Genomic DNA, 55,780 nt, shown 5'->3' on the forward strand with positions numbered 1-55,780 from the left:
CGTCTTTTGTATTACCTGCAAGAACTTGTCTATTTTTGCCAGTTTCAGTCAGCATTTCTACATGGGGACAATTTGTCCCTAGGTAACTTCCAAGCTCTTCATCTCTTTTACGCAGTTTTTTCAGATAATCAGTAGGATTAGCACTATCTGTTAAAGCTTGGACTATATCAACCAAAGAATAATGCCACTCATCTTTAAACCAACTTCTTCGTATTTTCTTACTTTGGAATACAACTAATGCTTTCCCTGAATCTGTCATTTTTCAGAAGCACCCCAACTAAATTTTAGTAATCCTAAATTTACTTCAAAACCGAACTTTCTTTTGAATTCAGGTTGATTTTCAATGATGTTGATTCCTTCCGGTAAGAGACGCATAACAAAAAATATCTGTGCACCATTAATATTTCCTAATCCTCCACCACCTTTAAGAATCCCCAAGTCATTAAGATAGTTATAAGCATGATTAACCCTAGTACCATCCCATTTAGTTGTATCTAAAACATCTTGAGTTCCAACACTGGTTAAATTCTTATTTATTAACTTATCATAAAAATAAAGTAATAGTTCTCCAGCGTCTTGTTGTATCCCCATTTCAAATAACCTCAAATTAACCGAATTATGTTGGCCAGTAAATTTTTGATAGTGGAATCAAAAGTTTTGTATCTACATCAAAATCATCATAATTTTGAACAATTAGTTTAACTAACCTGTCGGCATCAATTAAAGTTAATTGTTCATTCGTCCTATCAGCCTCATATTTTGCATCTTTTGAAAAACCACCAGTAGAGATGTAAAGACCTTTTCTCCCTCTGAGAACCGAGTTAAAGTTTCTTATTTCCTTTGCCCCCATCTGTCCGCTCCTATGCTTTACCTCTGCAATTATTCTTGGTTCTTCAAGCATCAGACCATCCTTAGAAGCTTCTATGTCTTTTCCCCTGTCAGCCCCTCTTTCAGTAATCAATGTTTTGTAACCCATTGCTCTCAATATTCCTGCCACTAATTTTTCCATATCTTCCCAATCTAAATCAAGAACTTTATCTTTTATCAATTCATGAGCCCTTGAAACCATATCTTCTTTAAGAGTCTCTTCATCGGTTTCTTCTTGAACTTCATCTTCTATTTCTCTTTTACCTTCAAGAACGGATATAATCTCTTTTTGGGCTACATCGTTAATTTCAAAGATTGTAGAAATTGCGCCTAATGTATTTCTTGTAGATGTTGAAAGTTTATCTCTGCTAACCTTCCCTAACCATTTAACCCGCCTAGCATGATGATACTCTCTTTGATTTGCAGCGTATTCATAATCGCCAGTCAATTCTCCTACTAGATATTCCCTGTTATTAGGATCGTAGGATAGAACATAGTCTCCTTTTTTAAATTCGAACAAGAATCTGCTGAATTGACCTGCGGAAACAATGTTCTGATGTTTCTTATTTTCTGAATATTTTTCTTGTATTAGTTGTTTTACTTCTTCTTTGTCCTTAATCTTTGAAGCATCCTTAATTCTATTCCATCCAATCGCAACATAGTTCTTTTTTTTGAAATCATCTATAAGATACGCACTTTCTCCTGCTCTTACCATCCACATATTTTTAGTCATAATGAACACCCCTATTTAATTGTTTTTCCATCATAATCTCAAACTGTCGGGGCACTATCCACCCTTTGTATGGAAAAAGATTTTAACAGCGATTAAGCGACTTCACTCGGTTGCACCTCGTTTCGCCCATATTTTTCGGAAATTTATAATTTTTAAGATAGTCCGAAAAACATCGTTTAATCGCATATGATTAACCAATTATCCAAAAATAAAGGCGGACCTGGCGAGATTCGAACTCGCGACCTACAGCTTAGAAGGCTCTAGCGAATAATAGTTACCTTATTCAGGTTGTACCTATTATTTGTCGCCCTATCCAGGCTAGGCTACAGGTCCATAAGTAGATAGATTGTTAATAGTGTTATTATATAAAGTTAACCTAGAGTCATTTACCACTTTTTCAGCACTACAAGAATCCATAACATTTATAAAGAACCCCTTGTCCTTCCCCATCAATACACATAAAAGATGTGTATGATGTATTATAACCATAATATAGTTAGATACAAAGCAAACAAGCCAAGCCTGAAAAGATGTTTTTCAGTACGGAGCTAAACTCCTTCTCAAAATAACATCATGAATAGGCGGATTATATAATATCCACATTCTTTGGGCTAGACTTGGTGCTCTTAAAATAATAAAAAGGCAAAACACATGGGTCAACCAAGAACTTCAAGACATGGAAGCATGCAATTTTGGCCAAGAAAACGAGCGAGAAGAATATATCCTCGTGTCAGAGCATGGCCTGAAAATAAAGATGCTAAACTATTAGGTTTTGCAGGTTATAAAGTAGGTATGACGCATGTTACGTATGTTGATAATAGGAAAACAGTAAAGAAAAAAGGTGAGGAGAGAACAACAGCAGTTACAGTCATTGAATGCCCTCCTTTAAAGATCGCATCAGTAAGATTCTACAAAAAAGCTTATCGTGATCAATTAAAATTATTAAAAGAAATTCCTAATAAAGTTGATAAAGATTTAGGAAGAAAATTAAAGCTTCCGAAAGAGCAAAAAGAACCAGTATTTGACGATATCAACCTGCAGAATGTTGATATGATTCGTGTCAAAGTATATACTCAGCCAAGGTTGAGTGGTTATGGAAAGAAAAGACCTGAAGTGTTTGAAGTTGGGCTAGGTGGCAGTAAAGAACAGCAGCTTGCTTATATTAAAGATCATCTTTCTAAAGAGATACCTGTTTCAGAAGTATTTAAGCCAGGGCAATTACTTGATTTCCATGGAGTTACTAAAGGAAAAGGATTGCAAGGGCCAGTAAAAAGATTCGGTGTTGCAATACGTTCACATAAAGCTGAGAAGACAAAACGAGGTCCAGGAAGTTTAGGCGCATGGCGTGGTCAGGCTCACATGATGTATCGTGTTGCGCATGCAGGTCAAATGGGATTCCATACGAGAACTGACATGAATAAATGGCTGGTTAAGATCTCTGATAAACCTGAAGAAATTAATCCTAAAGATGGATTTTTAAGCTATGGTCTAGTAAAAACCCAATATCTCCTCGTCAAAGGTTCAGTTTCTGGCGCAAGAAAAAGATTAGTGCGTTTTAACGCTGCAATAAGACCAGCAAGAAACGTTCCGTCAGAAGCGCCCACAATTATATACACCAGTCTTGAATCAAAACAAGGTAATTAAACATGAAAATTCCTGTAATGAGTATCGGAAAAACTGAAATAGGCAAAAAAGAGTTGCCAAAACAGTTTAGCGAGGAAATTAGGCCTGATGTTATTAAAAGGGCAGTAGAAGTATTGCAAGCAGGAAGACGACAACCGTATGGAGCTGACCCGCGAGCAGGTCAGAAGGTTTCTGCTAAAATCAGCAGAAGAAGAAGAGATTACAAAGGTTCATATGGTCATGGAATTTCTCGAGTGCCGCGAAAAATTATGAGTCATAGAGGTACACAGTTTAATTGGGTTGGTGCATTAGCTCCTGGGACCGTGGGGGGAAGAAGAGCTCATCCGCCAAAAGCAGAGAAAATTTGGGAAATTAAAATCAATAAAAAAGAAAACCGAAAAGCTATCAGAAGTGCGATGGCAGCAACTATGATTAAAGAATTAGTGACCCAGCGTGGCCATAAAGTCCCCGCAGTATATCCTTTTATCGTAGAGAATAAGATGGAAGATCTTGACAAAACAAAACAAGTGCAGGAAGTGCTTGAAAAACTTGGTCTTGAGTTCGAACTTGGAAGAACAAAACCAAGAAAAATTCGTGCAGGAAAAGGAAAATTAAGAGGAAGAAAATATAAAACAAAAAAAGGACCATTATTAGTAGTATCTCAACAATGCAAATTACTGAATGCAGCTGAAAACATAAGAGGAATAGATATTGTTCAAGTAAATAGTCTTAATGCTGAATTGTTAGCGCCTGGTTGTGAAATGGGCAGACTAACTATTTTCACGCAAGCTGCGATTGAAAGATTAGAAAAAGAAAATTTATTCATGTGAGATTGACCCTATGGAAATAGAAGAATACAGCATCGTTAAATATCCCGTAGCAACAGAAAAAGCTATTCGTCTGATGGAATCAGATAATAAATTAACCTTTATGGTAGAGAGAAAAGCAAGAAAGCAGGAAATCAAAAAAGCAGTAGAATCATTATTCAAAGTAAAAATTGTGAAAATAAATACCTGGACAACGCCAGGAGGAAAGAAAAAAGCAATAGTGAAGCTTTCTCCTGAATATCCAGCGATTGATACTGCAACACAATTAGGATTAATGTAAAAAAACTGATGGACTATGGGTAAACGAATTATAACACAAAGGCGAGGATCAGGTTCGGGTACTTATAGGGCTCATAGTTTTAACTTTAAAGGAGAAGCAAAACATTGCAAAGCAACACAACAGCCAGTCCAAGGCATTGTGCTTGATATTATCAGGTGCAGAGCGCATTCAGCGCCATTAGCAGAAGTCAGATATGATAATGGTGAGCGCGAGTTAATGATTGCGCATGAAGATCTCCAAGTTAATCAAAAGATCATAGCTAACACTCATGAAATAAAAGCTGGAAACATTGTCGCATTAAAAGATATTCCTGAAGGAACAAGTATTTATAATATTGAAGCAGCTCCAGGTGATGGCGGCAAATTTGTACGCGCATCAGGAACAACAGCTCGTGTTGTTACACAATCTAAAGATTATGTCACGGTTATTTTACCTTCAAAAAAAGAAAAAAATTTTCATGTTAACTGCCGTGCAACTATAGGAATTGTTGCAGGTTCAGGAAGAACTGAAAAGCCGTATTTAAAAGCAGGCACAAAGTTATTTAAAATGAGAAAGAAGAATCGTTTATATCCAAGAACAAGCGGTGGAGCAATGAACGCTGTTGACCACCCATTCGGAAATAAGAGAACTTCAAGAAAATCAAAAGCAAGACCAGCTCCTAAGAATGCTCCTCCGGGAAGAAACGTAGGTATGCTTCACCCAAGAAGAACCGGGAGAAAAACAAGCAGTCAATAACATAGAGAAAAAAGGAAAAAGATAAAAGCTAACAAAGGTTAAAAGATGGCGCAAAAAATATTCAAATACCGCGGAAAAACATTAGAAGAATTGCAAAAAATGTCATTGCAGGACTTTGCTAAATTGATTCCTGCGCGGCAGCGAAGATCATTACTGCGGGAAACAAGAGAAGAACATCACGCATTTATGCGTCATTTGCAGAAAAAAGGCAATAACACTAAAACACATTGCCGGGATATTGTTATAACGCCGATAATGGTGGGAAAAACAGTTCAGATACACCATGGAAAAGGCTTTGTCCCTATTGGAATTCAGCCTGAAATGATAGGGCATTTCCTCGGTGAATTTGCATTAACAAGAACAAGAGTTACCCATTCAGCTCCAGGTATCGGCGCTACGAAATCAAGCTCTAACTTATCAGTGAAATAAACGGGCAAAATAAAAAAATAAATGGATTAGGTCAAACATATGGCAGATCAACATTATGCATTCAAGGATTACAACAAAGAAACCATGGCGAGAGTATTAGGCAAATCACTACCCGTTTCAACAAAAGAGTCAGTATTAATTTGCAATGCCTTAAGATACAAGCCAGTAACTCGAGCTTTGGCATTGCTTCAGAATGTTATTGACAAAAAAGAAGCGATTCCCTATACCAGATTCAACCGCGACACTGCCCATCGTCCTGGTAAAATGGCTGCTGGTCGTTATCCAGAAAAAGCATGTGGTGAGATATTATCATTGATGAAATCAGCGGTTGCTAATGCGCAATTTAAAGGATTTAACACTGAACTATTAGAAGTAATCCATGTCTGCGCCCATAGAGCTTCACGCCCCTTCAGGTTTGGAAGGCAAAGCAGAAGACAAATGAAAAGAACGCATATTGAAATAGTCATTGCAGAAGGAGCTAAAAAGCAACTGCAAAAAAAGAAAGAGGCTAAATTATGATTGAGAAAAAAATACTTGCTGAAAAAATGAAGCGATTTGAAATTCAAGAATATGTCCGCCAAAATTTAAAGCGCGTAGGTTTAAGCGATACTAAATTACAGATGACACCTTTGGGTGAGAAAGTTATTATTTATGCTTCCCGTCCTGGTTTGATCGTTGGAAGAAAAGGGCAAAGCATCAAGAGATTAACCAATACCCTTAAAAAGAAATTTAATTTAGAAAATCCGCAAATTGAGATTAATGAAATTGAAAATCTTAACTTTGATGCTAACATTGTTGCTGAAAGAATTGCAAATTCATTGGAGAAATTTGGAAGCGCGCGATTCAAAGGCGTCGGGCATAAAGCTATGGAAGATGTCATGAATGCCGGCGCTCTTGGTATTGAGATATTAATCAGTGGAAAAGTACCAAGCAGCCGTGCAAAGCGCTGGCGATTTTACCAAGGGTTTTTAAAAAAATCAGGAGATGTTGCAGTAACGCAAGTAAAGACTGCTTATACGCAAGCGCAATTAAAAAGCGGCACCTTAGGTATTCAAGTAAGAATCATGCCGCCCGATGTTATATTGCCCGATAAAATAAAAATGAGAGAAAGCAGTGATGAAACTCAAGTTCAACAAGATGCAACTGCAAAAAAAGAAACAGGGGTCGAAGAAGGAAAAGAAGATCAAAAGAAAAAAAGGCGATCCCAGCAGCGAGCTAGAAAATCAAAAGCAAAAAAAGAGGCAGGAGCTGAAGAAGGAAAAGAAGAAGCTGTTAAAGAGGATACTCATGAAAATTAAAGAATTACAGTCATTGCCGGAGAAAGAGCGGGAAGAAAAACTAAAGGAAGTGTATAAAGAATTAATGAAAGAAAACACGCAGATTGCTACAGGAACTCAAATTAAAAATCCCGGCAAAGTAAAACAATTGAAAAAAACAATTGCCAGAATAAAAATGTTAGCTACACAAAAGAAGGTTGCAAAGCAATGAGTGAAATTTGTACAACATGTGGGTTGCCGAAAGAACTCTGTGTATGTGAAGTCATTGCAAAAGAAAGTCAAAAAATCAGTGTATATAATGTCAAGAAGAAGTTCGGCAAAGTATACACCGCGATTAGTGGTATCGATAAAAAAGAAATTGATATCAAAGAACTCACCAAGAAGCTCAAAGCAAAATTTGCCTGCGGAGGCACCTTTAAAGAAGGTATTATTGAACTCCAAGGCAACCATAAGCACCGCGTACGCGAAGTATTGGTTGAAATTGGATTTGCTGCAGAGTCAATTGAAATTAAGTAAACGTGAGTAACTATTATTAAACAATGGACAAAGAAAGCGAAAATATACTCAAAATTGAGTTCATAGGAAAAAAGGTAGTGGTCAATGATGCAATAAATAACTGCAACAAAAATTGCAAAGGCACCATCATTGATGAAACAAAAGAATTCATAATCATAAAAAACGAACAGGGAGTAAAAAAAATCAAGAAAAAAGGCGCAACATTTGTGCTGGAATTAAAAAACAAAAAAATAAGCATTAAAGGAGAATTAATAAACAAAAGACCCGAAGAAAGGATAAAAATAACGTGAGACCATGAACCAAAAAACAGATAAAAATAATCTTACCACAAGAGGACAAACATTCATTGGAAAAGTAGTAAGGATTAGTTTGCAAAAAAATGCTCATGTAGTATGGGAAAGAAGATTTTTTATTCCTAAATACGAACGATATGAAAAAAGAAGAACTAAAATAATTGCTCATATTCCTGACAACATAACTCATCTTAATGTTGGTGATGTTGTGGAAATAAAAGAAACAAGAAAAATAAGTAAAACTAAAAATTTCATTATAACAAAAGTGATGGGTAGATAACTATGCAAGCAATAAGCGCAAGAGTAACACGTGGATTAAATCATGGTGCTATGATTGAAACCTGTGATAACAGCGGAGCTAAAGTAATTATGCTTATTACAAGAAAAGGCAACAAGCCGTCAAAAGGAAAGCAGGCAAATGCAGGGGTTAGTGATTTAATTCGTGCAGCAGTTAAAAAAGGCAAGCCAGACATGAGAAAAAAAGTAGTGCTTGCCGTTGTCGTACGCCAGAAAAAAGAGTATAGGCGTCCTGATGGAACAAGGGTTAAATTTGAAGACAACGCTGCAGTCGTATTAAAAGACGATAAAGGCAACCCTCAAGGAACTATTTTCAAAGGCCCTATAGCAAAAGAAGCTTGCGAGCGATGGCCTGGTGTAGCTAAAATTGCAAGTATTATCATATAAAAAAACATATAAAAAAATTACAAAGACATGTGAGACACAATGGAAAAAGCATTTTCAACTGCATGGGTTGCAAGTACGCAGCCGCGAAAACAAAGAAAATATCGCTACAATGCGCCGCTGCATATTAAGCGTAAATTCCTTAATGCAAATCTTGCTGAAGAGTTAAGAAAAAAATATCATGTGCGGTCGTTACAAGTAAGAAAAGGTGACACCGTTAAAATAATGAGAGGCACTCATAAAGGAAAGAAAGGAAAAGTAGAACGAGTATCAGTAAAACAAACAAAAGTATATGTTGAAAATATTCATATGACTAGAAAAGATGGATCAAAATCATACTATCCGCTCCAGCCATCAAAATTGCAGATTACTGAGTTAAACACTGACGATAGGAGAAGATTTCCAAAGAGTAATGAGCAATCGCAAAAACAACAATCCAAGGTGAAGGTATAAATGGTAAAATCACACTTAAACAGAATCAATGCTCCGCGAACTTGGAGCATTAAGCGAAAAGAGAATGTATTTATTACAAGGCCTGATCCTTCAGGTCATACGTTAGAAGAATGCATGCCTTTAAACGTGATTATCAAAGAGTTTTTAGGATTAGCAAAAACAACCAAAGAAGTAAGAGATATTGTGTATAACAAAGAAGTGATGGTTGATGGAAAAAGAAGGAAAAGAATTGCGTATGGTGTCGGATTATTTGATATTGTTGAAATTCCTGAAATAAACAAGGCATATCGCATGCTTTTTAACAATAAAGGCAAGTTAGTGGTGCAGGAAATCGAAGCTAAAGAAAAGCACGTTAAGCCGAGAAAGATTATAAAGAAAACAACATTGAAAAAAGCCCGTATGCAGTTGAATTTTAATGATGGATGCAATATTATTGTTGATAAAGATAATTATAACGTTGGAGATGTTGCCATAATGAACATTAAAGAAAATAAAATTACTGATCATCTTACTTTTGAAAAAGGAAATTATGTATACTTCACTGGTGGAAAACAAATCGGAAAATATGGACGTATAGAAAAGGTAGAAAAAGAGATTATTGCATTCAAAACTGATGAAGGAATGTTATTGGAAACAGCAAAAGAATATGCATTTATTATTGGCAAAAATACGCCAGTAATTGCGATGGTTAAATAAAAAAATGAAAACTATATGATGATTATTATGGATAATAAGATGCGTCAAATAAAAATTGAAAAAATAACCTTGAACATTGGTGCAGGGAAAGACCAAACAAGATTAGAGAAAGGAGTAAAGCTCATTAAACATATCACTAATGTTGATCCCGTCAAAACAATCACTAAGAAAAGAATTCCTTCATGGGGGGTCAGGCCTGGCTTACCGATAGGTTGTAAATTAACCATAAGGGATACCTCAAATATCGAATTAATTAAGCGCTTTTTAAAAGCTAAAGCAAACAAATTAGTTCCGTCAAATTTTGATGAGAATGGAAGTATTGCATTTGGGATTCATGAGTATATCGATATCCCGCAGGTTGGTTATAATCCAGACGTTGGTCTTATGGGACTTCAAGTATGTATTACTTTAGAAAAAGCAGGATTCAGAATTAAACGAAGAAAATACCGGGCAAGGAAAATTCCGGCAAAGCAGCGAATTACAAAAGAAGCTGCAATAAAGTATATGCAGGAAACCTTTGGCATTACCGTGGAGGAATAAGCATGTCATATAGTAATTTCAATAAAGCATTCACCCAACTGAAAGCAAAGCCGGTGAAATTGAAGAAGTATATCAAGCATAATGCTCCTAAACAAAGAAAAACAGGAATTGCATTAAGAAGATGCAGAAGATGCGGTCGTATTAGCGGTCATATTAGAAAATACGGTTTGAATGTATGCAGGCAGTGTTTTAGGGAAATAGCAACAAAATTAGGATTTAAACAATACAACTAAGGTGTAACTATGGTAGTAAATGATCCATTAGCAAATACATATTCACAAATGTTAAACGCAGAAAAACGAGGAAAAGACAAATGTGTGATTAGGCCAGTTTCAAATTTTTTGAAGGAGAATATAAAAATATTGCAGGATAATAATTATATTGGTGAAGTAAAGGAAAGTGAGACAAGCAAAGGCAAGATTTTGGAAGTGGTCTTGAGAGGAAATATAAATAACTGCAATGTTATTAAGCCGCGTCATGCAGTAACAAAGGACAATTATGAAAAATTTGAAAAAAGATTTTTACCTGCTAAAGATTTTGGGATATTGTTAGTATCAACCTCAAAAGGACTTATGACGCATACTGATGCAAAGAAACATAACATAGGGGGAAAATTAATAGCTTATTGTTATTAAAAATATGATGAACTATGGCAAAAGAAAAAGTATATGATGAAGAAATAGAAATTCCCGAAAAAGTCAAAGTAATTTTAGCTCATGGAATAGTAAAAGTAACAGGTCCAAAAGGAGAGCTTGAGAAAAAACTGCTTCACCCTAAAATAAAAATGAGTATAGAAGGAAACAAAATAAAATTAACAACAAGTCGAAAAACAAAAACTGACAAAAGAATGATGTACACCTTCAATGCTCATCTTAAGAACCTTATCAAGGGTGTTGAAGAAGGATTTACCTGCAAACTAAAGATTTGCTCAGGTCATTTTCCTATGAATGTAAGCATTGGCGCTCATGAATTAGTCATTAAGAATTTTATTGGCGAAAAAGTTCCAAGAAAATTAAAATTAAGCCCAAAAGTAAAAGTTGCTGTTCAGGGCGATGACATCATCGTTGAAGGTATAGATCGTGAGCTTGTTGGGCAAACTGCAGGTTCAATAGAACAAATCACGAGAAGAAATAGTTTTGATAGAAGAATATTCCAGCAGGGAATTTACATTACAGAAAAACCTTAGGTGGCATTATGATTAAAGATATGCAAAGATTATTACAACTGAGAAGGCAAGCAAAAAAAAGAAAGCCTGCTTTTATGAGACAGGATGCTCATAAAAAAGTAAGGATAAAAAAAACATGGAAAAAACCTCATGGTTTGCAAAGTAAAATGCGTCTTCATGAAAAAGGTTATAATAGATGTGTTTCACCTGGTTTTAAATCACCAGCTCAAGTAAGATGCTTGACAAGACAAGGATTAACACAAGTGCAAGTAAGCAATCTGGATCAACTAAAAGCAATTGATCCTCAAACGCAAGCTGCAATGATCACAAAAACAGTTGGTATGAGAAATAGGACTGGCATGATTAAAGAAGCCTTGAGCAGAAAGATAACGATTATGAATTATAAACATCCTGAACAGTTCTTAAAAACTGCTGAAGATATATTAACGAAAAAAAAGGAAAAGAAAAAAAACCGGGAACAGGAAAAACAAAAAAAAGAAGCAGAAAAAGAAAAGAAAAAAGGCATTGAAAAGAAGGTAGATGAACCAACGATTACTGAAGAACAAAAAGAAGGAGAAAAAAAGGAAAAAGATAAAGTATTAACAAAAAAAGGTTCAGAAACATACGGGTAGATAACCTATGAAACTTAATGTACAAAAACGAATTGCAGCAAGCATCTTAAAATGCTCACCTAACCGCGTGAAGATAGATATCACACGATTGTCTGAAATAAAAGAAGCTATTACGCGAGCTGACCTTAAAGCGCTTATCGAAAAAGGAGCTATTGTCAAAGAAAGAAAGATTGGAATCTCACGATTTAGGGCAAAGAAAAGAAAAGCGCAAAAAGTAAAAGGAAGGCAGCGTGGTCAAGGAAATAGGCGCGGTCTTAAATCCGCAAGAAATCCAGGTAAATTAGCATGGATGAATAAAGTGAGGCTGCAAAGATCATTCATACGAAGGTTAAAGGAAAAGCAGGTTATTGACCTAAAAATTGCTCGAAATTTATACTTAAAAATAAAAGGTGGATTTTTCAGAAGTTTAAGACACCTTAAATTGTATATTGAAGATAATAAATTAACAAAACAAGAAAACAAAGTTGAACAACAATGAGAAACATTACTAAAGTAGTTCCACACCGAAGAAAACGTGAAGGTAAAACAGATTACAAGCAAAGATTAAAGCAGTTGCTTGGCAGCAAGCCGCGTCTTGTAGCAAGAAAATCCTTAAAAAACATCCGCGCGCAAATAATAGTGTACAAACCACAAGGTGATGTGGTTCAGGTTGCTGCTGACAGTAATGAACTAAACAAATATGGATGGTCAGGAAGTAAAAACAATATTCCTGCTGCATATCTTGTTGGATTGTTATTGGGCAAAAAAGCAAAAGCAAAGAATATCAATGACGCAATATTTGATATTGGATTAAATATCTCCACAAAAGGATCAAAATTATATGCATTGTTAAAAGGAGCATTAGACGCAGGCATGGATATTCCTCATTCAAAAGATAATCTTCCAACAGAAGAAAGAATTTTAGGAAAGCATATTGAATTGTACAATAAAACACCAGTAACTGCATTAGGTAAGAAAGTAAAAGAGAATATTTTGAAAGGTACGTACTATGGCAAAAAAACAAGAACATCCTAAGAAGAAAGAAGAAGCTGAAGAAGAGATTCCTCAAGTAGTCGAAGAAGTAAAAGAAGAAGCTGAAGTAATTAGCGTTGAAGAACTTGCGCGAGCAGAATCAGAAATAGCTCCTCCTAAACAAACAACAAAATTAGATGCCTGGCAGCCAAAAACTGAATTAGGAAAAAAGGTCAAAAACAAGGAAATTACTGATATTGATGAAATACTTGACAAAGGTTACAGAATTCTCGAACCAGAGATCGTAGATCTCCTATTACCAACACTTGAAACAGATCTGCTGCTCGTTGGTCAAGCAAAAGGTAAATTTGGTGGCGGCCAAAGAAGAGTCTTTAGGCAAACCCAGAAAAAAACAAGAGAAGGTAATAAGCCAAAATTCTCAACCATTGCTATTGTAGGTGATAAAAACGGTCATATTGGTATAGGATTGGGAAAATCAAAAGAAACTGTTCCTGCGCGAGAAAAAGCATTTAGGAATGCAAAATTAAATATTATTAAAATCAGAAGAGGAAACGGGAGTTGGGAAGACACCAGTGATGATCCCCATACTATTCCATTTGCAGTTAATGGAAAATGCGGTTCAGTAAGAATGAGGTTAATGCCTGCTCCTAAAGGAACAGGATTATGTGTAGAAAAAGAATGCCAAAAAATTATGGGATTAGCAGGACTTAAAAATATTAGGTCAAAAACCCATGGTCAGACAAGTACAAAAATGAATATGATCTTAGCTTGTAAAGAAGCTCTAAAGGAACTTATGAGAACCAAATTACAGCCACAACATTATAAAGTTCTCCGGGTTCATGAAGGATCAGCAAAGGTAGAATAAGATGGCGGAAACAACAAGTAAACACCACAAAACAGGCGCTAAAGCTGCATCTGGAAAAAAATGGCCATTGGTTGGAATAGTAAGAATCAGAGGAATAATTAATATTAACAAAGATATCAGAGATACCCTAGATATGCTTAAACTTCACAAGAAAAATTTCTGTGTAGTGTATGAAGGGACACCAAGCATTATGGGGATGATAAAAAAAGTTAAAGATTATGTTACGTGGGGAGAAATTGATAATGAAACCGTAGATTTGTTGCTTGAAAAAAGGCAGGAAAAAAATCCAAAAGATCCTGAAAAAACAAAGAAATTTTTTAGATTAAATTCTCCAAAAAAAGGCTTTGGAAGAAAGGGAATTAAAGCCTCATTTTCACAAGGTGGTGCTTTAGGCAATAGAGGCCAAAAAATGAATGACTTAATCAAGAGGATGGTATAAAATGACGGTTATACGCACCCATAAGAAAAAAAAATCTGTAAGAATGCGAGGCACAAAAACCCATGGATGGGGAGCTATGAAAAAACATAGAGGTTCTGGTCATCAAGGAGGAGTAGGTAATGCAGGTTCTGGAAAACGAGGGGATGCAAAAAAACCAACCTACTTAAAAGAAAAAAGAGTTTTTGGCAGACATGGTTTTGTAAGACCAAATAAAAAAGAAGTGTGTGCTATCAACATAGTTGAGTTGGAAAGAAAACGAGAATATTTATTAAAAGCTAAAGTAATTCAAGAAGAAAAGGGTTTTACAATTATTGATTTAAAAAAATTAGGATACGACAAGTTATTAGCAACAGGTAATACTAAAACAAAATTCAAAATAACTGCTCAATACGCATCAGCAAATGCAATAAAGAAAGTGCAAGATGCTGGTGGAGAAGTTATGGTTGAAAAAAAAGCTGAAGAAACTGCAAAAGAAGCAGAGACTGCTGTATGATAAGAGATCATAAAAGAGGCACATTATGAAATGGTTAAAAACCATCAGTACCTACCTTCCTGAAGTTGAAGGTCCTACGCAACGAAAACTTTCATTTAAGGAAAAATTGAAGTGGACAGGTTTAATTCTGGTGTTATTTTTTGTATTAGGGATAATTCCTTTATTTGGATTGAATGTTAATTTTTTACAAAGATTTGAATTTCTATCAGTTATTCTTGGTGCAAGTTTTGGAAGTATTATTTCATTAGGTATTGGTCCAATTGTAACAAGTTCAATTGTATTGCAGCTTTTGAATGGATCAGGAATTTTGCACTTTGATTTAACGACAACTGAAGGAAAAAAGGATTTTCAAGGGCTGCAAAAAGTGATGACCATCTTTTTCATTATTTTTGAAGCAAGTATTTATGTGTTAATGGGTGGTTTAGCGCCTGATCAAGCATTACGTGGCACTGGTTTATACTTTGGTTTAGAATTGCTATTAATTTTCCAATTAACTTTAGGAGGATACATGATTGTATTAATGGACCAAATTGCCAGTAAATGGGGATTTGGTTCTGGGGTAAGTTTGTTTATTGCAGCAGGAGTATCAAAATCTATTTTTATTCGAGCATTAAGCTGGATGCCAGGACAAGAAGCAGTTTCAGGCGAATTCACCTATGTAGTTGGCGCAATTCCACAAATGTTTCAGGCATTTGGAAGAGGAGATATCAGTGTTATTCTCATGGCCCTTGCTGCAATTATTTCAACCATCTTAGTATTTATTATTGCAGTTTATATTCAATCAATGAAAATCGAGATTCCGCTTTCATTTGGCCGTGTTCGAGGGCATGGTATTCGATGGCCTTTAAGTTTCACCTATGCTAATGTATTGCCTGTTATTCTTGTTTCAGCATTATTAGCAAATATTCAGCTTTGGGCGAGATTGCTCAATAATTGGGGATACACATTTCTCGGTAGAGTAGATGCAAATGGAAATGCTATTTCAGGTTTAATCACCTGGATTTACCCGCCTGGAGGGCAATCAGGATTATTAGGGATGATTATCCAGAACAATGGATTTGATATAGGGTGGCAACCCTATGTCCAAGCAGTAACCTATATGCTAATCATGATTATTGGCTGTATGTTATTCTCTTATTTTTGGGTGCAAACCTCAGGCATGGATGCACGGTCACAAGCAAAACAAATGATGGCATCTGGGTTAACAATCCCTGGATTTAGAAGAGATGAGCGTATTTTAGAGCGACTTCTTGAAAGATATATTGGGCCATTAACGATTATGGGTGGAGCAACTATTGGATTTTTATCCAGCATTGCTGATATTCTCGGGGCCCTTGGCCAAGGTACAGGAATTTTATTAACAGTTATGATTATTTACAAACTATATGAAGATATTGCTAAGCAGCATATGATGGACATGCATCCTATGATGCGAAAGATGATGGGAGAAAGTTAAGATGGTATTAAATGCAATTCTTGACCCTTTTCTATCTCCACTGTTAAAATTGCCTTCGTTAATTTCAATTATAATTATTTCAGGCATTCTTTCATTTTTAATGACATTAGCATATAAGAAGTTTACTGACCAGGATTTAATGAAGCGATTGAAAGAAGAAATTAAGGAATTTCAAAATGAAATGAAAACACTTCGGGACAAGCCTGAAAAAATGATGGAAGTGCAGAAAAAAGCAATGGAAACAAATATGAAGTATATGATGCAGTCATTAAAGCCAACATTGCTTACGTTTATTCCTTTGATATTAATCTTTGGCTGGTTACATGCACATATGGGGTATTATCCAATTGTTCAAGACCAAGAATTTAGCACTACCTTAGAATTTGAAGATCCTACCGTAGGAAATGTGAGTATCATCATACCGCAAAACATTGAAATGTTAACCGATAGAGTGCAACCAATTCTTGAAAACAAAGCGACCTTTATTATGAAAGGAAAAGCAGGGCAATATATTTTAAAATATAACGTAAGTAATGATATTGGTGAAGAACACAAAAATGAAATAATTATTGCTGAAAATCAAGAGCTTACTGAGTATAAGCCGCCAATTACTTTAATCAAAAAAAGTAAATTAAAAAAAATAATTATGAGCAATAAAAAAGTCCAGCCATTTCAAGGAATTCCAGTACTACAATCAATACCATGGATAGGAGGATTTGGATGGCTGGGAACATATATCATTTTTTCAATTATATTTAGCATAAGCTTGAGAAAAGTGATGAAGGTTTACTAAAATAGGGGAGATAGCAATAAAATATTTAAATTAAACCCCTTTTCTTTACTATTTGGTGAGGGTTTTAATGAAGAAAATAATCATAATCTTATTCATATGCTTTGCCTTAGCACAATTAGTAATGGCTAACGAATGCCCTTATAATGAATATAATGATGATGATCCTGTTTTAGGAGACAAAAATGCTCCCATTTCAATTGTTTGGTTTGGTGACTATCAAGAGCCATTTAGCGCAAAATTCTATAAAGAAACATTGCATTACATAAAAAAAGATTACATTGGAACAGGGAAAGCAAAACTCGTGTACAGAGATTATCCGTTAGCTTTTCATCCTCAAGCACAAAAAGCAGCAGAAGCAGCTGAATGTGCAGATGAACAAGGTAAATTTTGGGAGTATCATACAGCATTATTTAATTACAATGTGCTCAATACTTTCAATAATTTAAATAAAAAATTAGATACTACTACTTTTCGTTTGATTGCAAAAGAAAAAAAGCTCAACATAAATCAATTCACTAACTGTTTAATAAAAGGCAAATATCAAGATGAAGTAACAAATGATATGAATGATGCTATTAACTTAGGAATTTATAGTGTTCCTTACTTTCTTATAAATGGAGAAGAAGTTAGTGGTGCTCAACCTTATTCTAAATTCAAAAAAGAAATAGATAAAGCATTAGACTCATGCTACAATTTAGGATATGAACTTAATGACTTTCCTGATTTTCTTGAAACTAACGGAAAGTTTGATGGTATTATAGTAATAGGTATAAGTGCTTCAGCAAGCTATATTATTGCTGCTAATGATATTTTGGCTTCTTTGCAAAAAGAAATGAATGTACAAGAGAATATTATGAAGTTAGATTCTGAAATACCGAATATTTATGCACAAAATATGATCGTAATTGGTAATTCTTGTGTAAATGCAGTTACAGCAGCATTACATAATAATCCTGAAGATTGCAAAAATGGGCTTGAACCTGGCAAAGGTAAAATCAAATTGATTCCGCATCAAAATGGTAAATATGCAATAATTGTAGAAGGTTATTCTGATGATGATACTTTTGCAGCAGCAAAGGTTTTAACAAATTTAGATAATTTCGATGTTAAAGGCGATGAATTTGAAGTGATTACAACAATTTAAATTTTTTGAAGTATTTTTTCTCCCAAAATAACAACCTTTAAAAAGCAAGTAAAAAAACCATATAATATCTAAAAGAAATAGTAAGAAGACAAAAAACTAAATATTAATGAGGAGAATAATATGCCAGAACCAAGAAAAAGATCAAGAACATTGCGAAGGGTATATATAAGAACACCAGGAGGAAGGAATATCATTCATTATAGACCAAGAAAGCCTAAATTAGGCACATGCCCTATTACTGGTGAAACATTAAAAGGTGTTCCAAGAGCTAATTCATGTAAAATGCAGAATATGCCAAAAAGCTCAAAACGGCCTTCACGTCCTTTTGGTGGAGTATTATCATCACGCGCTATGCGGATGGCATTAAAACAACGTGTGCGGATTCAATAAAAAGATAATCATTAGAATTCTCAATTGAGAATGTCTCTAAGGATTTGGCGACAACCTTAAGACGCGAGACAGGAGGGATGTTATATGTTTGAAATAGGCAGAGTTTGTATGAAAATTGCTGGCAGGGATGCTGGTAAATATGGTGTCATTGTAGACAATGTAGATGAAAGAACCGTTATTATTGATGGACAAACAAGGCGAAGAAAATGTAATATACTGCACCTTGAACCTACACAGGATAAAGTTAAGATTTCTAAAGATGTTTCACATGAAAAAGTAGTTGAAGTGTTGAAAACATTAAATATACTCTGTCAAGAAAAAGCTGCACAAGCTAAACAACCAACAACAAGGGCTAAGCGAATACGCAAGAAAAAAGAAAAAGTATTTAAAACAAAAAAGGAATGATGTTAACGTATGACTGATTATTTCCAAGAACTTGGAACTGCAATAAAGCTTTTTGGAAAAAATCTCAATATTTTTTGGTTTCTGTTGGTTGGTTTGGTATATCTATTAATTATTCTTGGTTTGGGTGGATTATTTTTTTGGATATTGTTGTTAGCAAGTGGAAATACTTTGAGTACTATTAATAACATAAATATTATGAGCATACAATTTATTGTTGTAGGGATGGTAGAATTAATGATCTGGTTGCTCGTAATTATGATCTTGGGGAACTACATTACCAGTATGACGTTTGGATTTCTTAAAGAGATTGCAATAAAAGGTTTTTGTCCGTTCAAAAAAGCATTTTATTATGGGAATATTTACTGGAAAACATATTTCAAATATAGTTTATTATATACTTTTGGATTAATCGGCATCCCATTATTAATAATAGGATTACTAATAGTGTTTGCACTTCTAGCAAATGAAGGAGCGCTGCAAGTTATTTTTGGAGTTCTAGCTGGAATTCTAGCAATAGTATTTGTTGTTTACGCAATTTTTCTTTATTTCAGTCAATTTTTTGCAAGAGTTATGATTGTTACTCAAAACACAGGAGTCTTAGAGACATTAAAGCGAAGTTATCAGTATTTATTAAAAAATCCAATACATGTATTTGCAACTTTTGGTATTATGCTTTTAGTGATAGTTCCGTTGTCAATAGTTATGTTTATGTTCTCTTTGCTCGAGTTTATTCCTTATGCTATTTTTATCACAACACCACTTGAACAATTATTAGGATTTGTTGTTTCAATGGTCGTAGCATTATTTATGATGAGATCCTATATTGCTGAGAATAGAATTAAAAATTGAAGTAAGATTAATTTCAAGTGCAACAACAGGATACTCAAGACTAAAATTATGTATCACTGAAGGTTTAAGTTCACCTAAAAACCCAAGTGAAGTTGAACCAACTTTGATTCCAGCAACCCTTCCTGGAATAAAAGAATGATGATCTACACTAGCTGTTGTATATGATAGTTCTAATAACTTAAATAAGTAATCAAGAACTTGCCGTATCCGAGTAAAGTCATTTCTCTCACCACATAGCACAACAACAAGATGCTGTTCTTCAATAACACCTGTTTGATTATGTTTGCTAACAGATCCTTTATTAAAAACTGTTCCCATCTCAAATAAATGCTGCGGATATTCATTATGCTTGTTTATGTGAAGAACTTGCATGAGGCTCGGCAGCATCCATGCACGAAGCGTGTTAAATTCAATGCTAACAGGGTCAACAACAGATAAAACATCTTGGATAGCATCCATAGATGTTGTCTGAATTTCTTTTGGCACTAAATGATGCGTGCTTGTTTCAAAAAAACCTAAACCAACTAAAAGGTCTGCAATTTTACTCTTAAACTGTTCAAAGCGATCTTCTTCTGCAATAGTTGCAACTTGAGGAATAAGTTCTTCAAATTTTTCATAGCCATAAGCAATGGCAATGTCTTCCACAAGGTCAACTTGATGTAAAATATCTGCGCGATACGCAGGAATTAAAACATTGCCTTTTTCATAACCATAACCCATGCGTTCCAACAGTTCCTTGGCTTGTTTCTCTGATAAAGATAATCCTAATGATTTGTTGATGTAAGGAAGATCTAGTTTCATTTTTGAAGGAGCTAAATCTGGAGTAATAATAGTTTTATCAGGATATTCTACAGCTACGGAATAAATTTCTCCACCCATATCTGCTAATGTAGTTACTAAAATATTTAATGCGACAGAGATATTAGATAAATCACTGCCTGTTGCTTCAACAAAAACATTTGCCGTAGTAGTATCTATTTTTCCTGCTTCATTAGAGTTAGTATAGGGAAGCATTGCTATTATCATGTTTTTTCCGTCTATAAAAAAAGGATATTTGTTAAAACCTTTCTTTTTCCAGTCATCTGCAAGCCATTTGTAAGCTTTGCCTTTAGGATGGATTTCTTCCACTCTTAAAGCAGGCATAACTTCATCAAAACCTAATGGTTTAAAACTAATTTCTGTAGGATCTTTTGCAATATAAGTTACCGGAAAATTAATTTTCTCTAAATGATAAAAACCATATTCTGATTTCTTTCTATTCCTGCCATGAGTAGTAGCAAGTTTCTCTTGAACTTGCATAAGTTCTCGTATTTTTTCATCGTCTAGTTTAAGGTTTTTCACCACAGCGCAAACAGTATAAGGACGCATTGCAACAGATTTATCAACAATAACTTTATAGCCGCTTTTCTTAACCTCATATTTCCGCAATCCTGTTTTTTCACCGATAAAACTGCTAAAGGCTCGACTAAACCCTTGTTCGCTTAGCATATCTGGCCTGTTGGGAAAAATCTCTACATTAATCTGATTATCTTCAATGCTTTCAAGGTCAGTGCCTAACATAGAAATCCTGTCTTTGAGTCTATCAAGAGGCAATTTCTTTCCCACTAATTTTTCAAAAACTGTTTTATTTAAAGTAACGGTTGGCATACCATAAACACCTATACAACGCCTCGAGTCCAGAGCTTAATTTCACGTAATTTTTTTAAATCACTGTTATCTAAATCACGAATATCAGTAATAGAATAATATTCTGAGATAATCCTGCCAAACCCCAATCCCCATGCTAAAACAGGAACCTCTTTTCCGAGCAACGGCTGAACTACTTCCGGCCTGAAGATACCTGCTCCGCCTAATTCAACCCACTCTTTTTTTACAGGATGCAAAACATCGACCTCTACGCTTGGTTCAGTATAGGGAAAATGCGCAGGCCTTATGCGAACATCAGGATAACCCATTTTCATAAAAAATTGTCTGAGATAACCTTTAAGATGCTTGAAATTTGCTTCGGGATCAATAACAATCCCATCCACTTGATAAAATTCAAACTGATGCTTCCAGTCAAGAGCTTCATTTCTAAATACTTTTCCTACATTAAAAAATTTTGCTGGCAAATCTTTTTCAGTTAATTCATGCAATTTTAAAGCGCTTAATACTGTCGTGTGAGTACGAAGCAAAAGCTGTTTTGCTTCTTCAGGATTCCACGTGCTTCTCCAACCTGTACTTCCTGTTTTTCCGCCATGCTCATGGACTGCCTGTATCTGTTTATAATCTTCGGGAAGACTCCCCAGCATAATTTTCTTATCACCTAAATAAAAAGTATCTTGCATAGTTCTTGCTGGATGATCTTGCGGTACAAATAAAGCATCTAAATCCCAAAATGCAGTATGCACCATTGGTCCTTGCATTTCTTTAAATCCCATATCTAACCAAATTCTTTTGATATATTTAATAGACTCTTGAACAAAATGCCTTCTTCCGCCTGATAAAGGAGGTACGTTAATAGAAACATCATAACGCCTAAACTTTTTTCCCTGCCATGATCCTTCTTTAAGCATTTGACTGGTGAGCGTGTCAACAACATTGTCTGCTAATTTCATAGTTGCTAATTGTTTTCCTAAGCTAGTGAGTTGAAATGATTTTAATCGTTTAATATCTATCTTGATTAGTGCTTGACGAGTTTTAATTTCACTCAACATACGCTTTTCTTCCGGAGTTAATGTTGATAATGAACGCGGTTTGCTCAATGAATTTATGAAATGCTCCAAAGGCAATCCAACATCGCGTACTTTTTTACCTTTATCAGTTAAGCTGACAAGAATTTCTTTTTCTTTTTGCAGAGCTATAAGATCTTGTTTTTTCAGTAAACCTATGCAGATGTTAAATTCTTGATCATTAAGTTCTGCTTTTTGCTTAAGAACTGAAGCGTATAAAGCTTTTTCAAGAACATCTAGAAACCGCTTTTCAGGCAATCCTATTTTAAAATACAATTCGCCAAACTTATCAAGCTTTATTTCTTCATACAGAGTGTCTTTAACGGTTACTATTCCTTTATTTTGCAGCCATTGCAATGCCCGCATAGCTTCAACATCTTTTAAACCAGTAACCTGGAGAAGATCTGAAAATTCAGTAACCTGATTGAGGCGAGGTAAAACTTTTCTTTCAAGAGGATGCAGCGACTCTATAAGTTGATTAACGTCCATAAAACAATAAAATAACCCATAGTATTTATTAATTTTTCTTATAACTTTCAAGAATAGGGTAGAATTCATTAGCTTTTACTAAATTTTCTTCACAGATCCACTTATTATTTAATGTATTCATACAATCGCAGTATGCATTGACTCTTGTTGACCCATGTTTCTGGACATATCCTGCTATTTTCATTCTGTCAAAACATGTTTTAAGTGGTTGGTATTGTTCTATTTTTTTACCAACACGATCATCTTCAAGCATCTGTTTGCATTCATTCCTTTCTCCTGGTCCTTTCATACAAGTGCAGTATTCTCCTATGATCTTCGTCCCATAAGAATCTGCATAGCCAGCAAGTTTCATTGCATCAAAACATTTATCGCCAGTTTTTATCAACTTAGGATTAATAGCGAAGCCAGTCATACCATTGCCTGTAGTTGTTCCTTGGATAGTAAAAACTAACATAATTGCTATTGCAATCATTGCAACTATTGCAGTGTTTGCATGCCCCTGTTTCCTGTTTTTCTTCATGATAATTCCTTGAGATCAGCTGCTGATGGCGTCATTGATGCAACGGCAGCTACAAACATGATGATAAAAATCAAACAAAATGAAAATCCCCAGCTTAATGGCAGGGTTCCTGAATAAGTATACATTGCACTAATCAAGAATCCAATAATACTTATCAGAAAAAATGATTGCGGCAACATAACACGTTCCATAGTCATTTTTTAGTGGATAAGATTTATATATTTTTTGATTACTCTCTTCTTGATGAAGAAAGCAGTTATAGTTCATTGTTGGGGTGGGAAGCCTCATTTAGGATGGTATGGATGGCTGAGTAAGCAACTTGAAAAGCAAGGTTTCTGTGTTATTCAGCCTGCAATGCCAGAACCGGATTATCCACAGCAACAAGCATGGTTGGAAACCTTGCTTGAGGTTGTTGGTGTTACAGATGAAGATACTTATTTTGTTGGACATAGTCTTGGTTGTATAGCTATTATGCGTTTTCTTGAATTACTGCCAGCTGGCAAAAAAGTTGGCGGTGTGTTGTTTGTTGCGGGTTTTAGCTCAGATTTAGGCATTGAAGAAACTAAGAGTTTTTTTACTAAACCGTTTGCTTGGGAAAAGATACGGAAACATTGCCCTCATTTTATTGCTTTGCATTCTGATAATGATCAATACATTAATCTTAATCAAGTCAAGGTTTTAGAGCAGAACTTAGGCGCAAAGCTTGTAATTAAGCATAATATGCATCATTTTCAGCCAGGGAATTATAAAGAATTGCCGGTTGTGATGGAGCTGTTTGAGAGATTGATTAAGAAATGATTATTCTTTTCCTAACTACACTGTTTTCCATAAGCTTTCAAAGAATTCACTCTGACTTTTACATATCTGTTTTGATTTGATCAGTATTCCTGTTGGTTTCTCTCCCCAAGATATTATAGCTATTTTGTTGTTGCACATGCTTATATTTGAAGGAATTTGATGACTTACATACTTCATCTTCAATGCCTTTCTTCTCTTAAATAGATATTTAAGTTCATTTCTTGCAATTCCTTTAATTATCAAACCTTTATCTTTTCTTTTAACATCATACATTTCAAAAAATTTCTGAATCTCCTTATTTAAATTCGATTCATCCATGGCAAAAAAATAATAATAATCCTTTCTTTTTGCGTCTTCAATGAGTTCATTAAGAAGATTTATTATCCCTTTTATACCTTCAAAAATCTCTGCTTGTGGTTTTTCTTCTCCAAACTTATGTTTTTGCTCTAAGAATGGTAAAATACTCTTAAATTTTGCTTCCTTGTCCTTTAACTCTTTTAGAATATTTTTAGGATTTACTGCTTGATAAATTCTGATCTTTCCTTTTAGCACATACGTAATATATCCTTTATCTGCAAGTGAATTCAAAGTATTATGTATCGTTGAACTTTGTAATCCAGATTTTTCAATAATTTTACCTACTTTGACAGAACCTAATGCCAACAGCAGAAGATACACTTTTGATTCAGCATACGTAAATCCTAGGTTTTGCAATATTTCTTCTTCCATGATTTAATAATTTTTCTTAGACTATATAAAACTTTTTATTAACTCTCCAAAATTGGTGAGTTATTAATTATATATTCAATATGTCACTACTCTGTTATGGGGAACGATAATCTTGCTAGCGGATTTTCAAGCAATCCCTTCATGGTTGGTTATGACAACAGAATTTTTGAAGAAGATGAAACTCTTGGTTTTAGGTTTCCTGGGGGAAGATTAATCTCTTCAAAAGGATTTGTTTTACTTGAGGAAATTATTAGGGGAGTAAGAACTGGGTATCCTACCTTTTTGAACATGGGTGATTCTTCAACCAGTGGATGGGATAGTAATAGAATCTTTAAAGGAAATCAAGATCCAAACGCTCCATTTTTTGGTTACAAAACATATCCAACCTTACTAGAAGAACAACTATTTGCTCATGTATTCAATGGAGGAGTTCCTGGATATACCAGTTATCAGGGGAAGAAATATTTGGAATTACTTCTCAAAAAACTTTCAAGAAGCGGTGTTACTGTAGATTATGTAACTATTTATTTTGGCAATAATGATTGTACCTATAACCAATATGAAGATAAGGTAAGATTAGATGCAAAAATACCTTCTGAATCTTCACGCGGTGAAAGAGTAACTGTCGAAGATTATAAGAGAAATATTAAATGTATGATAGAAACTTGTTGTGAGTATGGTGTTAAACCAATTTTGATTGTTCCGCCTGTTCATTATGATTGGGAGCCAGGAGTAAGATCAGATAAATATAGGGAAGAATCTCTTGAAATTTTGGGAAATTTAGGTGATAGTCAGTTAGCACAGGAATTAGAAAGAGCTTGTGTTTTATTTGAGCAATCTAAATTTCAGCAATCGTCTGAGGCAGATCGAGTTTTGCCACGATTAAAATTAGCTTATAGAAAAGCTCTTTTACAGGCTGCTCGAGAAACAAGAACAGATTTAATTGATGTGCAACGCCAGATTCCTTTAACTGATAATAAAGAATATTTTGCAGATTATTGTCATCCTTTAGAAACAGTAAATCAAATGATTGTTGATAAAATTAAAAAAATAAGAGATAGGGATTTGTTTCATAAACCGTTAAAAAGACGAATTCGAGAGTTTTTCAAACGGAGGGTTCATAGCAAATCTCCTAATCAACCACCAACTGATATTTATACTCTTTACTAACATCAATCTCTCAACATATACTGCTCTATCTTGTCTTTTGCAGCTTCGCGCTTTTTGCGATGTTCTTTTAAGAATACATTGAGTTTATCAATAAGCAATTGTTTTAATTCACCAGACAATAATTTCCCTGATTTGTAATCATCGTGAATTTTCTTTAGTTTCCCATCGTCTTCTTCAAAGAATAATAACCATTGATAACACGTATCAATATTTGGATTGCCACCTTTTTTGCGATGCTCTTCAACGGTTGCCTGCCCTCCTGAAAATGCGTATTTCATTATTTTATTTCTGACGGTTTTTTCATCATCATTAACATAAATGGCGGTTGCTGTTTCTGATGCTGACATCTTTGCAGAACTCCCCTGCAGTGCAGGCAAGAACTTGCACAATACTGTTGCTGGTTTTGGGTATCCAATTTGTTCAGCAACATCTCTTGTCAATCTGAAATGTGGATCTTGGTCAATAGCGCAGGGAATTAAACAAAGTGTTCTTTTTTTCTCGATGATTGTCGGCAAGAATGCTGGCACTGATTGCATGCAGGAATAAAAAATCTCTCCAACATTATTAGAGTTGTCAAATCCAAAGATTCCTTTAGCAGTTGAAAATGTCGTTTTTTTTGCTACTTTACATGCTTCTTTATACATGGTTTTAGCGTATTCTGTATCAATGAAAATCTTTGTTTTTTTCGGATCAAAGCCTAAGGCAATAATATCAAGGATATTATCATATGCCCATTTTTTAGTATCATCAAGCGTTAAGTTATCTTTGAAAAAAAACTTTTCTTCATCAGGAATTTGAAATAATAGCTTGACGTCAAATGCATCCTGCAGCCATTTGACAAAAAACCATGGCACTAAATGACCAAGATGCACTGGTCCTGAAGGTGCGCGTCCCGTGTAAAGATAGAATTTATTCCCTTTTTCAAATTCTTTCAAAACAATATCAAGATTGGTGTGCGCAAAGAATAATTTCCTTCTCAAAAAAGGATGGAGTTCACCGGTATGTTTTTTTATTTGCTCTAATAGTTTATCATCTATTGGTTTAACACCGAACTCTTTGATGAGTTTATTATAATCAATATTACCATAAACTTCCCATGGTGTAACAGTAAACTCAGCCATAATTGTTTTGAATAACTTGTGTTATATAAAAGTTATGCCTTATTATATTCAATAACACAAATAGGTTGTTTGTTCGGAGAAGCAACATCAGTTTTAACCATCAACAATTTAACTGTTCCATAAGAATTGCTATCTGATTGTCCAGGTCTAAGCCATGTAGCGTCATCATTGATCTTGATATTACAATAGTCAGATTCTTTTGCAGCTATTATGGTAAACTGAGTACCATCTATGCTCTTTGTTTCACCTAACCTAAGCCAGTATCTATTATTATTACTTTGTTCTGGTGCTTTTATTATTTCTGTTGCTTGTCCAGACAAATCTTTGTTTGTTTCTTGGACATTCATGGTTGTTTTTACCATTAATAATAAACTAAGAATAGCAACTGTTGCTACGACTGCAAGATGCTTTACACTAACCTCTCTTTTTTTCTTTACCATGTTCTCTCTGTTCTTATTATTCTAAAGGCACACATTTTCCACGAAGGCATTCTTCACCATAATCACAGTCAGTATCATATTCACAAACAGCACTATAAGCTTGGCCTGCTATATCAAATTCTTCCATATGTTTTGTATCAACAGTTATGTTGTTTGAAACATTGCTGCTTACCATATACATTAGGGCAACTATTGCAACGATAGCAACTAATGCAAGATAACGCAAGCTACTAGGATTTTGTTGTATCACTTCTAATTCTTTAGAAGCTTTTCCTCCTCTTTTTCCCATTTCCACACCTCTTTTGACTTATATGTTGTAATCTCTAGATTTAATTATTTATAAATATTACTTTATATTTCAACGAAATATAAAGTAATATTTATAAACTTAACAATATCACATTTTAGTATATTATGCTACAAAAAAATGGTGTTGTATTTGTTCTCTTCTGTTTACTAGTCTTTACTGTCTTAAGTGTTCGCGTTTCTGCATTTTCTTTTTGTAATGCTCAAGGGCAATTATTGCAAGCCCAGAGTTCTGAAAACCTTTCAAATTTTTCAGTGCAATGCACCTTACAGCGTGATAATGGGATTAGTTCTCTTTTCTTAACTCAGTCAGGCAGTGGATTTCCAGATACTTATACTCACTATTATCGCTGCCCTATGCTTTGCAGCAATACTTCTGCAGATTTCGTTTCGCTTTATGTTCAGAATGGGACTCATGAAGGCCAAGCTTTTGCAACTTTTTCAGATAGCACCTTGGTTCAGAATATTAGTATTGTTAGCATTGAAGCTCCAGTTATTAACACTATTACGGGAAATGTTAGTGGATTTACCGGCAGCACTATTACTTTAAATGTTTCAGGAACTGATAATCTCAATGTAACCGCTGGAAATATTTTCCTTAGCAATGGCAGTGTTATTGCCATGACTGAATATATTGATGATTTATTTAGTGCTACTTTTACTCTTCCTCTTAATGATGAAACTACTCTCAATTATTATGTTGTTCTTTATGATCAAAGCGATCTTAATGCAACTTCAACTCCTTTTTCAATTTCTGTTGTTGATAGTGTTGCTCCAACAGCTGCTCTACTCGTTAATGCAACTAGTGTTGGTGTTGATAAACCTCTTCTGTTTAATGCAAGCAATTCATCGGACAATATAGGTATTGTCGGGTATTTATGGGATTTTAATGATAGTTCTACAAGCAATGAATCTATAGTTGAACATACATTTACTTTGTTAGGAACTTTTGTTGTTTCCTTGACTGTTACTGATGCTCGCAATAACACTGCTATGGTTACTGAGAATATTACTGTTTTGGATTTGACACCACCAACTATTTTAACAACAAGTCCTGCTTCAAATGTTATCAATGCAACTCGAAAAGAATCCATTGCCGTAACCTTTAGCCGCAGTCTTGATCCTGCAACAGTTTCCTCTTCAAGCTTTGTTGTTTCTGATCAGCTAGGAACTGCTGTTAAAGGCATTTATACGTATGATAGTTCTCTCAATCAATCTATGTTTAATCCTTTTGTTTTACTTGCTTCAAATACTTCTTACACTATTAATCTGACGACAAACATTAAGGCGACGAACGGTGTTGCTTTATCTGCGCCTTATGTTTTTACTTTTAGTGTTAAAGAAAATGATCTTGATAATGATGATGAACCAGATTATAATGATACTGATGATGATGGCGATGGACTTCTTGATGCTCTTGATAAAGTCAAAGGAAGTTTTGCAGATATAGATACTAATCTAACTAATATCAGTGTCAAAGTTAACGATCAAACTAATTTAAGCCAAAACTTCACCAGTGTTTTAGGTGTTGGCATTTACAATGGCTCTGATACCATTGCTACTTTTAATTTTGATTTTGATACTAGTATTCTAGATTTAACTAATATCACTTTAATGGAAAGCAGTGAGCCTTCAAGAGGGCAACTCTTTATCTATGGTTTGGACTTGAAAGGAACTACAAAAACTGTTTATCTTCTTAATAACAGCAATAGTTTCAATGGGGTTTGTGTTAAAGACAGAGAAATAGCAGCTATTAGTGAGATCACTGACAGCTGCAATGCAACAGATGAGTTTAAAGTGAAATGCGACGGCACAGCAAACGCAAGTCATACCTGCGTTTACCAATCAGATATTCAAAAATATCGCATAACTGGTTTACAGCATTCAGGTTTGCAGCAAATTGCTATTACTGACACTCCAAAATCTTCTCCTAAACCAGCAACACCTCCTCCTGCTGAAACAACTACAACTGCAGCTGCTGCTGGAGGAGGAGGCGGGGGTGGAGGAAGCGAGGGGCAATCTGGTTCTGTAGGCACCTCAGTATCATTAGGTGCTTGTCAATTTAGTTATCAATGTGGAGCAACACAACAATGTGTTGAAGGCCAATGTGTAGAAATTGACTGCCCTCAAGGCAATATTCTTTTTAATAAATGCGTTCCTTATGAATGCACTGATGATAGTGTCTGCGGTGAAAAATTTTGCAATAATCATAAATGCGTAGATTGTATAGCTAATGATGATTGCGATGTTAATCAATATTGTGTTCAAGGAGAATGCCATGTTCGTGAAAGCCAGCAGCAAGCTAAAGAGTCTATTACTATTAAAATCCTTAAACCATTAGTTAAAGATAATGAAGCTACTGTTCAGCTCCTTGATTCTGCAACACAAGAACCTATCTCTAACGCAGAGCTTACTGTTATATATTCCTCGGGCTTAACTCAAAACTTCTTTTCAGATGATAATGGTATGGTTAGCTTCTTAGTTAAAGAATCAGGAGAGATTAACTACCACATCAAAAAAATAGGCTATCCACTTATTAAAGGTACTTTTGATAAAGCAAGCTTTAAGAAACATTCATTTTTACCAGCATTTATGGTGCTCGTTGTTATGATTCTCGCTGCAAGCTATTTTATGACTCATACTTATTTTAAACAAAAGAAATTTGCTCAAGTATTTGATCTTAAAGGATTTTTTGAGCATGATACTAAGCATGATAATAAACAAACTTCTAGTAAAGGCATTAGTGTTAAAGAATCTTTTGAAATAGATCCAGATGAGCCATTACATATAGAAGATGAAAAGAAATAGGGCTATAAGGAACCAATACTTTTATAAATTACTTATTTACTTCTTCTATTTATGCAGATTAATCAGCTTCAAGCTAAACAAGGAAAAGTAGAAATTCAAGCTTCAGTTGTTGAAAAAGGAACAATCAGAGAATTTCAAAAATTTGGAACTCCAGGTAGAGTTTGCAATGCTAAACTTTCTGATGCTTCAGGGCAAATTGCATTCACTTTATGGAATGAACAAATTGACCAAATAGATGTAGGCGATGTCGTCAAAGTCACTAATGGCTATGTTAATGAATGGCAAGGTGAATTACAGTTAACAACAGGGAAATTCGGAAAATTAGAAGTAGTTGAGAAAGGTGCTGGAGCACCAAGTTCGTCTTCATCTCAGTCTAAAACCTCTCCCTCAAGTTCTCCAAAAACAAACACCTTCTCAAAACCAAAACAACAAACCTTTGATGATGATGTTGATGATATTCGAGACGAAGAAGAAGTTGTCGATGATTAATAATTGTTCTTAATTCTTAAGAAAAATAAAATGGGACGGCTGGAACTTTCATGATGCAAAAATATTTTTTACATCTTTTGAATCCAGGACTTCTACGTCTTCAGCGTAGCGCTCTCCCAGGCTGAGCTACCGTCCCAATGATTTTTAAGGGCAATAAGATTATTTATAAATGTTATCGTTAACATTCTTTAATAAACAATGTTAACCGTAATAAAATATATAAATAAAAAAACAAACAGTAAAACCATGGACAAAAAAGGGAGTTTTGGAGATTTTATAGCAGCATATGGCTGGGCAATAGCTATTATTATAGTTGCTGGTATCGGCATGCTGTATTTTGGCCTTTTAAAAGATTCTGGTACTATTAAAGAAAGATGCGAATTTCCAAAGCACGTTATTTGCAGTGAAGCGCCAAAAGGAGTAACAGCTTTTTCTTCAGGAAATGCAAACTGCAAGTCAGGTTCGATAAGTTCTGAAACATGGGATGATACAACCACAACAACCTTGATCTTAAAAGAATGTACGTTGCAGGAAGGAATAAGGTTTAGTGATGATGTTACCCTTCAGTATATCGACAATGAAGGAACAAAACAAGAAATTATTGGTCAGATTGATGGAACAAGTGAATAAGATCAATGAGTTCTTTCAAGAATATATTTACTAATTCCAATAAAAAAATCCTTTTCCCATAAGGTTGAAGATTTAATGATATCATTTGCACCATTTATTAACTCATTTATTAGTTGTTTGCAATAATCTAATGCTTCGGTGTTAATGATAATTTCTTTAATATGATTAAATTCTTCTTGATTAATGTTCTTGCCTAAACAAGAAGTAAGAAATTGCTTATCACTTGGAGAGGCTTGTTGATATGTCTTAAACATAAGTAATGTTCGTTTTCCTTCTTCAATATCAGAATATACTGATTTTCCCAATGTTTTTTCATCGCCAAATACTCCTAATATATCATCAACTAATTGAAATGCCTGCCCTACCTTTATACCATAACCTGAAAGTGTTTGACACTGATTTTCATTGGCGCAAGCTAACAATGCACCCAATAACAATGGTCCTTCAACAGAATAATGCGCTGTTTTCAGCAAATAGCCTTGCATAATTTCTTCTTCAGTAAGTTCATCAAAAGATTTTGCGCTAAATTCAAGATCATACAACTGCCCGATATTAGTTACATACATAATTTCATGTAATTTCTCTATGGCTAATTCTTTATTAAGAAAAGACGTTTGCAACAAAGGCAATGAAGCAATGCTTACTAATGTATCTCCTGCAAGAATAGCTTTGTTAACGCCATGTTGTATGTGAAAACTTGGTTTTCCTCTTCGTACTGCACTGTGATCCATAATATCATCATGGATTAAGAAAAAACTTTCCAATAATTCAGCACATAATGAAGCTTTAATCACTTCAGGATTTTCATATTTAACAGCTTTATACCCATAGATAAAAAATATTGGTCGCAAACGCTTGCCTCCTGATAACGTAAATGTTTTGATACTTTCCAAAAAAGGTTTTGTTAAGTTTTGAGAAGGTGTTTGCTTGATTATTTCATCAAAAAAGAGCGTTAGCTGAGCATCTATTTTCTGTTTATAATCTTGTAAAATACGTTTTATATCATTAACCATAGCAAGAAAGAAATAAAGAGATGCTTTTAAAGGTTTAGGCCATAAAATGTTCTTTTATCCATAAAGAAAATACTAGAACTAAAATTAGAACTATTCCAAAAATAAAAATAGGCATAAAACCAAAGTTTATTCCTAACTCTTGAAAAATAGGTATGAAAACGATTAAAATAGATATTAATACTATTAAGGAAATAAACCATTTGATTATATTATTTTTTACCATTTTTATCATCCACCTTCTTTTTATTTTTTGCTTCTTTTATGATTAAAAAATCTTTCATAAAATCTAATATATCATTTAAAACTCTTAAACCAATTAATCCGAATAACACTGTAGCCAAACCAAAGGAAATAATTGTAGCGTTGCCCAGATTACTTGTACTCATATCTAATGAATTAAGATAAAACAAACCAAGTACTATGGCAATAACATAGAGTAAGAAAATGACTAATACGATCCGAGTAAAATATAAAGGTGTTGCTTCTGCTTCCTCTAGTTCTCCACCAAGCTCTTTTAGTTCTGATCCAGTCTTTTTTTTATCAACATTGTCCTTTATTTCACGAATTTTATTTTCCTTAAATTGCTTTAATTTATCAGAACATGCTATGATTATCCCATAAACTGCAAAAATCAGCGCAGCACCTGTAGTTGCAGCTTGGATTATTGTATTTATCAGAATTTCTGAAATCATTTTAACATAATCCCCTTTGGCTTAGAAATAGACCTATTACTATTAAAAGAAAACCTAATGGTGCAAAATAAACTGTATATTTTCTCGGTATATTTAGTCCAAATTGCCTAAGGACATCGAATAGAGAATCAATTATTAAAATCAATCCAATTATTACAATTATTATACATACCTTCATATAATCATAATACTATACGTTAGGATATATAAACTTTTTTTATTTATCATTGTAAGATATAGCTCTAAACCCTCAAACTCACTACCTTGCTCATATTATGCTGGTCCATACTTACTCCATATAAGGTATCAGCCTGGCTTATAATGCCATCATTGTGGCTGATGATGATATATTGTGCTTTGTCAGAATATTTTTTAACTAATTCAGATAATTTTTCTGAGTTTTTCTTGTCAAGAGCAGCGTCAACTTCATCAAATACATAGAATTTAGCAGGCTCATGCTCTTGAATAGCAAAAATAAATGCTAGCGCAGTCATGGTCTTTTCGCCGCCGCTTAAACTTCTAATATCCAAGAATTTTTTGCCGGTTAAACGAACTTTGATTGATACACCTTCCTGCAAAGGATGTTCAGTGTTTTCAATTTCTAAAAATGCTTCTCCTTTCGTTGAAAGTGAGCTGAACATATGTTTAAAATGATCATTAACAACCGTAAATGTTTTCATAAACAATTCTTCTTTTTTTGCCTCAATCTCATGCATCATCCCAAATACTTGATCTTTCTCTTTCACTAATAATTCCCGCTTTTCAAGAAGGTTATTATACTCATGCTCCAACGTATCATACACCTCAAGAGCTTTCATATTAACATTGCCAGCTTCTGCAACCATTTTCTCGCATTCCCAAACTACACGCTTAATTTGTTCTTCGGATTTATTTTCAATAAGCTCAACACCTTGATACTTAACAAATTCCTCATCCAATCCAGCTAATTCTGCTTTGACACGGGCAGCATCAATAGAAAGTAAATTCATACGTTGCTCTCGAGCGCGTGCATCTTCTTCTTTAGCAATAATCACATTTTCATCTTTTTGAAGTTTCTGGTTAAATTCATCTCGTTCGGTGAATAATTCTTTAAACTTGGCATAAAATTGCTGCTGTTGTTTTTCTTTATCGACAAGATCTTTGTCTTCTTCTTTGATTTTACTCATGAGATCTTTGATCTCATGAGTGAATTCAGTAATTTCTTTATCATGCTGCTTCATAATCTTGAACATATTCTCTCGTTCAGGGTACATAATACTGGAAAGTTGAGAAACAAGATTTTTAACACTTGTTTCTTCCCGAATCATTTGCTCTTTAAGCTCTGATTTTTTCTGCTCAAATGTTGTTAATTCAGCAAGCAATTGAGGACTACGCAATTGCATGATTTTATCACGCAATTCCTGCTTCTTGATTTTGCCTTCGGCAAGCAATTTATTGCAATTAGAGACACTTGTTTGGATTTTTATCGCTTCCTGATCAAGCTCGCCAAGCTCTTTTTCAAGAATTTTCTTTGCCTCTTTAGTAGCGTCCAAATCTTCAGAGTCAAGATGCAGTGATTTTTCTGATTTGATTATCTCACCCTCAAGTGATGCTTTTAATTCACGATAACGAGTAATTTTCTCTTCAGCTTCTTCCTTACGCTTCTGCAAAAGCTGGAGCAGTCTTTCTTGATCAGCGACTTCGCCTTCTAATTTCTTAATAGCGCTCACCACTTCTTTTTGCTGGAAGCCAAGTCCTTGTTGTTTCTGTCGGTAGCCTCCGTGCATGGCGCCGCTTAATTCTGATAAATCACCATCAAGCGTAACCATTCTTGCATTTCCTACGCCAATACGGCGCGCAACATCAAGGGTATCAACCACAAGGGTATTCCCAAATACATACGAAAAAACATTTTTGAATTTTTTATCAAAAGAAACTAAATCAGTGGCTTGCCCATGAACACCATTAATTTTAAGATATCCTTGTATGTTTGACTCATCTCCTGCGGCTTTTATTTTGTTCAAGGGCAAAAACGTAGCAGTTCCTAATTTATTGGTTTTGAGATATGCTATGCATTGAGCTGCTGTTTTATCACTGTCAACAACAATGCTTTTAATTCTTGGTCCTGCTGCAATTTCAAGCGCTAAACTATATTTTGTTTCAACGTCTCCTAACTCTGCAACTGTTCCAAATACTTCTCCAAACTTGTTTTTATTGGCAAGAATTTTATTAATTGCCTCTCCTGCGCTTATATTTTCGCGCAGTCCTGCATTTTTTGCCTGTTGCCGGCTTAATTCTTCCTGGCTTGCCTGCAAATGTTTGCGGCAATTAACTAATTGGACTGATAATGAAGAATCTTCCTGCAATAATTGGTTCAGTTCAAGAGTAATTTGCTTGAACTCTTTTTGTTTTTGCTTTAATTTTTCAATTTCAGCTTTGTGCTCTTTATTTAATTCAAGAACTTTATTGATTTTCTCATCCATGGTAGAAACTTGATATTCTTTTTGGTCCTTTAATCGCAATAATTCCTGTTGTTTTTCACGCAATGTTTGAATTTCATTTTGGCGCTGATCAAGAAAAGTATCTAATTGAGTGACTTCCTGCTCAAGATCTTCAGCGCCTTCCATTTTGTGCTTTTTCTTAAACTCAGCTATTTTCTTGTCAATATCACTGATATATTTCTGCGATTGAGACCTACTTTTTTCTGCTTTTTCTTTTTCGGCTTCAAGCTCTTTTATTTTCTGCTCAAGCTCCTGGAAAGAGGTTTGCAGCTGTTCTTTACGCGTTTTTACTCTACCAATTTCATGCTCACAACTTGAAATCCGTGACTTTTGGCTTGCAACGGCAACTTTAATGGTTTCAATTTCCTTCATTAAAGCAACCTGTTCTTTTTCTCCTTTCTGTTCTATTTCCTTATTGATACGATTAATTTCAGCTTTGCTTTCTTCTACTCGCTTCTTGAACTCATTAATTTTCTCCTGAATTTTTTGAATTTCTTCCTGATACTGCTTAATATTTGTTTCAAATTTATCACGTTCAGTCGTTCTTGCGGCTATTTTCGTGTGAAGCAAGGTTGCTTTGTGCCGCTTCATACGGTCATCTAATTCTTTATATTTTAATGCTTGATCGCGCTCTTTTTTAAGTTCCTTAAGATAGGTTCTTCGTTCAGTAAGAATAATTTCTGCTTCATTCAATTTTTGCTCTACTTTTTCGAGCTCTTTGACGGCCTTTTCTTTTTTTTCTTCATAAACTGAAATTCCCGCTATCTCTTCAATAATTTGCCGTCGTTCAACAGTTGACATTTCAACAAGCCTGACAATATCTCCCTGCAAAATAATATTATATCCATTTGGATCAATATTTGCTATTGACAATAAATCAAGAATTTCTTCACGCGTTTTTCGTTCATCATTAATTTTGTAAATGCTTTGCCCGCTATCACGTATAATCCGCGTAATTTTTATTTCAGCAGTTTCAAGAGGAAATGTTTTGTCAGTATTATCAAAGTATATGCTCACTTCACCAAATTTGGAAGGCTCTTTGGTTTTCCCGCCATTATAAATTAAATTTGCGGATTTCTCTGCACGCATACCTTTTGCAGAGCCTTTTCCGAGAACAAAGCATAACGCGTCACTTACATTCGATTTTCCTGATCCATTTGGTCCAAGAATGACATTAAAAGTACTTCCAAAAACAAGGTCAGTCCTATTCCCAAAAGACTTGAACCCTTTCATAACCATACGAGTTATTCTAGTCATACCTACCCCTTTTCTGCAATTTTTGGATTTTAAATGATATATAAACATTGCTATTTTTAAGAAGTTAGGCACCATCCTAGATGAAAGGATATAGAGAACTTTGCAAAATACTGGCAGTAACCCGAGATTTGCAAGTATTTTGCAAAGTTCTCTGTAGTTGTTGTGATTCAAATGATAATTCTTATTGTTACTACTTGATTGTTATTATTTACTCAAAAGCTTTATAAAGAAAATCATGTTACTATGTCCATAATAATTGAATTGGGGGTAAATAACATGGATAGAACACTTGAGGAAAGGGCAGAAATTTTCGTTGAAGATCGTATGGCTCCAGCAATGGCACACTCTCTTTATGAAAACCTATGCCAGACAACAGTAGTTAAAATCAAAGATGCTGGTTGGGGATATGATCCTCTCTTAAGTCAATATGGATTACATATCAAGGTTCCAATACCTGATGCTGGTAGGAAACATGGCGGCAGCAAGACATTTCTGTTTCAAGATGCACAGAAAATAGGACAACTCATGAGGAATTTAGGTGCTACGGATGCCGCACAATTAGTTAATAAACAAGTTGTCGTGTACTTTGACCCAAGATTCGGTAGATATAGCAATCCAGTGGGTCTCTCAGCACCAAGTGATCTTGAGAAATACGTGCGTCAAATAACTAGAACTGAAAACCGTTCTGCTCTTGAGCATGTTAAGCATTATCAATAATTTTTTTCTTTTTTAGTTTTTTATCACTGAGAATTCTATTAAGATTGACAATACTTTAATCTATTTCTTATAAACAGAAGCAAGCCACCATGTTTTAAGAGGAGATAATACTAACGTTGATAATACATATCCACCTACAGGAATTAATGCTTTAGCATAGGGTTTTGATTCATCAATAGCAAGCAGCCACAACAAAGCAATAATATAGGTTAAAATGGAGATAATTACTCGTCGTAGTAAACTTGTTTCCCAAGCTTTATCTGCTTCAACACGTTTATTTCGTTCTTTAATCAATGCAAGTTCTTCTTGTTTTTTCACAGAGTATGAAGAACAAGAGCGACTATTTATTCTTTTCGACTAAAAATCGAGGAAAAAATGTTTTTTTATGCTCTTGATATAGAAATAATGTTTCGCTGTCTTTAATCAAAGTGGGAAACTGCGACCTAATCTCCAATTCAAGCTTTCTGAATTCTTCCATCGTTGGAACTTCGATATCAAGCTGCAAATCCCATTCACCTAGTAGTTTAATAACATTCAAAACATAAGGATGTCCGCAAAGAAAAGCAACTAAACGCTGTTCTTCGTCAACAGAAACATTGTGGTATTTTAATAAAAGGAGAAGATTCCTATACTGGAACAAACCCATATTCAAAAATGGTCGGTATGCGCGGAGAATGCCCTGCTCTTGAAATCTTTTAATCCGGCTAATAATGGTTTTAGCAGTCACCTTCATTTCAGATGCCAAAGCAACGGAGTTTTTCCGTGCGTCATCTGCTAACAGCGACAGTAACTGGAGATCATCAGCTTGAAAACTATAATGCTCACGATCGCCGCCGATAATCTTTTCTTGAAGTTGACCATTAATCAAATGCTTCCTGCCATAATGCCGAATAACAATAGTGGTCAGAATAGAATAATGCTGTATTTGCTGAGGAAATTGTTCAATAATTGACCGAAAATGCTTGTTAAAATAAGAAGGATTTGGCGCAACAAAGGTACAAACAAGGTCATATCTTCCTCCAAGATTTGCAATCCAAAAAGTATGTGAATCTTGAATAAGAAAATCAATAAACTCCTGCAATTTTTCCTTACTGACATAACTTAATTTCAAGAGAACACGAAAATGAATCACCCCAAACCGGGAATAATCAAGAAGTGTATAAAAACGTTTGATTATTTTTTTTTTGACTAATGAATTAATGGTATAGCTTACCCGCTGCTCACTTGTTTTAATCTGCTTTGCAATGAAACTACAAGATGCCCGTGCATTAACTGATAAAGCGCCGAGTACTTTCTGTTCTATTTTCTTCATTTCCACCTTTTTTTCCATAATTGTTTGTGGTATGAGATTAATGGTATTTAAATCTTCACTTATCACAAAAAAAGGAGGAGATATTAATATATATGTGGGAGCATTTTAAGACTAGATGCAAGAACAGCTTACTATTGTTAAAGTTATTTATGCTCCGCCGCATTTAGGCGGCAGCGGTTATATGGGACTTTTATTAGGAAGAGAATTAGCAAAGCGTGGACATAACGTTCACGTAGTAAGTTATCCTGGAACATATCTTTCTGAAGATGATCAAAGAGTAATGACACTCCATCCTGTTGAAAATATAACCTACGGCGCATTTAAAGTGCCTCCTATGGGTTTAATTCTGCCAAGTGCTATCTATCAACTTTCGAGAACGATACCCATTGACGTGATCCATGCACATTATGCAGTTACTCACGGAGAAGCAGTTATTGATGCTCGAGAGATTATAAATAGAGCGCAAGAACACAATGGTTTGCCAACAAATAGAAGAGTGGGCGCAGTAATCACGAATCATGGAACTGACGTATCAGTGAACGGCTGTAAAGATCTTTTAGCACCTGCTTTAGAATTGCGATTAAGTCAAGCAGATGGAATTTCATTTGTAGCGAAAGCACTTCAAGATACAGCAAGAGAAGTATTTAGGTTAGATAATTATGGTAGAGTAATTCATAATTTTATTGATCCGAAACCTTATACTACAACCGAGGAATATAAAACAGGGGAGATTAAACGAAGGTATGGAATTCATAACAGTAAAATGCTTTTTTATCATACCTCCAATTTACGTCCGATTAAAAATGTGGGACTATTATTAGATGCATGGAATACATTAGTCAATGAAATTGGAAGACAAGATTGCCATTTAATGATTATTGGTGAAGGAGAAGAATTACATGATTTAGAAGAAAAAGTAAAAGATTGCGGTTTAAGTTCAACAGTTACCTTTACAGGAAGAATTGATGAGAAAGATATCCCTAGTTATACAATAGCAGGAGATGTCCTTGTACTTCCATCGAGAAAAGAAGCAATGCCCTTAGTTATATTAGAAGCTATGCATGCTGGAAACGCCGTTGTAGCGTCAAATGTAGGTGGAATTGGAGAAGTAGTAGAAGAAAATGAAAGTGGATTATTATTTCCTGAGAATGATCATGATACATTAGTTCAAAGAATGCTTGATCTTCTAGAAAACCCTCAACTCATTAAATCCATGGGTAGAAAAGGTAAAGCAATAGTGCAATCTAAATTTAGACCTGAAGCAATCACACAACAATATGAAGAATGGTATTATGAAGCACTGAAGAGACGAAGAGGTTAAACGTAAAACAAGAGATTGGTGTTTAGTACGTATTAAGTCTTCTATGGTTTTAGTGCCGGTTCAGCTTTTGAAGTATATCCTTTCAATGTTTTCTGAAGCTTTCCCCTGACTAATTTTTGATAAGGTTTCCAGCTTTTTCTGAAGAAATTATAATTTTCATAATATTTTTCAAGAAAAGCAATAGTTTTAGGGTCAGTGAGATATCCCGAACCAAAGTCAATGTGGTATTTCTTTTTCAATGCTGCAATTTCACGTTCACGCGTTACTTTTGCAAGGACAGAAGCAGCAGAACATTCAATGTAATTAACATCTGCTTTATGTTCAACTAAAACAGTGCAAGACACTTTCAACCGTTCCATGATATAACTTTTGTAAGCTTTAACATTATTACTTGGGCTGTCAATAATTACTTGATCAGGTTTCAAGCGGTGAATAATATCCAAGCTTTTTGTTGCCTCCAACCAATTCAAATTAAGATCAGCACTGCTTAAGGCCGCATCAATTTCTTCTGGAGGAATAATAACAATTGCATAGTCAGCAGCTAGCTCAATAATTTTATCATACAAATGTTCCATTTTTCGCAAGGTTAATAGTTTGGAATCTTTAACACCCATATCGCGCAGTTGTTGAAGTTTTTCTTCTGCAACAAGAACTCCTGACATAACCATCGGCCCAATGATTGGTCCTCTTCCAGCTTCATCTATACCGCAAACTAAAGCCATACTATCATTAATGAATGGTATCTTTTAAAGGTATCGAAACAACAGGCTTCGGTGAAAATCTCGGCATAGCCTCGGTTTTGGTGCCGTGATTATCCCACTTATTTATAAGAAGGAAAAAATTCCCATTGGAATTTCCTTTTTTCTCGCTCATTAATTTGAAAGATAATCACCAGCATGGCACCAAAAACTACATTTTCACCGAAGCCGAAACAACGTACATAATAAGTCTTCTATGGTTTTATTAAAAATCACTATTTTTAATCCCTGAGATCCTTCGGATTCAGGTAGCGCCAGTTCAGCTTTTTAAGTGAATTTCGATTGGATTTTTCTCTCTGGCACTCCGAAAAATCCCCAAAATGATATAGAAAGAGCTTCACAAAAGTAGGCGCTAAAACCCCAGACTTATTATGTACGAACTGAAGCAACATTTAAATACCTTTAATCTGAAGAAAGGAATATATGATAAAGAGAAAAAAAGGGCAGATCACCTTATTTATTATTCTAGGTCTGATCATATTGTTAGTCGTCAGCTTAACCCTCTATCTCAAAGGTGAACAAATAACCGCAAAATTTGATCCAGAACTAGGGAAAAAGGTATTGATTGACCAAGATATCACACCATTGCAACAGTATATAGAAAGCTGCTTAACGCAAGTTGCTGATCCATTAGTAAAGGAAATAGCCAATTCAGGAGGCATGTTTGAACCTGTAGTCTATCGTTATTATCAACAACAAAAAGTAAATTATCTTTGTCTTGATGCAGCAACAAAAGAAAACCACTGTGAAAACACTTTCTTAACTCAACAAGATATTGAAAAAGAACTCAGCAACAACATAAACAAAAAACTTGATGCATGCATAGATTTAAATTTGTTTAAAAGCCAGGGATTTAGTATAGAAACAGAGGAAAAAAACACTGAAGTAACAATCAAAGACTATGAAATAAGTATAGTGCTTAAATATCCTCTCATCTTGAAAAAAGATAATCTCGAATTGCAGGCTGAAACATTCAGCAGCACCTTAAATCTTGATTTAGGCAGGCTTATAAAGATTTCAAATCTCATAGTAAATAGTGAACTTCAGGAAGGCTCATTTGATCAGATAGAATTTATGAAAAAACACAGCGACATACTCATCAACAAGCACAAGCCTTATCCAGATATTATCTATTCTGTAAAAAGTAAAAATCTTATATTCAACTTTGCTTTGCAAGGTCATGATACTATAAGTGACGTTGGTTATAGTTACTTTGGAGCGCAAGAACAAACTGGGTGCTGTTATAATCCTCAAGATAATGGATGTTATAAAAATACTCCTGCTGAAATTTGCAAGGCAAAACAGGGATTATATGATGCTGATAACAGTTGTTCGTGCAATGAGCCTGAATTATCTGAAACAACTGCGGCGCAAGGAAAAGACTGTAAAGAAAAAAAACATCTCCAGGCATGGTGTGAATATGAAGGCATAACTGATAACGGTCTTGATCTTGTTGGTTCTCGTCATTATCGGCATTATTGTGTTGATGGCAAGGAATATGTTGAAGAATGCCGTGATTATAGGGAGGAATACTGCGGCGAAGATAAGAAAACAGAAAAAGCTGCCTGCACTGTCAACCGATGGCAGGATTGCATTTCTTGTAACGATGAAACATGCTGTTTAGATACTAATTATCGCGATTGTACTTGGAATCCTTATGAAACAACCAACAAATGCAGTCCGAGAATTGCTCCAGGGTTTAAATTCTGGGGCGGGAATGCAATTGCTCTGTGTACTAGAGCGCATGAAACAAAATATTGTGATGGTTTTTCATGTTCGCAGCAATGGATAGATCAAACAGCATTATTCTGCGCAAAACAGGGAGATTGCGGAAACTGGAGAAATAGTCAAGGTGCACTAACTAAATTCGGATTTTTAAACACTGACCTCGGGAAAAAAGTAGATGATGCTATCTACCTTGATCCTAAAACTGTAAAAAAAGAACTACAGAAAAAGCAGCTGAATTCTCAATTCAAAACTAGCCGAGCAACGAATAAGCCTTATGCTTATCAAAAAGCATTACAGGCACATACTGAATTATTAAGTTCTATGATGAGTTATATTGACGAACTTGCAACTATTGAATTCACTGATTTTCTTAATCCTTTTTTAGGAAAGCCCTTGATAAATATTAAAGATATAGCATTATGCGGAATCTGGCAGGCGCCATTTGGAAATAATGATTGCAAAAAATGCAATGAGGATGATAATCAATTACATCCTTGCACAGAATATAAATGCAAATCACTTGGCCAGCTCTGCGAATATGAAGAAAAAGAAGGTGTACCCTTCTGTTTTTCACAAACCAGTAATGATAACACTCCTCCAATGATAGCGATGCCAGAAGATATAATAGCACCTCCTTTTAAGATAATAGAACAAACAGAAAAAATTGAAGGTGAAATAATTACAGGATACAAAATAACACCAGCTCTCGATCCAAATGAGTTGGTAACTTTTAACCTTGCTACTGATGAACCAACTAAATGCAAACTTGCGTTTACCCCCTTGCCGCAATTTACAGATTTGCCCAATGTTAACCCTATGAATAATCAATTTATGCAGAAACATAGTATTACTTTAAGAATTCCTGAATCTGTAGTTCTCCCCAACAAAGTACGAGAGTTGTTGAATATTACTACTGTTGATCAATTCACCGCATTAATTCTTCAGCCAAAAGAAATGCTTGAGCAGTACAAACAGCGTTATAAAAATGCTTTATTTTTGTACAAAACATTTAATGGAAACGATCTGACAAAAATAGTTGATCCTTTAGTAAATATGCTGTTAGAAAACATTAAACATTTGCAGAAAAAAATCCCTTTTGCAAAAGCGCTTATTAAGAATTCGCTGGAAAAGTTTGATAAAAACACCTATGTTTTTTATCTGAAATGCGTTGATAAAGCTGGCAATGAAAACACTGATAATGTTTATATAGAATTTTCAATAGACACAACAAAAAATGATACAAACGCTCCTTACCAAGTTGCTGTAATGCCAGAAAATAATTCGTTGGTTAGCGCTGATAAAAAACAACAAAAACTAAAGTTCTATCTCAATGAATTTGGCGTGTGTAACTATGACTATGAAAATAAAGAGTATAATAACATGAAATATTCATTTCATTGCCCGACATCAAAGTATGATCTTTCACCACAAGAAGGAGGAAGTTATGAATGCACTGCTGCGTTAGATTTAAATCTTACAGAAACAACAATATATACTAAATGCAAAGATCATCCAGAGACAAAAGAAGAATATATCCTTAAGGTGAAGAAGGATACTGTGCCTCAACTAATCGGTTTAGAAGAAAATCCCTATGCGAATATCACGGGAAAAAATGAAATATTATTCTCGTTGCCTATGCTTGCAAATGACATAACATTTGTTGTAGCTGAAAATAATCTGCAACTGACAATGTTCAAAGAAGATAACAACATATGTTCATATAGAGTCAATGGTGAAGAAAAGATATTTGAACATTGTGAGAAAACAGATGCTATTCACCTTGGCACCTACTTATGTCGTGAGAACATAGCATTAGCGCCAGACAATAAGATCGAAGAGCGGAGAATAAGGCTATCTTTTACTAACACAACAAAGGAAAACAGTGAACTGATAGCAATTTCAGGAAATACCATATTTATCAATGCTTCATCAGAAGATACCTTCCTTATCTCTACGAATAAAACAACAACACTAGCTGAGCTGCAAATAAAAAGTATAGGTACTACGGGAGGATGCAGCATAAATACAACAGAAATGACGAACACCATGATGTTCTGCAAGACAGGAGATGAAACAACTATTTGTCAGCAATCAATGAAAACAACAGACGGAGCAAGCTATGAGATCATCTGCCGTGTGGATAATAAAAATAATTTTTGGAAGGTGCCAATTACATGTAAGGATGCAACACCCTTGCTACAAAATATACAACAAGAAAGTTATGTCTATACGTTGAAAAAATCATCGCCTTTGGAAATAATATATTATGATCCAAAAGGGGAAATCAATATTCATGAAACAGCGTTGATCATAAAAACAAGTGAAAGCAGCGAGGTCTTGTGTTCCTATAAACCAAAATTAGGAATTAGTTATATTTCTATAGATAAAAAAAATGATACTACCTTTACAAAAAAACTAAGCAATTTAGCTGAAGGAAGCAATTTAATAGTAGTTCGTTGCGAAGATGCATACGAAAATAACGTAGAAAAAGAAATCGAGATTTTCGTCATTTAAACGTCAGTAGGTTCAAAAGCTCTGTAGAAAATCTCGGCATAGCCTCGGTTTTGGTGCCGTGATTATCTCACTTAATTATAAGAAGGAAAAAATTCCTATTGGAATTTCCTTTTTTCCCAACATATTAATTTGAAGGATAATCACCAGTATGGCACCAAAAACTGCATTTTCTACAGAGTCAGGTTCAAAGGAATATTTATAAAGAGTGAGTTGATTCTTTATACTTGGATAGCAGAGAGAGCGGAGTAGGGCAGATTGGAGTGCCCGTCGGGCTCATAAGCCGAAGGTCAGTGGTTCAAATCCACTCTCCGCTATTTATTTTACTTTGTTATTATCAACTATTTCTCATGGAAACTATTATAAATATAGGAATCAGGAAATAATTATGGCATTTAAACTAAAAGAAGAAAGTCCATCTGGTTATGGCAATGAGTTTGAAACATTATATATGAGCCTCACAAAAAGATGCCAAAAACTATATTTTCACCGGAGCCTTTCTCATGGAAACTATTATAAATATAGGAATCAGGAAATAATTATGGCATTTAAACTAAAAGAAGAAAGTCCATCTGGTTATGGCAATGAGTTTGAAACATTATATAATAAGGAACAAGACACTATTTTAATAGAAATAAAACTAAAAAGTTTAAAACAATTATTTAATACGTATGACCCTGCTCCATTCTTTGAAAAAGACCTTGATGATGATGCTGTTGCCTATATCGTTGGCACGGTCAAGGAATTTCATATCGCACAAAAACAAAAATTGATAATTTACTTGCCAGGCATTTTTAAGAAAAAGGTTACTCCCCATGAAATAAAAAATGCTATTCACCATTTTTTTAAGTACCAGCATTTTCTTGCAAAAAGAAATTTAAAACTCAAATTTAAAGAAGCAAGAACTGAATTTGGCATTGCAATATTATTTTTATTTATCTCATTGGCAATTTCAGAGTGGATTGCATTTTCATTTGAAGGTTTAGTCAGCAGATTAATAGCTGAAGGCATTATCATTACTGCATGGGTTGCTATGTGGAGGCCATTGGATGCAATTCTTTTTGAATGGCTTCCTATTAGAAAAGACGGTTTAGTATATGAAAAAATCTCAAATATGCCTGTTGAAGTGAAGTTTTTATAAAAAAGCAAAAGAAATTAAAATGAAAGAAAAATTATTAGTTTATGGCAGATGCAAAAGATATAATCCTTGGTGTTGTTGGCTTTGCTATAAGTGTATATAGCGGAGCAGTGCAAGACTTATTAGGAGTTGTTATTGGTATTGTGATAATTATATTAACAATATGGTTAAATTTACAAGATCATGAAGAAAACATTAAAATACTTAATGCACAGATTAATACACAATACGAACTACAAAGAATAAAAGAACAATTAAAAGAGATGCAAAATGCCAAAAAAAAATAAAAAAGTGACTATTGATGTTATAACAGTACTATTAGTTATTTTAATAGTTATTCTAGTCTATTTCTGGTTAAAAAATAGAGGACTATCTGTTCCATAACCTTTAAAAAGCATTGAGAGTTCTTGATAATTTAATGCCACAGTGGCACAACCTGGTACTGCGCTGACACCTGAAGCTAAGGCATAGGGTGACGCAAGATTGCTAGGTCTAGCCTCTGTTTGATTACGCGTAAGCAAGAAATGAAAACAGATTCCACGCAATGATCCAGTTTCCGCAAGGAATTCCCGGTTCAAATCCGGGCTGTGGCGTTTAACCTGTTGGGTACAAAGCCATGCCATATTTAATACAAATGGGTATTGGCTTGTATTCACAGTTTTTTATATTCGCTAATTCTTATGAAATATAAAAATGGAAACTAAAAGACTACATATCTATGGGAAATGGCGAGAAGGTATTTATGAAAGGGAGCTAAAATTGCTAAAAGCTTGGAAAACAAGCCCTAAAAACAAGGATTTAATTACAGAGTTTCATAATTACCTTTATTCAACAGGAACAAAAGACTTGCGTGTAACTAAACTATCAAGCGAATTAAGAAAGATTTCTTTATTATTAGCAAAAGATTTCGATAAAGCAACACAAAAGGATATTCAGAGTATTGTTGCTGAATTTAATCGGCAAACGGCCTATTCTGAAGCAACAAAAGCAGATTATCGAAGAACAATCAAGCAATTTTACAAGTTTTTGAAAAAGAACGATGCTAGAATTTATAGTGATGATAAAACTGAAAGAATGGAAGCTATCCAATTTTATGAGTTTCTTGAAGAAGATATCAAGATTTCTTACAAAAGAGAAAGAATAGATCCAACTACAATTATAATAGACGAAGATATTAATGCAATTATTCAGAAAGGATGTAGCACTCCAAAAGAAAGAGCGATAGTAAAATTATTACATGAAACTGGAATAAGAGCTGCTGAACTTCTTGGAATGCAAATAAAAGATTGCATAATTAATGAAAATTGTTCTAAAATTGTGGTAGACGGAAAAACAGGATTAAGAAAAATCCCAATTGTTGATTCAATACCGTATTTAGCGCAATATCTAGAATTTCATCCTTTCAAGAATAATGAAAATGCATACGTTTGGTTAACAGAAAGCACAAATAGAAAATTAGAGCCGATGCAACATAGAGGGGTACAAAAACTAATTGATAGGTGCTTTCAAAGAGCAGGAGTTAGAAAGAGAAAAAACATGCATTGGTTTAGGCATTCTAGGGCAAGTTTGTTAGCACCAAAACTAACTGAACAATTACTGTGCAGATTTATGGGCTGGACACTTGGAAGTAGACAAGTCAGAAATTATGTACATTTATGCGCTGAACAATTAGAAGATGCATACCTACACATTAAGGGAATAAAAAGTAATGATAAGGAAGAACAAAGACTTCCAAAGAAGTGTGCTTGTGGTGCAATTAATGATAATATCTGTAGATATTGCCAAAAATGTGGAAGAGCAATGAGCGTAGATATTGTTTTGCAAGATCAAGAATTAATGAAGAATGAAATGGATAAAAGTATTCAGTTATTGATGGAAATTTCAAAGAATCCAGAATTGTTGGAAGCATTTAATAAATTCAAAGATAAAGTCAAGGGTGCAAGCCAGTGAAAATCGCTATCTATTGTAGAACAAGCAAAATAGATCAAAATCCTGAAAATCAGAGAATACAATTAGAAGAATATGCTAAAAGAATGGATTGGAAATATGAACTATTTGAAGAGAAAGAAAGCACAAGAAAAACAAGACCTATTAAATATGAAATAATACAAAAATTAAGATATAAAGAATTTGATGGGATTCTGGTTTGGAAGCTTGACAGGTGGGCAAGAAGTGTTTCAGAAGCTTCATTAGAGATGGATGAATTCATTAAGAAAAATATTGTTTTTATATCTTTGAAAGACAACATAGACATTAGCAGTGCTAATGGCAAGTTCTTCGCACAAATATTGTTTGCATTTGCAGAATTAGAACGATCAATAATCAGAGAAAGAACACTTGCAGGGCTAGAAAGAGCAAGAAGGCAAGGAAAAATACTTGGTAGACCTGAAGGGAGTAAGGATAAAAAAGTTAGAAAGAAAGGAGGATATTATTTAAGATATAATGAAAAATGATAAAAATAAGTTAGAAACAAATATAAATAGGGAGAAAATTCCAGTTTTATGACTTTAATAGTTTGTGCAAAGGCTATAGATGGGATGGTTTTAGCTTCTGATAGTAGAGGAACATTTGGAGACCCTCAAAATCTTACCGCACAAAATGATACTATGAAAAAGGTAGTCAAATTGAATGAAAATGCAGTGTTATTAGCTTCTGGTTCTGCTGAAATTGGAGAAACTATAATCCAAGAAATTGTTAATGATTTAAAGCAAGCTAATATAAAAAGTGTTACAGAAGTTATGGAATTTTCAAGGAAAAAATTTAAACAAAGATACGATGAATGGTTTTTGAAATATCCTCCATTACCTCATCCTCAAAACCCTGCTTTTGTAAGACCTGTTTTAGGAATAATTATTGGAGGATATGATTTAGACCACAATAATAAATATACTATTCCTAAGATCTATTCATTATTAAGTGTATATGATTTTGCTCCAATGTTACACAATTATGGTTTTGGGTTGCAAGGTGTTCCACAATATGCGTTATATCTAATGAATAGGCTTTATTCGCCTGAAATGAATACAGAACAATTAAAACATTTATTAGCTTATATCATAACAGAAACTGCAACTCAAGATGCAAAAGTAGGCGGACCCGTTCAAATAGCTATTATTCAATCAGAGAAATGTAAAGAGCTTTCAAGAGAAGAGGCAGAAAGTATTATAAATAAAAACATCTCTAATAGTAATAGATTAAAAGAGTTGTTTTTTCAGAGGGATACAAATGGACAAAGATGAAAAGATAGAAATTAAAATAATAGATGAACCAATAGTCTCAATAGATACTCTTTTAATAAAACAAGGATTTTATAGGCATTTTGAAATAAACACTGTAATGGCAACATTAAAGTAAATATCAAATAAATGCCTATTGTATAATATTAAACATTTTAAGATAAAAAAAGAAATTTCAAATAAACGACCGTTTATTTGATTACTTAATGAAGTTGATTCTTTAAATCTGGATACAATTCAAAATAATATTTCTGATACTGTTTATTAAATATTTTTGCATTTTTCATACATTGATGGTATTTAACAAAAGACCATCTAAGATAAGGTACAGATATTAAACAGAGAAAAACACCAATGATAATATTGATGTCGCTAAATCCGTTATTAAGAGAGATCAATGCAGTGTACAAAGCAATAATTATTGTAATATATGATAAAGCAGATGAGAAAAGTATATTTGCCATAGAGATTAATGAATCCCTATTTGATAAATTAACTTGAATAATAAATTTTTTATCGTCTTTGTTCAATACTATCACCTTCAAGTATTTGATTACATAAGGTTTGATTATCAAACGCATTTAAAAGGCAAAGATCTCTATAACTAAAAATACTTAATCCTATGGCAGCATATTCCTCGAGTGTAGAATTTGAATCTATTACTCTATTTTGGCTTACTTTCATGGTAAATTCAGGTATTTCAACTGGGGCTGGGAAGCTTCCCGAGAAATTTTTAGATAATTGGTTAGAAATAAATAGCAGTTCATAAGAACAATACCCACATTTGTATTTTTTGCATTGTTGTTCTGGAATATATAACATACCATCAACCTTATAAGTTTTTATCCAACATTGAGCACCAGTACTAATATTTGTTGGATTACACTGAAAATTTGTTTGAGTATATAAATCTCCTAAGACATAGACAGTTTCATTATCAACAAATTCAATATTGTATTCTTGCCCTTCTATAAGTCTCCCAATAGAATATTCTTCATAGTTATCCATATAGCATGTTTTAATACTTATTGAAGCATTTGTAACTTCTTTTGGTCCATTAGTGATGATAATTGGTAGAAATAATTTATCTTTGATATAAGGCTCAAAATTTGCATTTACATCATAATCAGTCATCCATATATTAAAATAAAAACCTAAGTAAAAAGTCAAAAATAGAAAAAAAGCAGCAAGTAAAATTGAAGTTATCTTTCTTAATAAGGTAGGATCCTGCCTACCTGTAAGTCTTCTCCAAAATGACAAGTTTAATTCCTCTTTAAAGGATCTATCCATAAAGAAAGAAATTCTCTCAAACATAAATGTCTTTTGTTTTTCAAAAATAAATAAAATATTTAATCAATAAAATAAAGATTATACCATAAATTTATGGATAAGTTATATTTTACTAATAAAACACTAAATTCTATCAAGCAACCACTCTGAAATTTTCTCGCCCTTTATTGCTTTTTTCTCTATAATTTTAGTAGCTATCTCTAAAAATGCTCCAGAGAGTAAAACAGCTCCGGCTATGCCACCTAAAGCTAAGCTTAAGGATTCATTAGTAGTAGTTATTCCAAAATACATTGAAATTAAACCACATGGAACTAATATATAGACCATCAGGTAGTTCCTATTAATTTTTCTCATAAGTAATTCTTTATCTACTAACTTTCCTGTAGTTGTTTTAAGTGTAGTCATTGTAACTCCTCATTTATTAGCTTTTCAAAGTGTTCATAAGGTAAAGCACCACTTACAAAGACATCATTAATTAAAAACGCTGGTGTACCTTTAACATCAAGAACATTACCCTCTTGCATATCTTTCTTCACTTTTGAAGCCATTTTCCCAGAATTTAAACAATCATTGAATTCATTTTCAATTAAACCAAGTTCTCTACCATAATTTTTAAGATCTACAATCACTAAAGCGTTTTGATTCTCAAACAATAAGTCATGCATTTCCCAAAATTTACCCTGCTCTCCAGCACATTCTGCTGCTTCTGCTGCCTTTTGGGCGTTTTCATGAAAATTTAATGGAAAATGCTTGAAGACTAATTTTACTTTACCCGTTGTAATATATTCCTTTTGAAGATAGGGTAAAGTATCTTCATACCATCTTCCACAAAATGGACATTGGAAATCAGCCCATTCAATGATAGTTACTGAAGCGTCTGCTTTTCCTCTTACATGATCTTTGTTTGTGCCAGGAGGCTGCAAAATCTTAACTGAAACTCCTACTTTAGGATTGATATAATATGTACCCTCTTTTTCAACAAGTGCTTGTTCAATTTTTGCAAAGTTTACTGCTTCTTTAATTTCACCACTATATACGTAAAAAGGTACTGCTTTAATATCATATTTTTTAATCAATTCTTTTCCTTCCTCAATGTTATAATCTAAAATAATTTTACCGCAGATTACACCCAAATCCCTGCATTTTTGCGAGATTTTTTCAGCTGTCTTTTTGACTTCATATTGTGTAAATTCTTGAATTTTATCTGCACCATCCACTTGTTTTTCATTTACCATTTTATTTGTCCTCCATATTATCCAATTGTTGAAAATAAAATTGCCTAATCCATTTCAACTCTTTGGGAAATTGAGATTCTAATGATTTATCTAACTGCACTAACACCATTTTCATTTTATTGGTGAGATTATTAATTCACCCTCCACCCCCATAGAAAGCAAAACCTTGCTTTGCTTGTTCAATTGATGATGTTCTAACCATACATGTGGCAAGGTAATCATAAATGAATAATTTTGAGATAATATTGTTCGCGGTTTTAGTTTAATCATCATAGATAACAATGACTGAGGTAGTTATTAAATAAAGAAATTTAATAGAAGAAAGTCCATATTAAATATGGACAGATTAAATAGGAACTTTTAAATAGTAGTTATGATCATAATCATTATTATGGTAACAATTGATCCAGATTTAATAGGAGAAGATGAACTCAGTTTGATAAAGTGTTTACTTAATTATAAACATAGAATTAAAGAATATCAAAAATATAGTAAGGATTTTAAGAAGATTATCAGTTCAAATCTCAATCCTGAAAATGGATATCTCAATTTTAATCTTGTTTATAGTACTCAATATAGGGAACAAGATATCAATGATGAAATTTGCAAATTAAAGAATGGATCAAAAATAATCTTTCAGAGTAATCGAGGAAATATTTCGAAAACAGCAAGAACATTAGAATCAAAAGGGTTCATCAAAATAGGTGAATTTAAGTTCAAAGATAAAAAAAATAGACCAAAGGGAGATAGAAAGTATAGGCAGATTTTAGTATTTAAAATAAAGAATGATGAAACTACATTTAGGAGACTCTTACTTATATTTTTTACAATAGATAATTTTAATTTTTTTATTAATTCAGATTATTATTTTGATAATCAAAAAATAATTGATGATTATTTTAAAGAAATTATTAAAATATTAAGTATGAATTTCGATTTAGGATATGATATAAAGAAAATAAAAAAGCTTGAAAAAGAATGTAATCAAATGCAATTAAATGACGTTAAAAAATGGTTTATTCTCCAACCACATATATTAGCGATTTATTTATTTAATCCAAATAGGTTTAAAGTAGTGGTAAAAACAATTCAAGATAATTTTAGAGTGAATAAAATTCCAGAAGCATTTTCTTCAATAATATTCCTGATGTCATTTTCAATAAGTTCATTAATAGTTAGTATAGATAAATTCAAGAAGGATCCAAGTCATTCAAAAAATTTATTGAATATATTTAGAGCTTTAGATTTAGAATCAAATAAGTTAAATAACTACTTAGAATGTTATGCAAAGGCTTATATTTTAAATAATTTAAACAAATTTAAGGAGGCAAGTAATAAGAATTCAGCGATGGCGATTACACCCACCAAGTCCTAAGCTGGGCTGTGGCGTATTTTTTTTAATTTTTAATATTAAAATTAATTAAACATGAAAAATAATTAAAATGATAAAGATAGCCTTGGATACTGGATGCTTGAATGTTAAGAAAAAGGATTTAATTCTTAATAAGTTAGATGAATTAGAAGGATTAGGTAAAATCAAATTAATTACATCAACAGTTAATGAAAAAGAACAAATATTAACAAATCAAATTGAAACCTTTAGAAACACATACCTAAAAATAATTAATAATAAAGAAAAAATCTTGGAAGGTGGGAGATTTGATATCTCTACTTTTGACAATTGTGTTTTTAGTGATGAAAAAATAATCGCGGAATTAGCAAAGATATTTGGAAAACCAAAGATTGATAGCAATGATTTCTTTGATCTTTGGCTCCTTGAAACCGCAATAATTCATAAGTGTGATTATTTTTTGACAAAAAATAGCAATGATTTTATTGTGAATGGAAAAAAAGAAGCTATTGAACAATTGGGAATTAAAGTAAGAGAACCAAATCAAGATTTTTTAAATGAATTAGTTAATTCATCTAAATGATAGTATCATTTATAAAGTATAAGCTAAATCTTAACGTATGCCAATAGAAACGATTACTGGATATAAATTAGTATGTAACTTGTGCAGTTATGTCTGGGAAACTAGATATTCTAAAATTCCAGCTTCCTGTCCTAGTTGCAAAAATAAAATACATAACACAAATAATTATAAAATTTTAACTCAATTTATACATAAAGAAAATACGCCTGAAGAAACGATGAAGCTGACCATGTTAAGCGTGATAATTTTTTTAGGAATATGGGTTATTTTTGGATTAATATTTGGATCTAATGCATTTACATTAACAGGTTTGATCTTACTTATAATTGTAGGAGTTATATTTTGGAGTACAAATAAAAGAATAGAAAAAGATGCAAACAAAGATAAAAATATCCTTAGAATTTCTGAAGAACATACCATCAAAAAAGGTGAGAAATATAAAACAATAAAAACTAAATGCCCAAAATGTTTAACAGAGTTAATCTTACGATTTGATGTTGAGAATTTAAAGACTGAAAAGAAAAGGTGTACGGGTTGTGGAAACATTATGAGTATTAGTCCCATCAGAAAAAGAGTTTACAAATGCGAGTATTGTTTAAAGGAGCACACAACTTTAGAAGATGCAGAAAAACATGAGAAGAACTGCAAAAAGTGAAAATAGATATGATCATTTCTCCGCAAACCTTCCATCTATTCCGAAACATTTCCGACGGCAATCACTAAATTTATTAATAAACATTGCAACAAAACAAGTATGACTAAAAGATACTATGTAGATACTTCAATTTGGATGGATATTTATGAAGATAGAAAAGGTTACAATAATGAACCATTAGGAGATTTTGCATTGCAATTATTTAGTTTGATAAAAGCTAAAGAACATACTTTAATAATAACCGATATTTTGATACGAGAACTTGAAGGATATTATTCTATGCCTGAAGTAAAAGGAATGATAAAACCGTTTGAAAAAAACATCGAAAAGATGATCTCAACAGAAAACCAGAGAAATGAAGCAAGAAAAATCGCCAGAGAAAGAAACTTGCCGCCAGGTGATGTCCTTCATGCTATCATTGCAAGAGATAATAATCTCATTTTAATAACACGCGATAAAGATTTCAATTATTTAAAAGATATTTCAAACCATTACAAACCAGAAGAATTATTATAATGAATCAAACGCTGTTTTTCTTATGTGTTCATATTGTTCAACTGAAATCTTTTTCTTGGCAACGCCTTTTAACGATGATAGTTCTAAAATTGCTTTTTTCATTTTTGCTTCATCAAGCTTTTCCCGCAAAGCATTGCGGATAAATTCAGTCCTATTTTGAAATCCAAATTCCTTAACAACAGAATCTACCTCTTTCAAAAAAATGCGATCTAACTTTAAAGTA

General features: G+C 33.7%; 70 protein-coding genes and 4 tRNA genes (1 of these 74 cut by a window edge). 49 read left to right on the top strand and 25 right to left on the bottom strand.

Features of this window, described 5'->3' with window-relative positions; all coding sequences use genetic code 11:
• From HYY69_02930 to HYY69_02945, 4 genes are all read right to left on the bottom strand, one after another.
• Window positions 1-259: phage antirepressor protein (locus tag HYY69_02930; GenBank protein MBI3032405.1), on the bottom strand; the 259-nt coding region annotated here is incomplete at its 3' end.
• A complete protein-coding gene (locus HYY69_02935; protein ID MBI3032406.1) occupies window positions 256-591 on the bottom strand; it encodes a hypothetical protein in 336 nt (111 codons plus the stop codon). The genes HYY69_02930 and HYY69_02935, both read right to left, overlap by 4 nt.
• A gap of 25 nt (window positions 592-616) precedes the next feature.
• Complete coding sequence (locus HYY69_02940; GenBank protein MBI3032407.1) at window positions 617-1,600, bottom strand: restriction endonuclease; 984 nt, start codon at window positions 1,598-1,600, stop codon at window positions 617-619.
• 215 nt (window positions 1,601-1,815) lie between these two features.
• Window positions 1,816-1,933, bottom strand: a tRNA-Arg gene (locus tag HYY69_02945).
• Between the two features lie 318 nt (window positions 1,934-2,251).
• On the opposite strand from HYY69_02945, the gene HYY69_02950 reads away from it, so the two are divergent.
• The 30 genes from HYY69_02950 to HYY69_03095 all read left to right on the top strand — a co-directional run bounded on the left by HYY69_02950 (window position 2,252) and on the right by HYY69_03095 (window position 19,553).
• Window positions 2,252-3,244 carry a 50S ribosomal protein L3 gene (locus HYY69_02950; protein ID MBI3032408.1) on the top strand — a complete coding sequence of 331 codons (993 nt, stop codon included), beginning with the start codon at window positions 2,252-2,254 and terminating at the stop codon, window positions 3,242-3,244.
• Window positions 3,245-3,246: 2 nt separating this feature from the next.
• Complete coding sequence (locus HYY69_02955; protein ID MBI3032409.1) at window positions 3,247-4,053, top strand: 50S ribosomal protein L4; 807 nt, start codon at window positions 3,247-3,249, stop codon at window positions 4,051-4,053.
• Between the two features lie 16 nt (window positions 4,054-4,069).
• Window positions 4,070-4,330, top strand: coding sequence for a 50S ribosomal protein L23 (locus HYY69_02960; GenBank protein ID MBI3032410.1), 261 nt, complete (start codon window positions 4,070-4,072; stop codon window positions 4,328-4,330).
• A gap of 15 nt (window positions 4,331-4,345) precedes the next feature.
• Window positions 4,346-5,065, top strand: a complete 720-nt coding sequence (locus tag HYY69_02965) for a 50S ribosomal protein L2 (GenBank protein MBI3032411.1) — start codon at window positions 4,346-4,348, stop codon at window positions 5,063-5,065.
• A 45-nt stretch (window positions 5,066-5,110) separates the two neighbouring features.
• Entirely contained in the window at window positions 5,111-5,494 is a 384-nt protein-coding gene (locus tag HYY69_02970; GenBank protein MBI3032412.1) for a 30S ribosomal protein S19, read from the top strand.
• Window positions 5,495-5,533: 39 nt separating this feature from the next.
• Entirely contained in the window at window positions 5,534-6,013 is a 480-nt protein-coding gene (gene rplV / locus HYY69_02975) for a 50S ribosomal protein L22 (protein MBI3032413.1), read from the top strand.
• Complete coding sequence (locus tag HYY69_02980; protein ID MBI3032414.1) at window positions 6,010-6,792, top strand: 30S ribosomal protein S3; 783 nt, start codon at window positions 6,010-6,012, stop codon at window positions 6,790-6,792. The genes rplV and HYY69_02980 overlap by 4 nt, the downstream gene beginning before the upstream one ends.
• Entirely contained in the window at window positions 6,782-6,982 is a 201-nt protein-coding gene (rpmC, locus tag HYY69_02985; GenBank protein MBI3032415.1) for a 50S ribosomal protein L29, read from the top strand. The genes HYY69_02980 and rpmC overlap by 11 nt, the downstream gene beginning before the upstream one ends.
• The gene (locus tag HYY69_02990; GenBank protein ID MBI3032416.1) at window positions 6,979-7,287 is read left to right on the top strand and encodes a translation initiation factor; all 309 of its coding nucleotides are present in this window, start codon (window positions 6,979-6,981) and stop codon (window positions 7,285-7,287) included. The genes rpmC and HYY69_02990 overlap by 4 nt, the downstream gene beginning before the upstream one ends.
• A 23-nt stretch (window positions 7,288-7,310) precedes the next feature.
• Window positions 7,311-7,577 (top strand): ribonuclease P protein subunit, encoded by a 267-nt coding sequence (locus HYY69_02995; GenBank protein MBI3032417.1) that lies wholly within the window; start codon window positions 7,311-7,313, stop codon window positions 7,575-7,577.
• A gap of 4 nt (window positions 7,578-7,581) precedes the next feature.
• Window positions 7,582-7,860, top strand: a complete 279-nt coding sequence (rpsQ, locus tag HYY69_03000) for a 30S ribosomal protein S17 (GenBank protein MBI3032418.1) — start codon at window positions 7,582-7,584, stop codon at window positions 7,858-7,860.
• Between the two features lie 2 nt (window positions 7,861-7,862).
• The gene (locus HYY69_03005) at window positions 7,863-8,264 is read left to right on the top strand and encodes a 50S ribosomal protein L14 (protein MBI3032419.1); all 402 of its coding nucleotides are present in this window, start codon (window positions 7,863-7,865) and stop codon (window positions 8,262-8,264) included.
• 39 nt (window positions 8,265-8,303) lie between these two features.
• A complete protein-coding gene (locus tag HYY69_03010; protein MBI3032420.1) occupies window positions 8,304-8,714 on the top strand; it encodes a 50S ribosomal protein L24 in 411 nt (136 codons plus the stop codon).
• Window positions 8,715-9,410: a 30S ribosomal protein S4e gene (locus HYY69_03015; protein ID MBI3032421.1), complete on the top strand. Its 696-nt coding sequence runs from the start codon at window positions 8,715-8,717 to the stop codon at window positions 9,408-9,410. It abuts the gene before it with no gap.
• A 27-nt stretch (window positions 9,411-9,437) separates the two neighbouring features.
• Window positions 9,438-9,950, top strand: a complete 513-nt coding sequence (locus HYY69_03020) for a 50S ribosomal protein L5 (GenBank protein MBI3032422.1) — start codon at window positions 9,438-9,440, stop codon at window positions 9,948-9,950.
• 2 nt (window positions 9,951-9,952) lie between these two features.
• Window positions 9,953-10,183 (top strand): 30S ribosomal protein S14, encoded by a 231-nt coding sequence (locus tag HYY69_03025; GenBank protein MBI3032423.1) that lies wholly within the window; start codon window positions 9,953-9,955, stop codon window positions 10,181-10,183.
• A gap of 9 nt (window positions 10,184-10,192) precedes the next feature.
• Window positions 10,193-10,585 carry a 30S ribosomal protein S8 gene (locus tag HYY69_03030; protein MBI3032424.1) on the top strand — a complete coding sequence of 131 codons (393 nt, stop codon included), beginning with the start codon at window positions 10,193-10,195 and terminating at the stop codon, window positions 10,583-10,585.
• A 14-nt stretch (window positions 10,586-10,599) separates the two neighbouring features.
• Complete coding sequence (locus tag HYY69_03035) at window positions 10,600-11,136, top strand: 50S ribosomal protein L6 (GenBank protein MBI3032425.1); 537 nt, start codon at window positions 10,600-10,602, stop codon at window positions 11,134-11,136.
• Between the two features lie 8 nt (window positions 11,137-11,144).
• A complete protein-coding gene (locus HYY69_03040; protein ID MBI3032426.1) occupies window positions 11,145-11,747 on the top strand; it encodes a hypothetical protein in 603 nt (200 codons plus the stop codon).
• Between the two features lie 7 nt (window positions 11,748-11,754).
• Complete coding sequence (locus HYY69_03045; protein MBI3032427.1) at window positions 11,755-12,225, top strand: 50S ribosomal protein L19e; 471 nt, start codon at window positions 11,755-11,757, stop codon at window positions 12,223-12,225.
• Window positions 12,222-12,761 carry a 50S ribosomal protein L18 gene (locus tag HYY69_03050; protein MBI3032428.1) on the top strand — a complete coding sequence of 180 codons (540 nt, stop codon included), beginning with the start codon at window positions 12,222-12,224 and terminating at the stop codon, window positions 12,759-12,761. Before HYY69_03045 ends, HYY69_03050 begins: the two co-directional genes overlap by 4 nt.
• Entirely contained in the window at window positions 12,736-13,584 is an 849-nt protein-coding gene (gene rpsE, locus HYY69_03055; GenBank protein MBI3032429.1) for a 30S ribosomal protein S5, read from the top strand. The genes HYY69_03050 and rpsE overlap by 26 nt, the downstream gene beginning before the upstream one ends.
• 67 nt (window positions 13,585-13,651) lie before the next feature.
• The gene (locus HYY69_03060; protein MBI3032430.1) at window positions 13,652-14,023 is read left to right on the top strand and encodes an uL30 family ribosomal protein; all 372 of its coding nucleotides are present in this window, start codon (window positions 13,652-13,654) and stop codon (window positions 14,021-14,023) included.
• 1 nt (window position 14,024) lies between these two features.
• On the top strand, window positions 14,025-14,516 hold the full coding sequence (locus tag HYY69_03065) for an uL15 family ribosomal protein (GenBank protein MBI3032431.1): 492 nt from the start codon (window positions 14,025-14,027) through the stop codon (window positions 14,514-14,516).
• Between the two features lie 25 nt (window positions 14,517-14,541).
• A complete protein-coding gene (gene secY, locus HYY69_03070) occupies window positions 14,542-15,972 on the top strand; it encodes a preprotein translocase subunit SecY (GenBank protein MBI3032432.1) in 1,431 nt (476 codons plus the stop codon).
• Between the two features lies 1 nt (window position 15,973).
• Entirely contained in the window at window positions 15,974-16,765 is a 792-nt protein-coding gene (locus HYY69_03075; GenBank protein ID MBI3032433.1) for a DUF106 domain-containing protein, read from the top strand.
• A 67-nt stretch (window positions 16,766-16,832) separates the two neighbouring features.
• Window positions 16,833-17,909, top strand: a complete 1,077-nt coding sequence (locus HYY69_03080) for a thioredoxin domain-containing protein (GenBank protein MBI3032434.1) — start codon at window positions 16,833-16,835, stop codon at window positions 17,907-17,909.
• A 120-nt stretch (window positions 17,910-18,029) separates the two neighbouring features.
• Window positions 18,030-18,299: a 50S ribosomal protein L34e gene (locus HYY69_03085; protein MBI3032435.1), complete on the top strand. Its 270-nt coding sequence runs from the start codon at window positions 18,030-18,032 to the stop codon at window positions 18,297-18,299.
• 84 nt (window positions 18,300-18,383) lie between these two features.
• Window positions 18,384-18,704: a 50S ribosomal protein L14e gene (locus tag HYY69_03090; protein ID MBI3032436.1), complete on the top strand. Its 321-nt coding sequence runs from the start codon at window positions 18,384-18,386 to the stop codon at window positions 18,702-18,704.
• Between the two features lie 9 nt (window positions 18,705-18,713).
• Window positions 18,714-19,553: a hypothetical protein gene (locus tag HYY69_03095; protein ID MBI3032437.1), complete on the top strand. Its 840-nt coding sequence runs from the start codon at window positions 18,714-18,716 to the stop codon at window positions 19,551-19,553.
• On the opposite strand, the gene HYY69_03100 is transcribed toward HYY69_03095, so the two are convergent.
• From HYY69_03100 to HYY69_03115, 4 genes are read right to left on the bottom strand one after another with little or no spacing between them, the layout of a single operon-like run.
• Window positions 19,506-21,200: a phenylalanine--tRNA ligase subunit beta gene (locus tag HYY69_03100; GenBank protein ID MBI3032438.1), complete on the bottom strand. Its 1,695-nt coding sequence runs from the start codon at window positions 21,198-21,200 to the stop codon at window positions 19,506-19,508. The two genes, HYY69_03095 and HYY69_03100, sit on opposite strands and share 48 nt — an antisense overlap.
• A gap of 11 nt (window positions 21,201-21,211) precedes the next feature.
• On the bottom strand, window positions 21,212-22,753 hold the full coding sequence (locus HYY69_03105; protein MBI3032439.1) for a phenylalanine--tRNA ligase subunit alpha: 1,542 nt from the start codon (window positions 22,751-22,753) through the stop codon (window positions 21,212-21,214).
• A 28-nt stretch (window positions 22,754-22,781) separates the two neighbouring features.
• Window positions 22,782-23,273 (bottom strand): hypothetical protein, encoded by a 492-nt coding sequence (locus HYY69_03110; protein ID MBI3032440.1) that lies wholly within the window; start codon window positions 23,271-23,273, stop codon window positions 22,782-22,784.
• Window positions 23,270-23,464, bottom strand: coding sequence for a hypothetical protein (locus HYY69_03115; GenBank protein MBI3032441.1), 195 nt, complete (start codon window positions 23,462-23,464; stop codon window positions 23,270-23,272). The genes HYY69_03110 and HYY69_03115 overlap by 4 nt, the downstream gene beginning before the upstream one ends.
• A gap of 52 nt (window positions 23,465-23,516) precedes the next feature.
• On the opposite strand from HYY69_03115, the gene HYY69_03120 reads away from it, so the two are divergent.
• A complete protein-coding gene (locus HYY69_03120; GenBank protein ID MBI3032442.1) occupies window positions 23,517-24,071 on the top strand; it encodes a serine hydrolase family protein in 555 nt (184 codons plus the stop codon).
• A 15-nt stretch (window positions 24,072-24,086) separates the two neighbouring features.
• Here the strand turns inward: HYY69_03120 and HYY69_03125 are convergent, their stop codons facing one another.
• The gene (locus HYY69_03125; GenBank protein MBI3032443.1) at window positions 24,087-24,800 is read right to left on the bottom strand and encodes a BlaI/MecI/CopY family transcriptional regulator; all 714 of its coding nucleotides are present in this window, start codon (window positions 24,798-24,800) and stop codon (window positions 24,087-24,089) included.
• A gap of 96 nt (window positions 24,801-24,896) precedes the next feature.
• Between HYY69_03125 and HYY69_03130 the strand changes: the two genes are divergently transcribed.
• Window positions 24,897-25,970, top strand: a complete 1,074-nt coding sequence (locus HYY69_03130; protein MBI3032444.1) for a hypothetical protein — start codon at window positions 24,897-24,899, stop codon at window positions 25,968-25,970.
• 2 nt (window positions 25,971-25,972) lie between these two features.
• On the opposite strand, the gene HYY69_03135 is transcribed toward HYY69_03130, so the two are convergent.
• From HYY69_03135 to HYY69_03145, 3 genes are read right to left on the bottom strand one after another with little or no spacing between them, the layout of a single operon-like run.
• A complete protein-coding gene (locus tag HYY69_03135; GenBank protein ID MBI3032445.1) occupies window positions 25,973-27,091 on the bottom strand; it encodes a tryptophan--tRNA ligase in 1,119 nt (372 codons plus the stop codon).
• 32 nt (window positions 27,092-27,123) lie between these two features.
• Window positions 27,124-27,531: a hypothetical protein gene (locus tag HYY69_03140; protein ID MBI3032446.1), complete on the bottom strand. Its 408-nt coding sequence runs from the start codon at window positions 27,529-27,531 to the stop codon at window positions 27,124-27,126.
• A gap of 16 nt (window positions 27,532-27,547) precedes the next feature.
• Window positions 27,548-27,820, bottom strand: a complete 273-nt coding sequence (locus tag HYY69_03145; GenBank protein ID MBI3032447.1) for a hypothetical protein — start codon at window positions 27,818-27,820, stop codon at window positions 27,548-27,550.
• 125 nt (window positions 27,821-27,945) lie between these two features.
• Here HYY69_03145 and HYY69_03150 point away from each other — a divergent pair, with 125 nt between their 5' ends.
• Complete coding sequence (locus tag HYY69_03150) at window positions 27,946-30,645, top strand: Ig-like domain-containing protein (protein ID MBI3032448.1); 2,700 nt, start codon at window positions 27,946-27,948, stop codon at window positions 30,643-30,645.
• 51 nt (window positions 30,646-30,696) lie between these two features.
• Entirely contained in the window at window positions 30,697-31,134 is a 438-nt protein-coding gene (locus HYY69_03155) for a hypothetical protein (protein MBI3032449.1), read from the top strand.
• A gap of 31 nt (window positions 31,135-31,165) precedes the next feature.
• Here the strand turns inward: HYY69_03155 and HYY69_03160 are convergent.
• Window positions 31,166-31,270, bottom strand: a tRNA-Phe gene (locus HYY69_03160).
• A gap of 110 nt (window positions 31,271-31,380) precedes the next feature.
• On the opposite strand from HYY69_03160, the gene HYY69_03165 reads away from it, so the two are divergent.
• On the top strand, window positions 31,381-31,764 hold the full coding sequence (locus tag HYY69_03165; GenBank protein MBI3032450.1) for a hypothetical protein: 384 nt from the start codon (window positions 31,381-31,383) through the stop codon (window positions 31,762-31,764).
• Window positions 31,765-31,766: 2 nt separating this feature from the next.
• Here HYY69_03165 and HYY69_03170 read toward each other — a convergent pair whose 3' ends face one another.
• From HYY69_03170 to smc, 3 genes are all read right to left on the bottom strand, one after another.
• Window positions 31,767-32,777: a polyprenyl synthetase family protein gene (locus HYY69_03170; GenBank protein ID MBI3032451.1), complete on the bottom strand. Its 1,011-nt coding sequence runs from the start codon at window positions 32,775-32,777 to the stop codon at window positions 31,767-31,769.
• A gap of 209 nt (window positions 32,778-32,986) precedes the next feature.
• The gene (locus HYY69_03175) at window positions 32,987-33,469 is read right to left on the bottom strand and encodes a hypothetical protein (GenBank protein ID MBI3032452.1); all 483 of its coding nucleotides are present in this window, start codon (window positions 33,467-33,469) and stop codon (window positions 32,987-32,989) included.
• Window positions 33,470-33,711: 242 nt separating this feature from the next.
• Window positions 33,712-37,206: a chromosome segregation protein SMC gene (gene smc / locus HYY69_03180; protein ID MBI3032453.1), complete on the bottom strand. Its 3,495-nt coding sequence runs from the start codon at window positions 37,204-37,206 to the stop codon at window positions 33,712-33,714.
• A 324-nt stretch (window positions 37,207-37,530) separates the two neighbouring features.
• Here smc and HYY69_03185 point away from each other — a divergent pair, with 324 nt between their 5' ends.
• On the top strand, window positions 37,531-37,923 hold the full coding sequence (locus HYY69_03185) for a hypothetical protein (protein ID MBI3032454.1): 393 nt from the start codon (window positions 37,531-37,533) through the stop codon (window positions 37,921-37,923).
• Between the two features lie 60 nt (window positions 37,924-37,983).
• On the opposite strand, the gene HYY69_03190 is transcribed toward HYY69_03185, so the two are convergent.
• The gene (locus tag HYY69_03190; protein ID MBI3032455.1) at window positions 37,984-38,241 is read right to left on the bottom strand and encodes a hypothetical protein; all 258 of its coding nucleotides are present in this window, start codon (window positions 38,239-38,241) and stop codon (window positions 37,984-37,986) included.
• Window positions 38,242-38,263: 22 nt separating this feature from the next.
• Complete coding sequence (locus HYY69_03195) at window positions 38,264-39,253, bottom strand: Lrp/AsnC family transcriptional regulator (GenBank protein MBI3032456.1); 990 nt, start codon at window positions 39,251-39,253, stop codon at window positions 38,264-38,266.
• 97 nt (window positions 39,254-39,350) lie between these two features.
• Between HYY69_03195 and HYY69_03200 the strand changes: the two genes are divergently transcribed.
• Window positions 39,351-40,556, top strand: coding sequence for a glycosyltransferase (locus tag HYY69_03200; protein ID MBI3032457.1), 1,206 nt, complete (start codon window positions 39,351-39,353; stop codon window positions 40,554-40,556).
• Between the two features lie 41 nt (window positions 40,557-40,597).
• Here the strand turns inward: HYY69_03200 and HYY69_03205 are convergent, their stop codons facing one another.
• Entirely contained in the window at window positions 40,598-41,278 is a 681-nt protein-coding gene (locus HYY69_03205; protein ID MBI3032458.1) for a ribonuclease HII, read from the bottom strand.
• A 459-nt stretch (window positions 41,279-41,737) separates the two neighbouring features.
• On the opposite strand from HYY69_03205, the gene HYY69_03210 reads away from it, so the two are divergent.
• From HYY69_03210 to HYY69_03245, 8 genes are all read left to right on the top strand, one after another.
• Entirely contained in the window at window positions 41,738-45,556 is a 3,819-nt protein-coding gene (locus HYY69_03210) for a hypothetical protein (GenBank protein ID MBI3032459.1), read from the top strand.
• A 239-nt stretch (window positions 45,557-45,795) separates the two neighbouring features.
• Window positions 45,796-45,870, top strand: a tRNA-Met gene (locus HYY69_03215).
• Between the two features lie 71 nt (window positions 45,871-45,941).
• Window positions 45,942-46,694 (top strand): hypothetical protein, encoded by a 753-nt coding sequence (locus HYY69_03220; protein ID MBI3032460.1) that lies wholly within the window; start codon window positions 45,942-45,944, stop codon window positions 46,692-46,694.
• A gap of 41 nt (window positions 46,695-46,735) precedes the next feature.
• Window positions 46,736-46,978 (top strand): hypothetical protein, encoded by a 243-nt coding sequence (locus HYY69_03225; protein ID MBI3032461.1) that lies wholly within the window; start codon window positions 46,736-46,738, stop codon window positions 46,976-46,978.
• Window positions 46,979-47,111: 133 nt separating this feature from the next.
• Window positions 47,112-47,284: transfer RNA gene (locus HYY69_03230), tRNA-Arg, on the top strand.
• A 100-nt stretch (window positions 47,285-47,384) separates the two neighbouring features.
• Window positions 47,385-48,641: a tyrosine-type recombinase/integrase gene (locus tag HYY69_03235; protein MBI3032462.1), complete on the top strand. Its 1,257-nt coding sequence runs from the start codon at window positions 47,385-47,387 to the stop codon at window positions 48,639-48,641.
• On the top strand, window positions 48,638-49,144 hold the full coding sequence (locus HYY69_03240; protein ID MBI3032463.1) for a recombinase family protein: 507 nt from the start codon (window positions 48,638-48,640) through the stop codon (window positions 49,142-49,144). The genes HYY69_03235 and HYY69_03240 overlap by 4 nt, the downstream gene beginning before the upstream one ends.
• A 48-nt stretch (window positions 49,145-49,192) precedes the next feature.
• Entirely contained in the window at window positions 49,193-49,930 is a 738-nt protein-coding gene (locus HYY69_03245; protein ID MBI3032464.1) for a hypothetical protein, read from the top strand.
• Between the two features lie 200 nt (window positions 49,931-50,130).
• Here HYY69_03245 and HYY69_03250 read toward each other — a convergent pair whose 3' ends face one another.
• The 5 genes from HYY69_03250 to HYY69_03270 all read right to left on the bottom strand — a co-directional run bounded on the left by HYY69_03250 (window position 50,131) and on the right by HYY69_03270 (window position 52,725).
• The gene (locus HYY69_03250; GenBank protein MBI3032465.1) at window positions 50,131-50,457 is read right to left on the bottom strand and encodes a hypothetical protein; all 327 of its coding nucleotides are present in this window, start codon (window positions 50,455-50,457) and stop codon (window positions 50,131-50,133) included.
• Window positions 50,441-51,241, bottom strand: a complete 801-nt coding sequence (locus HYY69_03255; protein ID MBI3032466.1) for a hypothetical protein — start codon at window positions 51,239-51,241, stop codon at window positions 50,441-50,443. Before HYY69_03255 ends, HYY69_03250 begins: the two co-directional genes overlap by 17 nt.
• Window positions 51,242-51,340: 99 nt before the next feature.
• On the bottom strand, window positions 51,341-51,622 hold the full coding sequence (locus HYY69_03260; protein MBI3032467.1) for a hypothetical protein: 282 nt from the start codon (window positions 51,620-51,622) through the stop codon (window positions 51,341-51,343).
• On the bottom strand, window positions 51,619-52,452 hold the full coding sequence (locus tag HYY69_03265; protein ID MBI3032468.1) for a DsbA family protein: 834 nt from the start codon (window positions 52,450-52,452) through the stop codon (window positions 51,619-51,621). The genes HYY69_03260 and HYY69_03265 overlap by 4 nt, the downstream gene beginning before the upstream one ends.
• Before the next feature lie 111 nt (window positions 52,453-52,563).
• Entirely contained in the window at window positions 52,564-52,725 is a 162-nt protein-coding gene (locus tag HYY69_03270; GenBank protein ID MBI3032469.1) for a hypothetical protein, read from the bottom strand.
• Window positions 52,726-52,843: 118 nt separating this feature from the next.
• Here HYY69_03270 and HYY69_03275 point away from each other — a divergent pair, with 118 nt between their 5' ends.
• From HYY69_03275 to HYY69_03290, 4 genes are all read left to right on the top strand, one after another.
• Complete coding sequence (locus HYY69_03275) at window positions 52,844-53,827, top strand: hypothetical protein (GenBank protein MBI3032470.1); 984 nt, start codon at window positions 52,844-52,846, stop codon at window positions 53,825-53,827.
• Window positions 53,828-53,894: 67 nt separating this feature from the next.
• Window positions 53,895-54,386: a hypothetical protein gene (locus HYY69_03280; protein MBI3032471.1), complete on the top strand. Its 492-nt coding sequence runs from the start codon at window positions 53,895-53,897 to the stop codon at window positions 54,384-54,386.
• Window positions 54,387-54,423: 37 nt separating this feature from the next.
• Window positions 54,424-55,041 (top strand): hypothetical protein, encoded by a 618-nt coding sequence (locus HYY69_03285; protein MBI3032472.1) that lies wholly within the window; start codon window positions 54,424-54,426, stop codon window positions 55,039-55,041.
• A 99-nt stretch (window positions 55,042-55,140) separates the two neighbouring features.
• Window positions 55,141-55,557, top strand: coding sequence for a PIN domain-containing protein (locus tag HYY69_03290; GenBank protein MBI3032473.1), 417 nt, complete (start codon window positions 55,141-55,143; stop codon window positions 55,555-55,557).
• Here HYY69_03290 and HYY69_03295 read toward each other — a convergent pair.
• Window positions 55,552-55,780, bottom strand: the 3' portion of a protein-coding gene (locus tag HYY69_03295; GenBank protein MBI3032474.1) for a hypothetical protein. The gene runs 17 nt beyond the window's last position; only the last 229 of its 246 coding nucleotides appear in the window; its start codon lies beyond the right edge, outside the window; its stop codon occupies window positions 55,552-55,554. The two genes, HYY69_03290 and HYY69_03295, sit on opposite strands and share 6 nt — an antisense overlap.

The sequence above is a fragment of the Candidatus Woesearchaeota archaeon genome (genome assembly GCA_016192995.1).
GTDB lineage: Archaea > Nanobdellota > Nanobdellia > Woesearchaeales > DSVV01 > JACPTB01.

What these genes read in the sequence shown, in the direction of transcription:
- HYY69_02935 (MBI3032406.1), bottom strand. Translation starts at nt 591, where the DNA reads ATGGGGATACAACAAGACGCTGGAGAACTATTACTTTATTTTTATGAT.
- HYY69_02940 (MBI3032407.1), bottom strand. Translation starts at nt 1,600, where the DNA reads ATGACTAAAAATATGTGGATGGTAAGAGCAGGAGAAAGTGCGTATCTT.
- HYY69_02950 (MBI3032408.1), top strand. Translation starts at nt 2,252, where the DNA reads ATGGGTCAACCAAGAACTTCAAGACATGGAAGCATGCAATTTTGGCCA.
- HYY69_02955 (MBI3032409.1), top strand. Translation starts at nt 3,247, where the DNA reads ATGAAAATTCCTGTAATGAGTATCGGAAAAACTGAAATAGGCAAAAAA.
- HYY69_02965 (MBI3032411.1), top strand. Translation starts at nt 4,346, where the DNA reads ATGGGTAAACGAATTATAACACAAAGGCGAGGATCAGGTTCGGGTACT.
- HYY69_02970 (MBI3032412.1), top strand. Translation starts at nt 5,111, where the DNA reads ATGGCGCAAAAAATATTCAAATACCGCGGAAAAACATTAGAAGAATTG.
- rplV (MBI3032413.1), top strand. Translation starts at nt 5,534, where the DNA reads ATGGCAGATCAACATTATGCATTCAAGGATTACAACAAAGAAACCATG.
- HYY69_02980 (MBI3032414.1), top strand. Translation starts at nt 6,010, where the DNA reads ATGATTGAGAAAAAAATACTTGCTGAAAAAATGAAGCGATTTGAAATT.
- rpmC (MBI3032415.1), top strand. Translation starts at nt 6,782, where the DNA reads ATGAAAATTAAAGAATTACAGTCATTGCCGGAGAAAGAGCGGGAAGAA.
- HYY69_02990 (MBI3032416.1), top strand. Translation starts at nt 6,979, where the DNA reads ATGAGTGAAATTTGTACAACATGTGGGTTGCCGAAAGAACTCTGTGTA.
- HYY69_02995 (MBI3032417.1), top strand. Translation starts at nt 7,311, where the DNA reads ATGGACAAAGAAAGCGAAAATATACTCAAAATTGAGTTCATAGGAAAA.
- rpsQ (MBI3032418.1), top strand. Translation starts at nt 7,582, where the DNA reads ATGAACCAAAAAACAGATAAAAATAATCTTACCACAAGAGGACAAACA.
- HYY69_03005 (MBI3032419.1), top strand. Translation starts at nt 7,863, where the DNA reads ATGCAAGCAATAAGCGCAAGAGTAACACGTGGATTAAATCATGGTGCT.
- HYY69_03010 (MBI3032420.1), top strand. Translation starts at nt 8,304, where the DNA reads ATGGAAAAAGCATTTTCAACTGCATGGGTTGCAAGTACGCAGCCGCGA.
- HYY69_03015 (MBI3032421.1), top strand. Translation starts at nt 8,715, where the DNA reads ATGGTAAAATCACACTTAAACAGAATCAATGCTCCGCGAACTTGGAGC.
- HYY69_03020 (MBI3032422.1), top strand. Translation starts at nt 9,438, where the DNA reads ATGGATAATAAGATGCGTCAAATAAAAATTGAAAAAATAACCTTGAAC.
- HYY69_03025 (MBI3032423.1), top strand. Translation starts at nt 9,953, where the DNA reads ATGTCATATAGTAATTTCAATAAAGCATTCACCCAACTGAAAGCAAAG.
- HYY69_03030 (MBI3032424.1), top strand. Translation starts at nt 10,193, where the DNA reads ATGGTAGTAAATGATCCATTAGCAAATACATATTCACAAATGTTAAAC.
- HYY69_03035 (MBI3032425.1), top strand. Translation starts at nt 10,600, where the DNA reads ATGGCAAAAGAAAAAGTATATGATGAAGAAATAGAAATTCCCGAAAAA.
- HYY69_03040 (MBI3032426.1), top strand. Translation starts at nt 11,145, where the DNA reads ATGATTAAAGATATGCAAAGATTATTACAACTGAGAAGGCAAGCAAAA.
- HYY69_03045 (MBI3032427.1), top strand. Translation starts at nt 11,755, where the DNA reads ATGAAACTTAATGTACAAAAACGAATTGCAGCAAGCATCTTAAAATGC.
- HYY69_03050 (MBI3032428.1), top strand. Translation starts at nt 12,222, where the DNA reads ATGAGAAACATTACTAAAGTAGTTCCACACCGAAGAAAACGTGAAGGT.
- rpsE (MBI3032429.1), top strand. Translation starts at nt 12,736, where the DNA reads ATGGCAAAAAAACAAGAACATCCTAAGAAGAAAGAAGAAGCTGAAGAA.
- HYY69_03065 (MBI3032431.1), top strand. Translation starts at nt 14,025, where the DNA reads ATGACGGTTATACGCACCCATAAGAAAAAAAAATCTGTAAGAATGCGA.
- secY (MBI3032432.1), top strand. Translation starts at nt 14,542, where the DNA reads ATGAAATGGTTAAAAACCATCAGTACCTACCTTCCTGAAGTTGAAGGT.
- HYY69_03075 (MBI3032433.1), top strand. Translation starts at nt 15,974, where the DNA reads ATGGTATTAAATGCAATTCTTGACCCTTTTCTATCTCCACTGTTAAAA.
- HYY69_03080 (MBI3032434.1), top strand. Translation starts at nt 16,833, where the DNA reads ATGAAGAAAATAATCATAATCTTATTCATATGCTTTGCCTTAGCACAA.
- HYY69_03085 (MBI3032435.1), top strand. Translation starts at nt 18,030, where the DNA reads ATGCCAGAACCAAGAAAAAGATCAAGAACATTGCGAAGGGTATATATA.
- HYY69_03090 (MBI3032436.1), top strand. Translation starts at nt 18,384, where the DNA reads ATGTTTGAAATAGGCAGAGTTTGTATGAAAATTGCTGGCAGGGATGCT.
- HYY69_03095 (MBI3032437.1), top strand. Translation starts at nt 18,714, where the DNA reads ATGACTGATTATTTCCAAGAACTTGGAACTGCAATAAAGCTTTTTGGA.
- HYY69_03100 (MBI3032438.1), bottom strand. Translation starts at nt 21,200, where the DNA reads ATGCCAACCGTTACTTTAAATAAAACAGTTTTTGAAAAATTAGTGGGA.
- HYY69_03105 (MBI3032439.1), bottom strand. Translation starts at nt 22,753, where the DNA reads ATGGACGTTAATCAACTTATAGAGTCGCTGCATCCTCTTGAAAGAAAA.
- HYY69_03110 (MBI3032440.1), bottom strand. Translation starts at nt 23,273, where the DNA reads ATGAAGAAAAACAGGAAACAGGGGCATGCAAACACTGCAATAGTTGCA.
- HYY69_03115 (MBI3032441.1), bottom strand. Translation starts at nt 23,464, where the DNA reads ATGGAACGTGTTATGTTGCCGCAATCATTTTTTCTGATAAGTATTATT.
- HYY69_03120 (MBI3032442.1), top strand. Translation starts at nt 23,517, where the DNA reads ATGAAGAAAGCAGTTATAGTTCATTGTTGGGGTGGGAAGCCTCATTTA.
- HYY69_03125 (MBI3032443.1), bottom strand. Translation starts at nt 24,800, where the DNA reads ATGGAAGAAGAAATATTGCAAAACCTAGGATTTACGTATGCTGAATCA.
- HYY69_03130 (MBI3032444.1), top strand. Translation starts at nt 24,897, where the DNA reads ATGGGGAACGATAATCTTGCTAGCGGATTTTCAAGCAATCCCTTCATG.
- HYY69_03135 (MBI3032445.1), bottom strand. Translation starts at nt 27,091, where the DNA reads ATGGCTGAGTTTACTGTTACACCATGGGAAGTTTATGGTAATATTGAT.
- HYY69_03140 (MBI3032446.1), bottom strand. Translation starts at nt 27,531, where the DNA reads ATGGTAAAGAAAAAAAGAGAGGTTAGTGTAAAGCATCTTGCAGTCGTA.
- HYY69_03145 (MBI3032447.1), bottom strand. Translation starts at nt 27,820, where the DNA reads ATGGGAAAAAGAGGAGGAAAAGCTTCTAAAGAATTAGAAGTGATACAA.
- HYY69_03150 (MBI3032448.1), top strand. Translation starts at nt 27,946, where the DNA reads ATGCTACAAAAAAATGGTGTTGTATTTGTTCTCTTCTGTTTACTAGTC.
- HYY69_03155 (MBI3032449.1), top strand. Translation starts at nt 30,697, where the DNA reads ATGCAGATTAATCAGCTTCAAGCTAAACAAGGAAAAGTAGAAATTCAA.
- HYY69_03165 (MBI3032450.1), top strand. Translation starts at nt 31,381, where the DNA reads ATGGACAAAAAAGGGAGTTTTGGAGATTTTATAGCAGCATATGGCTGG.
- HYY69_03170 (MBI3032451.1), bottom strand. Translation starts at nt 32,777, where the DNA reads ATGGTTAATGATATAAAACGTATTTTACAAGATTATAAACAGAAAATA.
- HYY69_03175 (MBI3032452.1), bottom strand. Translation starts at nt 33,469, where the DNA reads ATGATTTCAGAAATTCTGATAAATACAATAATCCAAGCTGCAACTACA.
- smc (MBI3032453.1), bottom strand. Translation starts at nt 37,206, where the DNA reads ATGACTAGAATAACTCGTATGGTTATGAAAGGGTTCAAGTCTTTTGGG.
- HYY69_03185 (MBI3032454.1), top strand. Translation starts at nt 37,531, where the DNA reads ATGGCTCCAGCAATGGCACACTCTCTTTATGAAAACCTATGCCAGACA.
- HYY69_03195 (MBI3032456.1), bottom strand. Translation starts at nt 39,253, where the DNA reads ATGGAAAAAAAGGTGGAAATGAAGAAAATAGAACAGAAAGTACTCGGC.
- HYY69_03200 (MBI3032457.1), top strand. Translation starts at nt 39,351, where the DNA reads ATGCAAGAACAGCTTACTATTGTTAAAGTTATTTATGCTCCGCCGCAT.
- HYY69_03205 (MBI3032458.1), bottom strand. Translation starts at nt 41,278, where the DNA reads ATGGCTTTAGTTTGCGGTATAGATGAAGCTGGAAGAGGACCAATCATT.
- HYY69_03210 (MBI3032459.1), top strand. Translation starts at nt 41,738, where the DNA reads ATGATAAAGAGAAAAAAAGGGCAGATCACCTTATTTATTATTCTAGGT.
- HYY69_03220 (MBI3032460.1), top strand. Translation starts at nt 45,942, where the DNA reads ATGGCATTTAAACTAAAAGAAGAAAGTCCATCTGGTTATGGCAATGAG.
- HYY69_03225 (MBI3032461.1), top strand. Translation starts at nt 46,736, where the DNA reads ATGGCAGATGCAAAAGATATAATCCTTGGTGTTGTTGGCTTTGCTATA.
- HYY69_03235 (MBI3032462.1), top strand. Translation starts at nt 47,385, where the DNA reads ATGGAAACTAAAAGACTACATATCTATGGGAAATGGCGAGAAGGTATT.
- HYY69_03245 (MBI3032464.1), top strand. Translation starts at nt 49,193, where the DNA reads ATGACTTTAATAGTTTGTGCAAAGGCTATAGATGGGATGGTTTTAGCT.
- HYY69_03255 (MBI3032466.1), bottom strand. Translation starts at nt 51,241, where the DNA reads ATGTTTGAGAGAATTTCTTTCTTTATGGATAGATCCTTTAAAGAGGAA.
- HYY69_03260 (MBI3032467.1), bottom strand. Translation starts at nt 51,622, where the DNA reads ATGACTACACTTAAAACAACTACAGGAAAGTTAGTAGATAAAGAATTA.
- HYY69_03265 (MBI3032468.1), bottom strand. Translation starts at nt 52,452, where the DNA reads ATGGTAAATGAAAAACAAGTGGATGGTGCAGATAAAATTCAAGAATTT.
- HYY69_03270 (MBI3032469.1), bottom strand. Translation starts at nt 52,725, where the DNA reads ATGATGATTAAACTAAAACCGCGAACAATATTATCTCAAAATTATTCA.
- HYY69_03275 (MBI3032470.1), top strand. Translation starts at nt 52,844, where the DNA reads ATGGTAACAATTGATCCAGATTTAATAGGAGAAGATGAACTCAGTTTG.
- HYY69_03280 (MBI3032471.1), top strand. Translation starts at nt 53,895, where the DNA reads ATGATAAAGATAGCCTTGGATACTGGATGCTTGAATGTTAAGAAAAAG.
- HYY69_03285 (MBI3032472.1), top strand. Translation starts at nt 54,424, where the DNA reads ATGCCAATAGAAACGATTACTGGATATAAATTAGTATGTAACTTGTGC.
- HYY69_03290 (MBI3032473.1), top strand. Translation starts at nt 55,141, where the DNA reads ATGACTAAAAGATACTATGTAGATACTTCAATTTGGATGGATATTTAT.